Here is a 57671-nt window from a genome sequence, read left to right on the forward strand (position 1 = left end):
GACCGCCGGTGCCGGCACCGGCTCGGGCGCCGGGATCGGAGGAGCCACCGGCTCCGGCAGCGGCGGGGGCGGCGCGGCGGGACGCGGCCCCTCGCGGGAGGCGAACATCGCCTCGAGGTCCGGGGGCGGCAGCGGGACGGCGGGACGCTCGGGGAACGGGGGCGGCAGCGGGGCCGGCTCGCCGGCCGGCGGCAGGTGCAGCGGCGCCTCTTCTTCGGGCGCCGGCAGGTCCGGCGCCACCCGGGCGGTGCCGGTGCGCACGATGTTGCGCTCGACCACCACGTCGTTCGGCCCGCCCACGAGCAGCAGGTGCTCGGTGTTGTCGCGCCGCAGCAGGATGAGCTGGCGCTGGCGGTCGAGCTCGTAGATGTCGACGATGCCGAGACGCGGCTGCCGGCTGCGGGTTCCCGATCCGTTGCCGAGGCTCAGGCGACCGCGGGCGAACCGCTTCGCCACGACGGCGAACAGGCTCAGCAGCACCACCATGATCAGGAAGACGACCAGGTAGGAGACCAGGGGAGATCCTTCCGTCCCTAAAATCGTGGAGAGCAATGCACAGTCTCTCAGGGTGATGGCGCGGCGCGCCGGCGTTCGGTGTGGATATCTAGCACGCCTCAACGCCGCGTGAGCAGGGAGAGTTAAGACGTCGTTAACAGCTTTGATCGGGTCGCTGTCCAGCCCTATCGCAGGCCCCGCCGCGACACCGTGCGGCAGCGCCCGCCCCATTAACCGCCTCTTAACCATGCGCCCGGCAGATTTTGCCGGTCACTGCGAGGCTGCCCCGTGTCGGTCACCGATCTCCCCGTCGTCGCGATGCTGCGCAACCGCATGCAGTGGAGCCAGACCCGCCAGAAGGTCCTGGCCGAGAACGTCGCCAACGCCGACACGCCGGGCTTCAAGGCCCGCGACCTGCGGGCGCCGCGCTTCACCCCGGCCGGGGAGCTGGCCGCCTCGGGCCTGCCCGGCATCGGGGTGGCGCGCACCAGCGCGTCCCACCTCGCCGGCGGCGCGCCGCGCGGGCCGGGCGAGGAGCGCGAGAAGACCCGGTTCGAGGTGATGCCGAGCGGCAACGCCGTGAACCTCGAGGAGGAGATGCTGAAGGTCGGCGACAACCAGGCCGACTACCAGCTCGCCGCCTCGCTCTACCAGAAGAGCCTGCAGATGCTGCGGACCGCGGTCGGCAAGTAACGGTCGGCAAGCAACGGCCGGCAAGTCGCCGCTACCAAGTCGTCGCCGGCAAGCCCTCGCCGGCCCCCCCTTCATCCCATCCGCCTGCCAGCCGGATCCGCCGGGCGCCGCCCCGCGGCCGGTGCGGCGCGGGCCGGAGAGACGTCATGGACTTCACGAAGGCGATCGGCATCGCGGCCTCGGGGCTGAAGGCCCAGTCCGGGCGGATGCGGGTGATCTCGGAGAACATCGCCAACGCGGATTCGGCGCCGGCCCGCGCCGGGGCCGAGCCGTACCGGCGCAAGATCCCGACCTTCGCCAACCACGTCGACCGCGCCCTCGACGCCACCGTGGTCGATCTCGGCCGGGTCCGCCGCGACCCGTCCGAGTTCCGCACCAAGCAGGATCCCGGGCACCCCGCCGCCAACGCCAAGGGCGAGGTGGCGATGCCCAACGTCAACGTGCTGATCGAGACCGTCGACCTGCGCGAGGCCCAGCGCAGCTACGAGGCCAACCTCTCCATGGTCACGGCGGCCCGCCGGATGATCTCGCGCACTCTCGATATCCTGAAGGTCTGAGGATGCCCAGCAACGCCTTCGCGGCCGGCGCCTACGCGGCGGTCCAGAGCCTCGGCCGGCCCGGCGCGGTGCGCCCGGTCGACGCCGCCTCCCCCGCCCCCGGCTTCGGCCAGATGCTCGCCTCCACCCTCGACGGCGTCGCCGAGGCCGGCAAGCGCAGCGAGGCCCAGGCGATGGCGGTGGCTGGCGGCAAGGCCAACGTCGTCGACGTGGTGACGGCGGTGGCCGAGAGCGAGACCGCCCTCCAGACCCTCGTCGCCGTGCGCGACCGGGTGATCTCCGCCTACGAGGAGATCATGCGGATGCAGATCTGACCTTTTTCCCCGCCGATCCTCGCCTCGTTCTCCGTCGCCGGCCTCCGCCTCGTTCTCCGTCGCCGGCCTCCGCCTCCGCTGCCCCCGCACCATCCTGGCGAAAGCCTCCCCGTCCATGATCGCCCCATGACCGGCCTCGCCATCCTCGACGTCGCCCGCGACGGCATCGTCACCTTCCTGAAGGTCGCCGGCCCCCTGATGGTGGTGGCCCTGGTGATCGGCCTCGTGGTCTCGCTGCTCCAGGCGCTGACCCAGATCCAGGAGCAGACCCTCATCTACGTGCCGAAGATCGTCGCGGTCTTCGCTGCCCTGCTGCTGATGCTGCCCTTCATGGGCGACGCCCTGGCGGGCTACATGACCCGGATCGCCGCCCGCATCGTCGCGGGGAACTGACCGGATCCTCCGTGAACCTGCTCCTGCCCGGCCTCGCCGCCGCCTACCTGCTCACCTTCGCCCGGGTCGGCACCCTGGTGATGCTGATGCCGGGGCTCGGCGAGCAGATGGTGTCGCCGCGCCTGCGGCTGGCCTTCGCGCTGCTGCTGTCGCTGGTGCTGTTTCCCCTCACCCGGACCCTGCTGCCGGCGACCGACGGCGCCGGGCCGGGGCTGATCGGGCTGCTGATCGGCGAGATCGCGATCGGGCTGGTGCTCGGGCTCGCCGTGCGGGCGGTGCTCGCGGCGCTCCAGACCGCCGGGATGATCGCCGCCCAGCAGCTCGGCCTCGCCTACGCCATGACCATCGACCCGACGATGGGCGGGCAGCAGGCGTCGATCGGCAACTTCCTGACCCTGCTCGGCATCACCCTGATCCTGACGCTCGACCTGCACCACCTCGCCCTCGGCGCGATCCGCGACAGCTACGCCCTGCTGCCGCCGGTCGGGGTGCCGGCGACCGGCGACGCCGCGAGCCTCGCGATCCGCGCGGTCGCCCGCGGCTTCTCGCTCGCGGTGCAGATCTCGGCGCCGTTCATCGTGTTCGGCATCCTGTTCAACCTCGGGCTCGGCGTGCTGTCGCGGCTGATGCCGCAGATGCAGGTCTTCACCGTCGCCCTGCCGGCCTCGATCCTGATCGGCATGGCGGTGATGCTGGCGACCCTGGGCGTGGTGATGGGGGTGTTCGTCGACGACCTCGGCCGCTTCCTCGCCGAGCTGGGGAGGCCGTGAGCCGTGGCCGAGGGCAGCGACCAGGAGGACCGCACCGAGGATCCGACCCCGAAGCGCATCGAGGACGCGATCAAGCGCGGCAACGTCGCCAACAGCCAGGAGATCAACACCCTCTTCATCCTCGCCGCCTTCACCCTGGTGCTGCTGATCGCCGCCGGCCCGATCGCGCGCGGCCTGTTCGCCGACATGCGCGGCCTGCTCGGCCGGCTGCACGACATCCCCTCCGATCCGGTCGCCTACGTCGCGTTCGGGCGCCGGGCGCTCGTGGCCGCCCTCGTGGCGCTGGCGGTGCCGCTCGCCGCGGTGGTGGCGGCGTCCCTCGCCGGCGGGCGCGCCCAGCACCCGTTCCTGTGGACCACAGACCCGCTCGGGCCGCAATGGAGCCGGGTCTCGCCCATGGCCGGCTTCAAGCGGCTGTTCGGCGTCGAGGCGGTGCTCAACCTCGTCAAGGGTCTGGTCAAGGTGCTGCTCGTCGGCATCGTCGCCGGGGTGATCCTGTGGCTCGACCGCGACCGGCTCGAAGCCGCGGCCCGGATCGAGCCGGCCGCGCTGCTGCCGGTCACCCTCGGGCTGTCCCTGCGCCTGCTGGCCGGAGTGCTCGCCGCCTACGCGGTGATCGCGCTCGCCGACGGTCTCTACCAGCGCTTCCAGTGGCGCCGGCAGTTGCGGATGACCAAGCAGGAGATCAAGGAGGAGGCCAAGGAGAGCGACGGCAACCCCGAGATCAAGGGCCGCATCCGCCAGTTGCGCCTCGCCCGGGTGAGGAAGCGGATGATGGCCGCGGTCCCGACCGCCACCGTCATCGTCACCAACCCGACCCATTTCGCGGTGGCCCTGCGCTACGAATCCGGCATGGGCGCGCCGCTCTGCGTCGCCAAGGGCGTCGATGCGCTGGCCCTGCGCATCCGCGAGGTCGCGGGCGAGCACGACGTGCCGATCGTCGAGAACCCGCCGCTCGCCCGGGCGCTGCACGCGACCGTCGAGATCGACGAGACGATCCCCGAGGAGCACTACCGGGCGGTGGCCGAGGTGATCGGCTTCGTCCTGCGGACCCGGCGCCGGTGAGGGCGCGCGGCGCAACTTCGGCTTGCCGCCCCCGCCGGCTCGGGCATAACCGCGCGACGGGGTTCGGGACCGCGGTCGTCCTCCCGGCGGCCGGAACGGCGCTCGAGCGCGTTGGCCCGCGCAGCGCATGAGCGAAGCCGGTTTCCGCGTCGCGACGCGATCCCAAAGGGGTCGCCGAGCGATCAATCGGAAATCGTATGACAGGATGGTTCGAGGCGTCATGCCGGAGTTGAGCGCACCCCCGACGACCGAACCCGTGGCGATCGACCGGTCCGAGCGGCCGGGCCGGGTCAGCCTGCTGCTGCTGCTCGCCGGCCTGCTGGTCGGCGCCGCCGTCGGGCTGAGCTTCGTCGCCAACGAGCAGGCGCAGCCGCTGATCCTCGGCCTGCTCGCGCTCCTGGCGATGGCGGGCGTGTTCTCGCTGTTCGCCTTCGCGATCGGGGCGATCCAGCTCACCGGCCAGGGCGCGCGCAACGACGTCACCAAGGCGATCGTCGACGCCGCTCCCGACAGCGTCATCGCGGTCGAGGACGGCACCCGCCCGATCTACGCCAATGCCGCCTACCTCCAGCTCGCCGGCAGCGACAGCTTCAGCAACCTGCGGCTGGTCGAGCGGGTCTTCGTCGGCAGCCCGGAGGTGTCGGAGGCGGTCTACCGCCTCGCCCAGGCGGCGCGCGAGGGGCGCAGCCGCTCCGAGGAGGTCCGCATGGCGCCGCCGCCGGCCGGCGCCGCCGACCGCGAGTTCGCCTGGTACCGCATCGCCGTGCGCCCGCTCGCCCTCGCCCGCCCGCTCGCCCTGTGGAGCGTCGCCGACGTCACCCACGAGCGCGAGCGGCAGGAGAACGTCTTCCAGGAGCTCCAGCACGCGATCGACTACCTCGACCACGCCCCGGCCGGGTTCCTGTCGGTCGATCCCCGCGGCGCGATCGTCTACATGAACGCGACCCTCGCCTCGTGGCTCGGCCACGACCTCGCCCAGGTCGGCTCCGGCGGCCTGCGCCTGTCGGAGATCCTCACCGCCGAGGTCGGCGACGTGCTGGTGGCCGGCAACGGCGTCGCCGGCGAGGTCCGCACCGACGTGTTCGACCTCGACCTGCGCCGGCGCAACGGCCACCCGCTGCCGGCGCGGATCTACCACCGGGTCGCCTACGGCCAGGACGGCCGCCCGGGGGCCTCGCGGACGCTGGTGCTCAACCTGCGGGGGGGCGAGGGCGCCGACGAGCCGGCCGCCGAGGCCGAGTCGCGCTTCGCCCGCTTCTTCAACACCAGCCCGATCGCCGTCGCGACCCTCGGTCCCGACGGCCGCATGGTGCGGGCCAACGCCTCGTTCGCGCGGCTGTTCGGCACCCTGCCGCGCACCGGCGACGGCAGCGAGGCCGGCCCGGCGGTGCGCGACTTCGTCACCGAGCGCGACCGCGCCACCCTCGACGGGGCCCTGCGCCTCGCCGCGGAAGGGCGCGGCGACGTCGCCCCGGTCGAGATCGGCGTCGCGGCGCCGGGCAACCGCAGCGCCCGGATCTGGCTCAGCCCCGAGATCCGCGCCGGCGGCGACGGGCAGCGGCCGCACGGGCAGGGCCCGCACGGGCAGGGCCCGCACGAGACGGTGATCCTCTACGCCCTCGACACCACGGCCCAGCACCAGCTCCAGCAGCAGATCAACCAGGCCCAGAAGATGGAGATGGTCGGCCAGCTCGCCGGCGGCATCGCGCACGACTTCAACAACGTGCTCCAGGCGATCATCGGCTACTCGGACCTGCTGCTGGCCAGCCACCGCCCGGCCGATCCGGCGTTCCAGGACATCATGCAGATCAAGCAGAACGCCAACCGGGCCGCGAGCCTGGTGCGGCAGCTGCTGGCCTTCTCCCGCCGCCAGACCCTGCGGCCGGAGGTGATCCATCTCGGCGAGGCGCTCTCCGACCTGACCCTGCTGCTCAAGCGCCTGCTCGGCGAGCGGGTCGAGCTCGACCTCAAGCACGGCCGCGACCTCTGGACCGTCAAGGCCGACGTCAACCAGTTCGAGCAGGTGATCGTGAACCTCGCGGTCAACGCCCGCGACGCGATGCCGGGCGGCGGGCGGCTGCTGATCCGCACCTCCAACGTCACCGCCGAGGCCGCCGCCCGGCTCGCCCTCACCGGCATGGTGCCGCTCGACTACGTGCTGGTCGAGGTCACCGATACCGGCGAGGGCATGCCGCCGGACGTGATGGAGAAGATCTTCGAACCGTTCTTCACCACCAAGGAGGTCAACAAGGGCACCGGGCTGGGCCTCTCGACGGTGTTCGGCATCGTCAAGCAGTCGGGCGGCTACATCGAGGTGAAGTCGACGGTGGGCGAGGGCACGGTGTTCGGCATCTACCTGCCGCGCCACGAGCCGACCCCCGAGGAGATCGCCCCGCCGCTGCCGCCTCCCCCGCCGACGCCGGATCCCGAGACGCGGAAGGGCGGCGCCGAGACCCCGGCCAGACCGGCACCCAAGCCACCGACGCCCCAGGACCTCACCGGCCGCGGCACGATCCTGCTGGTCGAGGACGAGGATCCGGTTCGGGCGGTCAACGGCCGGGCGCTCACCGCCCGCGGCTACACCGTGCTGGAGGCCGCCTCGGGCCTGGAGGCGCTCCAGATCATCGCCGAGCGCGAGGAGCCGGTGGACCTCGTCGTCTCCGACGTGGTGATGCCGGAGATGGACGGGCCGACCCTGCTGCGCGAGCTGCGTAAGCGCCACCCGGACCTGAAGGTGATCTTCGTCTCCGGCTACGCCGAGGACGCGTTCCGCAAGAACCTGCCCGAGGGCGAGGAGTTCAACTTCCTGCCCAAGCCGTTCAGCCTCAAACAACTGGTCGAGACGGTGAAGACGACGATCTCGGCGTGAGGCGGCGCCGGGTGCCTCCGGTTCGGCCATTGGCGGGCGCGATCCCGGGGCCTACATGACGTTCGCCAGCAACGAGGACGCCGCGATGTCCCGATCCATCAGCATCGAGGAACTCCACGAGATCTCGGCCGAGGCGATCCAGGCGCTCCCACGCCCCGTGCCGATCAAGAACGACGGCGCGACCGTCGGCGTGCTGATGCCGTTGCCCCGCACTTCGCCGGAATACATGCGCAAGGTGCTGGCCGACATCGATGCCGCTGCGGCACGGCGGACGCCGGAGGAGAACGCCGTCATCGACCGCCTGCTCGCCGAACGTGGCGCTGAATGACGGCCTCCTCCGAGTCGGCGCGGCGCTCGCCGCGTGCTCCGTCGCGGGTCCTCGTCATCGACGCCAACATCATCCTCAGCGTGGTCCTGGGACAACGCTCGCGCACCGTCTTCGAACACGTTCTGTCGAGTCGGAACGTCGCCGCCTCGGCGAGATCCGCCGAAGAGGTCCTGCATGTCCTGCGGGACCTGAAGGGGCTGCGTGAGAACGTGATCGAGGAGGCGGAAGCGCTTCTCGCCGGCCTCGTGGTGGTCGAGGCTTCACGATATGACGGCGGCCTCGACGAAGCGGCCGTCATCCTTCGCCACGCCGTCGCCTCACGCAACGGCTCGACCGCCGACGCGCACGTGCTGGCCTGCGCATGGCTCCTCGACGCCGACATCTGGAGCCACGACCGCGACTTCGCCGGCAGCGGCTGGCCGTCCTGGTCCAACGCCAACCTGCGCCGCAGCCTCGACGCCCCGTGAACACCTCGTCCCGGCGCCCCTCGTCGGCCTTGCGGATTGAGAACAAAACAAGTACATGAGTCGGGCCGGCGCACGTTGAGAATCCCGTCCCCCCCGTGCCATAAGGACCCGCCACCGATGGCTCAGCCCCAACCTCGACTTGTGGAAAACGCGACCATGGACAAGGACAAGTCGAAGGCGATCGACGCTGCGCTCGCCCAGATCGAGCGGGCCTTCGGCAAGGGCTCGATCATGCGGCTCGGCAAGGGCGACAAGGTGCAGGAGGTCGAGACCGTCTCGACCGGCTCGCTCGGCCTCGACATCGCCCTCGGCGTCGGCGGGCTGCCGCGCGGCCGGGTGATCGAGATCTACGGCCCGGAATCCTCGGGCAAGACCACGCTGGCGCTCCACACCATCGCGGAAGCGCAGAAGAAGGGCGGGGTCTGCGCCTTCGTCGACGCCGAGCACGCGCTCGACCCGGTCTACGCGCGCAAGCTCGGCGTCAACCTCGACGACCTGCTGATCTCGCAGCCCGATACCGGCGAGCAGGCGCTCGAGATCACCGACACCCTGGTGCGCTCCGGCGCCATCGACGTGCTGGTGGTCGATTCGGTGGCGGCGCTGACGCCGCGGGCCGAGATCGAGGGCGAGATGGGCGACCAGCAGCCCGGCCTCCAGGCCCGCCTGATGAGCCAGGCCCTGCGCAAGCTCACCGGTTCGATTTCGCGCTCGAACTGCATGGTGATCTTCATCAACCAGATCCGGATGAAGATCGGCGTGATGTACGGCAGCCCGGAGACCACCACCGGCGGCAACGCGCTGAAGTTCTACGCCTCGGTCCGCCTCGACATCCGCCGGGTCTCGACCCTGAAGGACCGCGACGAGCCGATCGGCAACAGCGTCCGCGTCAAGGTGGTCAAGAACAAGGTGGCGCCGCCGTTCAAGCAGGTCGAGTTCGACATCATGTTCGGCGAGGGCGTGTCGAAGGTCGGCGAGCTGATCGACCTCGGCGTCAAGGCCGGCATCGTCGAGAAATCGGGCGCGTGGTTCTCCTACGACAGCCAGCGCCTCGGCCAGGGCCGCGAGAACTCGAAGGGCTTCCTGCGCGACAACCCCGACATCGCCGGCCGCATCGAGGCGGCGATCCGGCAGAACATGGGTCTCGTCGCCGACAAGATCCTCGAGACCGCCACCCCGACCGCCGACGACCTCGACGAGGGTTCGGCGTAACCGGATACCGGCCCTGCCGTCATGAAAGGCCGCCCCGGTCCGACCGGGGCGGCCTTTTCGCGTGAGACGTCCCCCGCACCCGGCTGTTGCCGCAAAGACAGCGCGCGGGCGTCCCGGACCGGGACCGGCCCGCGCCGCCTTGCGGGAGCCGCCTTCCCCGATCAAGGGTGGCGCCACCATGGTGCCGCCGAATCGCCGTTCCCTCTGCCGCGCCCTGCTGGCCGGCGCGCTCCTCGCGCTGCTGCCGGCGGCGGCCCTCGCCCAGAGCCTGACGCTCGATCTCGGGCCAGGCGGCGGCGTCACCGAACGGGCGCTGCAGCTCGTCGCGCTCATCACCGTGCTGGCGCTGGCGCCGTCGGTTCTGGTGATGGCGACCTCGTTCGTGCGCATCGTCGTGGTGCTGTCGATCCTGCGCTCGGCGCTCGGCACCCAGAGCGCGCCGCCCAACGCCGTGATCGTCAGCCTGTCGCTGTTCCTCACCGCCTTCGTGATGGCCCCGACCGCCCGGGAATCCTACCGTCTCGGCGTCGAGCCGCTGCTCGCCGGGCAGATCCAGCAGTCGCAGGCGTTCGAGCGCGCCGCCGGCCCGTTCAAGGCGTTCATGCTGCGCACCGTGCGCGAGAAGGACCTGCGGCTCTTTCTCGACCTCGCCCGCACGCCGGCCCCGGCGACGCCCGAGGCGGTCGGGCTGGAGGTGCTGACGCCGGCCTTCATGATCTCGGAGCTGCGCCGCGCCTTCGAGATCGGCTTCCTGCTGTTCATCCCGTTCCTCATCATCGACCTCGTGGTCGCGTCGATCCTGATGGCGGTCGGGATGATGATGCTGCCGCCGGCGACGGTGGCGCTGCCGTTCAAGCTGATCTTCTTCGTGCTGGTCGACGGCTGGACCCTCGTCGCCGGGTCGCTGGTGCAGAGCTACGGCGGCTAGGCTTTCGCCGCGCCGGCAATCCTAGAGAACCCCCTGCCGCCGCCCGGCTTCGACCAGGGCGAGCCAGTTCGCGAACAGCCGCCCCGCCCCCGCCTGCCAGCGGGCGTCGGCCGGGGGCGGGCAATCGGGCAGCGGTCCGGTGCCGGGATCGTCGCGCAGCCGCGCCGCCGTCGCGGCGTCGAAGTACTGCGCCGGCAGGGCCGGGCGGTCGGGGCGCAGGCCGTCGCGGTGGCGGCCGAGATCGCGGCGATACTCGCGGGCGAGCGAGTCGCGGTCGTATTCCGGATGCCCCTGCAGGAACACCAGCAGCGAGCGGCCCGGCTTCACGAAGAGGTCGACGCCGACCGCATCGGACCGGGTCAGCACCCGGTAGCCCCGCGCCGCCAGTTCGGCCTCGTCGAGGCCGTTGCAGCGCGAATGCGGCACGGCGAGCGGCACCGGCAGGCCGGCGAGGAGCGGATGCGCGCCGGTCGGCCGGCAATCGAACACGCCCGAGCACTTCTCCGGCAGCCGGCGGCGCCCGATCCCGTCGAGATGCAGCACCGCCGCGTGGGCGGCGAGGCACGAGAACAGGGTCGAGACGGTGTGGGCCTGCGCCCAGTCGATCGCCCGGGTCAGGTCGTCCCAGTATGGCTCGTCGCGCAGGCACCCCGCCCGCGGCTCGCTTCCGGTGACGACCAGGGCGTCGAGGTCCGCCATCATGTCGGCCGGGGCCGAGCCGACCGCCCGCAGGTGCCCCCCCGCCGCCTCGCCGCGGGCGAGGCCGGGCAGGTGGAAGTGGCGCAGCCGCACCCCTCCCCTGCCGGAAAGCAGGCGCTCGAACTGCCGCGCGGTCGGCCTGAGCGCCGCGTCCGGCATGTTGTTGAGGAGCCCGACCGTGATCGGCCGGCCGGCCGCTCCCCGCGACGACGGCGGCGAGCCGGGAGCCAGGAGAGCGGCGTTGGTCATCGCGGGCGGTCCTCTCGGGTGGAACGAGGGTTACTCCGCCGCCCGAACCAGCGGGCGGGCGGCGGCGGCGAGCGCCTGATCGAGGTCGGCGAGGATGTCGTCGGCGTGCTCGATGCCGACCGAGATGCGAATGGTTTCCGGCCGCACGCCGGCCCGGGCCTGCTCCTCGGCCGACATCTGCCGGTGGGTGGTCGAGGCCGGGTGGCAGGCGAGGGACTTGGCGTCGCCGATATTGACCAGCCGCTTGACCAGCGCGAGGGCGTCGTAGAAGGCCCGCCCGCCCTCGTAGCCGCCCCGCACCCCGAAGGTGAGCAGCGACGAGGCCCGGCCGCCGAGATACTTCTGCGCCAGGGCGTAGTACGGGCTGTCGGGGAAGCCGGCGTAGTTCACCCAGGCGACGCGCGGGTCGTCGCGCAGGAAGCCCGCCACCTTGCGGGCGTTCTCGACGTGGCGCTCGACCCGCAGGGCGACGGTCTCGATGCCCTGGAGCAGCAGGAACGCGCTCATCGGCGCCAGCACCGCGCCGGTGGTGCGCTGGTAGACGCTGCGCGCCCGCGCCACGAAGGCGCCGGGGCCGAAATGGTCGGCGTAGACGAGGCCGTGATACGACGCGTCCGGCTCGCACAGCATCGGGAAGCGCGCGGCGTGCTCCTTCCAGGGGAAGCGGCCGCTGTCGACGATCGCGCCGCCGAGCGTCGTGCCGTGGCCGCCCATGAACTTGGTCAGCGAGGCGACCACGATGTCGGCCCCGTGCTCGATCGGCCGCATCAGGATCGGGGTCGCGACGGTGTTGTCGACGACGAGCGGCACGCCGTGGGCATGGGCCATCTCGGCGATCGCCGCGATGTCGCAGATGTTGCCGGCCGGGTTGCCGATGCTCTCGCAATAGACCGCGCGGGTCTCGCCGTCGATGAGGCGGGCGAGATCCTCCGGGCGGTCGCCCGCGGCGAAGCGGGTGTGGATGCCCTGGCGCGGCAGGACGTGGGCGAACAGGGTGTGGGTCGTGCCGTAGAGCTGCGGCACCGAGACGATGTTGCCGCCGCAATCGGCCAGCGTCGCGATGGCGTAGTGCAGGGCCGCCTGCCCGGTGGCGACGCTGAGCGCCGCATGGCCGCCCTCCAGGGCCGCGACCCGGCGGTCGAGCACCGCCGTGGTCGGGTTGGCGATGCGGCTGTAGCGGTAGCCCTCGGCTTCGAGGTTGAACAGCGCGGCGCCGTGCTCGGCGCTGTCGAAGGAATACGCGACGGTCTGGTAGATCGGCACCGCGACGGCGTGCGTCGTCGGGTCGTCCTCGTAGCCGCCATGGACCGCGATCGTCTCAGCCCTCATCTGTCCCGTTCCTCGACACGCCCGCGCCCTGCGCAGGACAGGCTGCAAGCGCCGCACCGGAGCCGGCCGGCCCGTTTCGGGACAGGCCGGGCCCGCCTGCGGCGCCCGCCGATGCGGGGAGGATACGCGATCCGGCCTTGCGGACGACCTGCCGACCCGGAGGCCGGGCGGGAGACGGCCCGTCCCATCGGTTTTCATGCTGAAGGACGGGCTGACGATCTCCGCGCAATCCGAGCGTTCCGGCTTGCGCGGCATAGGCCGTGCCCGAGCGGTGGCGTCCTCGGCCCGTCGCGGCTCACGGATTCTTCAGGCTTGCCCCGCCACCGTCCGGGCGGGGATCTCCCATCGGCAGGAGCGGGCGGCATGCGGAGCGAGGCAACCGGCGGCGCGGCGCGGCCCTCCTCCACGGCCGGATGGCTCGGCGCCCTGGAACGCACGTCCCGGATCGGGACGCAGCCGCACCGGACCCTGGCGGTGGTGGTGGACGAGCTCGGCCTTGCCCACGGCGAGGCGCCGGCGCTGATCGGCGAGGGCGAGACCCTCAGTCACGCCGATCTGGCGGCGCGGGCCCGGACCTATGCCCGCTGGTTCCGCGCCGAGGGGCTGAAGCCCGGCGAGTGCGTCGGCGTGCTGATGCCGAACCGGCCCGACATGATGGCGGCGTGGCTCGGGATCAGCCGCGTCGGCGGCGTCGCCGCCCTGCTCAACACCAACCTGACCGGCGCGGCGCTCGCCCATTGCATCGCCGCCGCGGCACCGCGGCGGATGATCGTCGCGGCGGACCTCGCCGAGTCCTATGCCGGGGCCGAGACCCGTCTCTCCGAGCGGCCGGGCCTGTGGAGCCTCGGCGACGGCCCCGGCCGCAGCCTCGACGCCGCCCTCGCGCGCCTCGATCACGGAATGCTCGCGCCCGGCGAGCAGCCCGAGGTCGGCCTGGGCGACACCGCGCTCTACATCTACACCTCGGGCACCACCGGCCTGCCGAAGGCGGCGCGGGTGAGCCACCACCGGGTCATGACCTGGAGCCACTGGTTCGCCGGGCTGATGGCGACCGCGCCGGGCGACCGGCTCTACAACTGCCTGCCGATGTACCACAGCGTCGGCGGCGTGGTGGCGACCGGCAGCGTCATCGTGGGCGGCGGCGCGGCGGTGATCCGGGAAAAGTTCTCGGCCCGCCGGTTCTGGGACGACGTCGCCGAGACCGACTGCACCCTGTTCCAGTACATCGGCGAGCTGTGCCGCTATCTCCTGGCCGCTCCGCCGCATCCGCGCGAGCGGGCCCACCGCCTGCGCCTCGCCGCCGGCAACGGCCTGCGGCCCGAGATCTGGGAGGCGTTCCGGGATCGGTTCGCGATCCCGCGCATCCTCGAATTCTACGCCGCCACCGAGGGGACGCTGTCGCTCGCCAACGTCGAGGGCCGGGTCGGCGCGGTCGGCCGGGTGCCGCCGTTCCTCGCCCACCGCTCCCCGGCGGCGCTGGTGCGCCACGACCCGGAGACCGGCCGGCCGGCCCGGGGCGCCGACGGGTTCTGCGAGCGCTGCGCCCCGGGCGAGGCGGGGGAACTGATCGGGCGGCTGACCCGCGAGGTCGGCAGCCAGCGCTTCGAGGGCTACACCGACGCCGCCGAGAGCGAGCACAAGGTGCTGCGCGACGTCTTCTCGCCCGGCGATGCCTGGATGCGCACCGGCGACCTGATGCGGGTCGACCGTCAGGGCTTCTACAGCTTCGTCGACCGGGTCGGCGACACCTTCCGCTGGAAGGGCGAGAACGTCGCCACCACCGAGGTCGCCGCCGCCCTGTCGGGCGCCCCCGGCGTGGTCGAGGCGGCGGTCTACGGCGTCGCGGTGCCGGGCACCGAGGGCCGCGCCGGCATGGCGGCACTCACCGTCGCCCCCGGCTTCGACCCGGCCGCCCTGCGCGCCCATCTCGCGGCGGCGCTGCCGGCCTATGCCCGGCCGCTGTTCCTGCGGCTGTGTGCCGGGTTCGAGATCACCGAGACGTTCAAGCAGAAGAAGCAGGCGCTGGTGGACGACGGGTTCGATCCCGGCCGGGTGAGCGATCCGCTGCTGTTCGACGACGCCGCGGCCGGCGCCTACCGGCCGCTCGACGAGGCTCTTTATGGACGGATCCTGCGCGGGGAGGTGCGGGTCTGAATTGGCTCGCGCCCGGCCATCCCGGGGAGCCGCATCGCGCGAGAGGACGACCGCCGTCTCATCCTGATGCGGCTGAGGCGGCCGCTGCCCCCGCCCTCACCCGAGCCGGTCGAGCAGGGCCTCGGTCCCGAGGGTCGCGGCGTCGAGGACCGGCACGCCGTCGAGCGCCGCCGGCAGGGTCCAGCCGGGCAGGTTGGTGCTCCAGACCAGCACCGCGTCGATCCCGCCGCCGGCGACGCAGTCCCGGGCCGCCGCGAGCAGGCGGGCGCGGGGCACGGTGGCGGCGAGGCGGTTCTCGCCGATCCCGAGCGGGACCGCGGCCGCGGTGCCGATGCCCTCGGCGGCGAAGCGGCCGGCGACCAGCCGGGCCTCGGTCTCGTCGCCCTGGACGATCAGGCCGATGCGGAGGAGCCGGTCGCGGCGCAGCCGCTCGCGGGCGGCGAGGGCCGTCGTGACGGCCGGGACGCCGGTGCGGCGGGCGAGCGCCGCGCACAGGGCCTCGTCGGGCGCGAAGCCGAGGGCGGCGCCGCGGGTGGCGTTCCACACCAGGGCGGCGATGCCGGCCTCGGCCAGGAGGTCGGCGGCGGCCAGGAACACCGCCTCGTCGTAGCCGTCGCCGTGGCTCATCCGGCCGTACGGCACCCGGGCGTAGCAGGCGGCGACGCGCGGATGCCCGGCGAGGCGCGCCTCGGTGGCGCGCTCGACCACCCGGTTGGACGAGGGCAGGATCACCCCGGCGGCGAGGGGCGGGAGCGCGCCGTCGGCGGTCACGGCCTGGGCTCCTCGGTGAGGTGGGCGACGACGAGGGTCTGGGTGCGGGCGACGTGGCGGGCCATCTCGGCCCGGGCCGCCTCGGCCGCGCCGGCCCGCAGGGCGTCGAGGATGCGGGAGTGCTCGGCGAGGGATTCGTCCAGGCGCCCGCCGGCATCGAGGGCGACGTTGCGCGCCCGCTCCAGCCGCCCGAACAGGCGGCCGTGCGCCTCGGCGATGGCGGGGCTGCGGGCGCCCGCGACGATGAGCTGGTGCGCCTGCCGGTTGAGCCGGGTGTAGCGGTCGCGGTCGTCGCGCGCCGCCTCCATCGCCGCCTGGAGCCGCTCCAGCCGGAGGATCTCGGCCGGCTCCATCCGGGCCGCGGCGAGGCCGGCGGCGTGGCTCTCCAGCGCGACTTCCAGCTCGAACAGCGGCACGAGCCCGTCGCGGTCGAGGCGCGTCACCAGCGCCGAGCGGTGGCGGCGCAGCATCACCAGCCCCTCGCCGGCGAGCAGCTTCAGCGCCTCGCGGATCGGGGTGCGCGAGACCCCGAGCCGCGCCACCAGCTCGGCCTCGTTGAGCGCCTCGCCGGGCCGCAACTGGTTGAGCAGGATCATCCGGCGCAGGGACGCCGCCGCCCGGTCGGTGAGCGAGGGCGCCGCCCGGGCCGGGCGCTCGACGGTCTCGGTCGCGTCCATCGTCACACCAGCCGCTTCGACAGGCCGGTCAGGCGCTCCATCACGGCGATCACCGCCACCGTCGCGACGATCAGCACCCCCGACAGGGCCGCGATGGTGACGTCGAGGCGCCCCTCCAGATCCTGCCACATCCGGATCGGCAGCATGTCGGTGGCGGCGTCGCGCAGGAACAGCGAGACCGGGATGTTGTCGAACGAGGCCATGAAGGCGAGGAAGCCCCCCGACAGGATGCCGGGCCGGATCAGCGGCAGGGTGATCCGCCGCAGGGTATAGAGCCGCGAGGCGCCGAGGCTCGCCGAGCCTTCGAGCAGGACCGGCTGCAACTGGGTCAGCGCCGCCACGGTGTTGCGGACCACGAACGGCACGCAGACCACGGTGTGGCCGAGCACCAGCGTCGTCACCGAGACCGGCCAGCCGAGGAGCGAGAAGAACATCAGGCTCGACAGCCCGAAGGCGAGGCCGGGCAGGATCAGCGGCGACAGAAAGAGGCTGTCGAGGAGTTTCGCCGACAGCGTCGCCGAGCGGGCGACCGCGAGCGCGCCGAGCACGCCGAGGACCACCGACAGCACGGTCGAGAACGCCGCCACCTTCAGGCTGTTGGCGAGCGCGAAGTGCAATTGCCACGCCTCCCACAATTCGCCGTACCAGCGCAGGGAGAAGCCCGGCGGCGGGAACCGCAGCGACAGCCCGTCGGTGAACGACACCACCAGCACGATCACGGTCGGGGCGAGCAGCAGCACCAGCGCCGCCACGGCGAGGAGCGCGACGGCGGCCTCGAAGGTCAGGCGGTCGAGGATCGAGGCGGGACGGGACATCGGGGCCTCAGGTCTGGGCGTAGCCGCGGGCGAGGCGGCCGAGGGCGTTGAAGGCGAGGATGACGGCGAGCACCGCGACGAGGAACACCACCGACATCGCCGCGGCGAACGGCCAGTTCTGGAGCGCGATCGCCTGCTGGTAGATGTAGCCGGGCATGAACAGCATCTGCCCGCCGCCGATCAGCGACTGGGTGATGAAGCCCGAGATCGCCGCCGCGAAGGTCAGCACCGCGCCGGCGATCAGGCCCGGCAGCGACAGCGGCAGGGTCACCCGCCGGAAGGTGCGCCAGCGCCCGGCCCCGAGGGCCTCGGAGGCGTCCCACAGGCTCGGCTCGATCCGCGACAGGGCGGTCATCAGCGGCAGCACCATCAGGGGCATCTGGACCTGGGCCAGGGCTGCCACGAGTCCGCCCTCGGCGTAGAGCATCCGGACGGGCGCGTCGATGAGGCCGAGGCCCGACAGGGCCGAGTTCACCACCCCCTGCCGGCCCAGGATGACGATCCACGCGAAGGTGCGGATGACGACGCTAGTGAGGAGCGGCATCAGCACCGCCAGGATCACGACTCCGCGCACCCAGCCCCCGGCCCGCGTCGCCACCAGGGCCAGCGGGAAGCCGAGGACGAGGCAGACGGCGGTGACCTTCAGTCCGAGCCACAGGGTCGAACCGAGCACGCCCAGGCTGAAGCGGTCGCCCAGGAAGGCGGCGTATTGCGACAGGCCGAAACCCCCGTCCGCTCCCCGGAGCGACAGGGCGACGAGGGCGGCGAGCGGCGCGACGAAGAACGCCGCGAAGAACAGCGCGAGCGGGCTCGCGAGCCGCAGGTCGTAGCGGGTGACGTCGGGCAGGGGGGACATGGCGGGGCCTGCGGGGGTGGGGAAAAGATCCCTTCCCCTCTGCGGCACGGCTGTCCGGGGAAGGAAAAGGCGCGGGTTTCCCTCTCCCCGCGGGCGGGGAGAGGACTTCATCGACCTCGTCGTCGATGAAGTGAGCGGAGGCGAAAGCCGGAGCGAGGGTGAGGGGGTCTCGAAGAGTGAGGCTTCTCCGGAAACACCCCCTCACCCTCGCCCTTCGGGCTCGCCGTGCCTCCTGAACGGCGGCACGGCCCTCTCCCCGCCCGCGGGGAGAGGAGAGAGCCCGCGCCTCACCTTTCCCCGGACAGCCCTTCCCCTGCGGGGGAGGGCGGGGCGTGGCGCATCACCCTCCGGTCACAACTTGATCTCGCGGTTGAACCGCTCGATCCAGGCCGGGCGGCCGGCATTGATCGTCTTCCAGTCCTGGAACACGAACTTCTTCTGCAATTCCTCGGTGTCCTTCGCCAGCACCTTGGCGATCTCGCCGGTCATCTTGACCTTGGCGTTGGTCGGCACGATCAGGTAGGGCGCCTGCATCAGCCGGGTCTGGACAGGCTCGGAGATCGCCGCCTCGATCAGCTTGAACGCCAGCTCGCGGTTGGGCGAGTTCTTCACGATCTGGATCGCGGTCTTGAACGCGATCGCGCCCTCCTTGGGCGCCACGAACTCCACCGGCACGCCCTTGGCCTTGAGGATCTGGATCGCGTTGAAGTTGCCGGGCGAGATGTCGACCTGACCCTGCTGGAACAGGGTGGCGAGCGCCCCGGGATTGGCCGCCACCGCCGACAGGTTCGGCTTCAGGCTCTCCATCGCCTTGAAGGCCGGGTCGATGTTGCTCTCCGAGCCGCCGTGCATCTTGGCGACCTCGACCATGAAGCCGGTGCCGAGCGTCGAGTTCATGTTGGTGATGCCGACCCGGCCCTTGAACTCCGGCCGCCACAGGTCGGCCCACGAGGTCGGCGGGGTCTTCACCGTGTCGGGGTTGTAGGTCAGGCCGACGACCTGGAAGAACGCCGCCGGGCCGCTCGCCTCCTGGGCGGTCGGGATCAGGTCCTTGAACGAGGCGCTGCGCTCGACCGGGTAGGGCTCGACGAGGTCCTGGGCCAGCGCCACCAGGGCCGGGCCCGGATCGTGCAGCATCACGTCGATCGGCGGGTTGGCCCGCGCCGCCGAGACCTTCGCGATCTGGTCGACCGACAGCATCGGGTCGAGGACGATCGGAGCGTTGCCGGTCTCCTTGCGGTAGGCCGGCACCAGCACCGCCTTGTGCGCCTCCTCCCAGCTTCCGGTGAAGGTGGCGAAGACCAGCGGGCGGGCCTGGGCGAAGGACAGGCCGGGAAACAGCTCCATCGCGCCGAGCGACAGGGCGGTGGTGAGGAGGTGGCGGCGAGAGAGCATGGGGTGGATCCTCGGAACGGGACGATCAGGCGGCGGCCGGGAAGGCGCAGGCGAGGCCGGGGGCGGCGAGCACCCGCACCGGGGTGCCGGGGGCGCGCGGGGCGCCGCCGCCGAGGCGCGGCTCGGCGATCTTGATCGGGCTGCCGGCGCCGACCCGGACCTCGTGGACGATGGTCGGCCCGAGCGGCAGCGCCATCTCGACCACGCCGGCGATGCCGTCCTCGCCGGTTTCCGCCAGCCGCAGGTGCTCCGGGCGCAGGCAGGCGACGACGCGCCCGCCCGCCGCCACCGCCTGGGCCAGCGGCCGGGCGACGATCTCGGCCCCGGCGTCGAGGGCGATGCGCGCACCAGTCGCGTCGGCGCCGAGCAGCACCCCCGGCATGGTGTTGGCCGCGCCCACGAAGGTGTTGACGAACAGGCTGCCGGGCGCGTCGTAGACCGTGGTCGGCGGGGCGAACTGCTCCAGGCGCCCCTGCGACAGCACCGCGACCCGGTCGGACAGCGACAGGGCCTCCTCCTGGTCGTGGGTGACGAGCAGGGTGGTGACGCCCGCGACGCGCTGGAGTCGCTTGACCTCGATCTGCATGTCGAGGCGGAGGTTCTTGTCGAGGGCGGCGAAGGGCTCGTCGAGGAGCAGCACCGCCGGCCGGATCGCCAGCGCCCGGGCGAGCGCCACCCGCTGCTGCTGGCCGCCGGAGAGCTGGCGCGGCAGGCGGGCGGCGACGTGGCCGAGCTTGACGAGGTCGAGCAGGCGGCGCGCCTCGCTCCCCTGCTCGGCCCGCGAGGCGCCGCGGGCGGCGAGCCCGTAGGCGACGTTCTCGGCCACCGTCAGGTGCGGGAACAGGGCGTAGTTCTGGAACACGATGCCGACCGCGCGCCGGCTCGGCGGCAGGGCGTCGATGACTTGGTCGCCGACGATCACCCGCCCCTCGGTCTGGCGCAGGAAGCCGGCAACGATGCGCAGCAACGTGGTCTTGCCGCAGCCCGACGGCCCGAGCAGCGACACAAGCTCGCCGGCCCTGATGTCGAGGTTCACGTTCTCGACCGCGACGGCGCCGCCGTAGCGGTGCGTGATGCCGTCGAGGACGACCGAGCGGCCCTCCGCCGTCGTCGTCCGCGCTCCCGTGCTGCTCACCGGTTTCGTCCTCTGCGGCATCGATCTTGCGGCGGAGAGTTCGCAAATCGTATGCCATTCCGGGAAAAGCCCATGTTCACGTTGAGGTTGTGCCGCCGGCGCGGCGATGGGAACGGGAGCGTGCCGGCGGCGACGGCCCTTCGCCCAAGCAACAGGCAGACCTGCGACGCGGGGAGGCAGACGGCATGACGACGGAGCTGTGGCGGCTGAGCGCCATCGACCTCGGGGCGGCGTTCGCCCGCGGCGAGGCGACGCCGGTCGACGCCTTGGAGAGCGCGCTGGCCCGGGCCGCGGCGTGGGAGCCGCGGCTCAACGCGCTGTCGCGGCCCAATCCGCGGGCGCGGGCCGAAGCGGAGGCGAGCGCGGCGCGCTGGCGGGCGGGGACGCCGCTCTCGCCCCTCGACGGCGTGCCGATGACGGTCAAGGAGTTCCTGGTCGCCGAGGGGATGCCCGCGACCTACGCCACCCCCGGCGGCGACGAGACCCCGCGCCCGGCGGATGAGCTGCCGGTGGCGCGGCTGCGCGGCGCCGGTCTCGTGACGCTCGCCAAGACCACGATGCCGGAATTCGCGGTCCAGGGTTACACCGCCGGCACCCGGTTCGGCACCACCGGCAACCCGTGGAACCCGGCGCTCACCCCCGGCGGCTCGACCGGCGGCGGGGTCGCGGCGACGGCGGCCGGCTACGCGCCGATCGGCCTCGGCACCGATGGCGGCGGCTCGATCCGCCGCCCCGCCGCCCATGCCGGGCTGGTCGGGCTGAAAAGCTCCCTCGGGCTGGTGCCGCGCCACGGCGGCCTGCCCTCGCCGCTCCTCGATTTCGAGGTCGCCGGGGCGGTGACCCGCACCGTCGCCGACAGCCGGGCGGTGCTCGACCTCATGGCCGGTCCAGACCCGCGGGTGCTGTGGTCGGGCTTCCCCCGCGGGGCCGGGCGGCCGGAGCGGCCGCTGCGCGCGCGCTACGTCGAGCGCCTCGGCGACCATCCCGTCGATCCGGTCATCGCCGCGGCCTGCCGGCGCGCCCTCGGCGCCCTGGCGGGATGCGGGCTCGCCATCGAGGAGGGGCCGCTGCCGGTCGAGGTCGGCGCCCTCAACGCGGCGTGGCCGGAGATCGGCCGGATCGGCCTCGCCCACCTGTTCGCCGCCGACCCGGCCCTCGAGGCGGGAGCGAGCGAGCCGTACCGGGCGATGGCGGCGCAGGGCCGGGCAATCCCGGCGACGCGGCTGTGGCAGATCCTCGACTGGGTCCGGACGCTGCGCGACGCGGCCGCCGCCGCCTTCGCCGAGATCGACCTCGTGCTCACGCCGATCTGCGCCGCCCAGCCCTGGCCGGCGGGCGAGGAATACCCGCCGGTCATCGACGGGCAGGCGGTCGGGCCGCGCGGCCACGCGATCTATTCCGGCTGGGTCAACGCCGCCGGCCTGCCGGGCCTCAGCGTGCCGGTCGACCCCGCCCCGGACGGGATGCCGATCGGCCTCCACCTCGTCGCCGGCTACGGCCGCGACCGCCTGCTCCTCGACGTCGCGGCGGCGTTCGAGCGGGCACGACCCTGGGCCGATCGCTGGCCCGCCCTGAACGGAGACGCATCATGACGAACGGCGGCATCTCGGTCCACGCGGTCGACGTGGCGCGCGGGCGCCCGGCCCTCGGCCTCGCCGTGACCATCGACCGGCTCGAACCGCAGCGCCACCGGGTCGCCGAGGGGACGATCGGCCCGGACGGCACCCTCGATCACCCGCTCGCCCGCGGGGAGGGGGCGCAGGCCGGGCTCCACGAGGTCGTGTTCGCGCTCGGCGCCTACCATGCCGGGCTCGGGGCCGATCCGGGCTTCCTCGACGCGGTGCCGTTCCGGTTCCGGGTCGCGGACGCGGCCGAGCACGTCCACCTGCCGCTGAAGTTCACGCCCTACGGCTACGCCCTGTTCCGCGGCCTGTAGGAAGGACGCCCGCCCGTCCGCTGCGGCGCAGCAGAAATCGGACGGGCCCCTGCGTCCGAACCCGGTCCCCGCGAGTTACGCCCAAAGTCTGACGGAACCGGATGGCGTGACATGGCGAATCGCAACGTGGCGGACCTGCTGACCGAAACCCTGCAGCAGGTCGGGGTGCGGCGCATCTACGGGGTCGTGGGCGACAGCCTCAACGGCATCACCGAGGCGATCCGCTCCCGCGGGGTGGTCGAGTGGATCCATGTCCGGCACGAGGAGGTGGCGGCCTTCGCCGCCTCCGGCGAGGCGCAGGCGACCGGGGAACTCGCGGTCTGCGCCGGCTCGTGCGGACCGGGCAACCTCCACCTCATCAACGGCCTCTACGACGCCCAGCGCAGCCGGGTGCCGGTGCTCGCCATCGCGGCCCACATCCCGTCGCCGGAGATCGGCACCAACTACTTTCAGGAGACCCGCCCGACCGCTCTGTTCCGCGAGTGCGCGTGCTTCTGCGAGGAGATCTCGTCCGCCGAGCAACTGCCCTACGTGCTCGAGATCGCCCTGCGGGCGGCGATCGGCCAGCGCGGCGTCGCGGTGATCGTGATCCCGGGCGACGTGGCGTTGCGCGACGCGCCCAAGCGCGCCGTCGCACCCAATCCCGGGCTCGTCCCGCGCCCGCCCGTGACCGTGCCGGCCGGCCCCGACCTCGACGCGCTGGCCGACCTGCTGAACGGCGGCCGGAAGGTCACGCTGTTCTGCGGCCGCGGCTGCGCCGGGGCGCATGCGCAGGTGATGCGGCTCGCCGAGACCCTCAAGGCCCCGGTGGTCCATGCGCTGGGCGGCAAGGAACACGTCGAGCACGACAACCCCTACGACGTCGGCATGACCGGGCTGATCGGGTTCTCGTCGGGCTACGCCGCGATGGAGGCGTGCGACACCCTGCTGCTGCTCGGCACCGACTTTCCCTACCGCCAGTTCTACCCCGAGAAGGCCACGGTCGCGCAGGTCGACATCCGGCCCGAGAATCTCGGCCGGCGCTGCCGGCTCGACCTCGGCGTCGTCGGCGACGTGGCGGCGACCCTCGACGCGCTGCTGCCGAGGCTGACGCCGAAATCCGACGAGGCCCACCTGAAGGCGTGCCTCAAGCACTACGCCAAGGCGCGGGAGGGGCTCGACGACCTCGCCACCGGCACGCCCGGCCGCAAGCCGATCCATCCGCAATACCTGACGCGGCTCCTCAGCGAGGCGGCCGGGCCGGAGACCGCCTTCACGGCCGATGTCGGCACGCCGACGATCTGGGCCGCGCGCTACCTCGCGATGACGAAGGGCCGGCGCCTGATCGGCTCGTGGGCGCACGGCTCGATGGCCAACGCCCTGCCGCAGGCGATCGGCATCCAGGCGGCGCAGCCGGGCCGGCAGGTGGTCTCGCTGTCGGGCGACGGCGGCTTCACGATGCTGATGGGCGACCTGCTCACCCTGGTGCAGCAGGAACTGCCGGTGAAGGTGGTGGTCTACAACAACGGCACGCTGGGCTTCGTCGAGATGGAGATGAAGGCCGCCGGCTATCTCGATACCGGCGTGGCGCTCCGGAACCCCGACTTCGCCGCCATGGCCCGGGCCGCCGGCCTGCACGCGATCCGGGTCGAGGATCCGGGCGAGCTGGAGGGGGCGATCCGCGACGTGCTGGCCCATCCCGGCCCGGCGCTCCTCGACGTGGTGACCAACCGCCAGGAACTGGCGATGCCGCCGAAGATCGAGGCGGCGCAGATGAAGGGCTTCAGCCTCTACGTCCTGCGCGCGGTCATCAACGGGCGCGGCGACGAGATCCTCGACCTCGCCGCCAGCAACCTGCGCCGGTGAGGATCCGAGCCTGACGCGGTCCCGGGGTCGCACCGTCCCGGCTCCCGGGCAGGACGATCCGTCGTCCTGCCCGGCGCCGCGACCACCCCGCGCGGCGAAGCCGCCGCAGGGCCATCGCTTCAGCGATTGTCCTGCGGTCGCCTGCAGGGCGACGCTGCATGGCAGGCGCGGTGCGCTTTGCGCCCGAAGAGCGCCCCCGCGGAGCGGGTTCGAGGGGACGAATGTCCGCTCGAACACAGAGCGGAGCGAAAGCCAAAGTCACGGATGTGACTGCCGGCGCCTGAGGCCGAGCGGGAAACCAGGGCAATCGCTCCGAGGCGATTGCCCTGGAAGCCGCCGCCCCCGCCCTTGTCCGGACCCGGTCGATGCGGCAAAGCGGGTCGCCTCAACCGAGGGACGGGCGGACGCTCCGGCCCCAGTCCTCCGAGCCACGACATCCGAGCCGCCGCCATGCACGACATCCGGGCCATCCGCGACAACCCGGCCGCCTTCGACGCCGGCCTGGAGAGCCGCGGGCTGGAGCCACGCTCCGCCGCGCTGATCAATCTCGACGATGCCCGGAAATCCGCTGTCTCAGAAGCGCAGAACGCCAAGGAACGTCTCAACGCCCTGTCGAAGGAGATCGGCGCCGCCAAGAAAGCTAAGGACGAGGCACGGGCGCAGGCCCTGATGGCCGATGTCACTCGGCTCAAGGAGAACATACCCAGCCTTAATAATGAAGCTGAGATAATTGCGCAGGCCCTCCGCAATGAACTCGTCAGCATCCCCAACACCCCGAAGGAGGATGTTCCGGTCGGCGTGGACGAGCAGAGCAACGTCAAGATCCGCGCCTTCGAGGGCCGAGGCCGGGCCAAGTCCGGCCGTCAGCACTTCGAGATCGGCGAATCTCTCAGGATGATGGATTTCGAGACCGCGGCCAAGCTGTCGGGCTCGCGCTTCGTCGTGCTGAAGGGCCAGATGGCCCGGCTGGAGCGGGCGCTTGGACAGTTCATGCTCGACCTGCACACGGGCGAGCACGGCTATACTGAAGTGGCGCCGCCGCTGCTAGTGCGCGACGAGGCGATGTTCGGGACGGCGCAACTGCCAAAATTCGAAAATGATCAGTTTTTGGTGACAGGCGGCGAGTACCCGGAAACCGCAATCGAAGAATATTCTAATAATTTTGCAAAAATATTCCAGATAGAAGAAAAAAATAAGATTTCTGATGATGAGAAAGTGAGAAAAACAAAAGAAATAGCGCTGAGTTTTGCAAAGAAAATCATCGAAAATAAATTAGAAAATAGCACCAAGCGCTGGCTCATCCCCACCGCCGAGGTGCCGCTGACCAACCTCGTGCGCGAATCGATCCTGTCCGAGGACGAGCTGCCCCTGCGGTTCACCGCGCTGACCCCGTGCTTCCGGGCCGAGGCCGGCGCGGCGGGGCGCGACACCCGCGGCATGCTGCGCCAGCACCAGTTCTCCAAGGTCGAACTCGTGTCGATCACCGCCCCCGAGCACTCGGCCGCCGAGCACGAGCGCATGCTGGAGGCCGCCGAGACGGTGCTGAAGCGCCTCGACATCCCCTACCGGGTGATGACGCTGTGCACGGGCGACATGGGGTTCGCCTCGCAGAAGACCTACGACATCGAGGCGTGGCTGCCCGGTCAGGCGACCTACCGCGAGATCTCGTCGTGCTCGGTCTGCGGCGACTTCCAGGCCCGGCGCATGGAGGCCCGCTTCCGCCGCCGCGACGGCAAGGGCGTGGCCCCCGTCCACACCCTCAACGGCTCGGGCGTCGCGGTCGGGCGCGCCCTGATCGCGGTGATCGAGAACTACCAGAATCCCGACGGCAGCGTCACGGTGCCGTCCTGTCTCGCGCCCTATATGGGCGGCCTCACCCGAATCGAAGCCCCGAGGACCTGATGCGCATTCTCGTCACCAACGACGACGGCATCCACGCGCCGGGCCTGAAGGTCCTGGAGGAGATCGCCCGCGAACTCTCGGACGACGTCTGGATCGTCGCGCCGGAGACCGACCAGAGCGGCGTCTCGCACTCGCTGTCGCTCAACGACCCGCTGCGCCTGCGCAAGGTCGCCGAGCAGCACTACGCCGTGAAGGGCACGCCGTCCGACTGCGTCATCATGGGCATCCGCCACATCCTCAAGGAGTCCCCGCCCGACCTCGTCCTGTCGGGGGTCAACCGCGGCCAGAACGTCGCCGAGGACGTGACCTATTCCGGCACGGTCGCGGGGGCGATGGAGGGTACGATCCTCGGGGTGCGCTCCATCGCCCTGAGCCAGGCCTACGGCGCCGCCGGGCGCACCTCCCTGAAGTGGCAGACCGCGCGGGCGCACGGGCCGGCGACGGTGCGGCGCATCCTGGAGGCCGGCATCGAGCCCGGCATCCTCGTCAACGTCAACTTCCCCGATTGCGAGCCCGAGGCGGTGCAGGGGATCGCGGTGGCGACCCAGGGCGTGCGCAACCAGGCGCTGCTCGCCATCGACGAGCGGATGGACGGGCGCGGCAACCCGTATTTCTGGCTCGCCTTCGCCAAGGCGCGGTTCGAGCCGGGCCAGGGCACCGACCTCAAGGCGATCGCCGAGAACCGGATCAGCGTCACGCCGCTGCGCCTCGACCTCACCGACGAGCCGACCCTGACCCGCTTCGCCCAGGCGCTCGGCTGACCCCGTCTCTCCGGCCCCGGGATCCCTGCCGCATGCGCTCACCTGCGCCCCCCGCCATCGATCCCGCTGCCGGCGACGACCCGGACGCGGTCGAGGCCGCGTCGTTCGTCCTCGCGCTGCGCGCCCGCGGCGTGCGCGACCCGGCGGTCCTCGGCGCCCTGGAGCGGGTGCCGCGGGAGGCGTTCGTGCTCCCCGAGCACCGTGCGCTGGCACGCCGCGACCTCGCCCTGCCGTTGCCCTGCGGCCAGACCATGACCGCGCCCAGCACCGTCGCGGCGATGCTGACCGCCCTGCTGCCGCTCGCCGGCGCCCGCATCCTCGAGGTCGGGACCGGCTCGGGCTACGTCACCGCCCTGCTGGTGCGCCTCGGCGGGGCGGAGATCGTGAGCCTCGAGCGCTACGCCACCCTGTCGGAGGACGCCCGCGACCGCCTCGACGCCGCCGACCTCCTCGGCAGCACCGTGACGCTGGCGGTGGCCGACGGCTGCGCCCCGGCGCAGGACCCGGCGCCCTACGACCGCATCCTGGTCAACGGCGCCCTGCTCTCCCTGCCCCAGGCCCTGCTGGCGCGGCTGGCGCCCGGCGGACGCCTCGTCGGCGCCCTGATGGGCGAGGGCGGCACCCGGCTCATCGTCGTCGAGCGCGACGCCGAGGGCCGCTTCCACCGCCGCCTGGAGGGCCGCCTACCGCTCGGCCGGCTCACCCCGGGCCGCGCCGCGGCGCTCTGAACCTCCGCTCGTCCTTCACCGGACCGGCCGACCCGCAACGGAAGCTTAACCTGAATCGGATTTGAATCCGTCTCATCGGGTTGCGTGGATGTGTGGGTAAGTCGATGCGGGATCGCAGGGCAGGCATGGGGATGCGGACGCTGTCTCGCTTCGCTCTCATCGGGCTGATCGGTGGCGCGTCCGCCGCCTGCAGCACCGATACGATGCGGTTCAGCGACCCGTTCTCGAATCCGTTTTCGAGCAGCGCGGAGCCGGGCGCGACCGGCAGCCTGCCGCAGGGCGACGAGGTGGCGGCGCCGCCGATCCGCTCGGCGCCGATCCAGTCGCGCCCGCTGGCGGCGCCCGCGGCGCCGATGTCCCCGCCGGCGGCGCAGACCGCCCGGCTCGGCCCCGCCGCGCCGGTGACCAGCGGCCACGGCGGCTGGAGCGCCCAGGGCGGCACCACGATCACCGTCGCCCAGGGCGACAGCCTGACCCAGATGTCGACCCGCTTCGGCGTGCCGGCGGCGGCGATCCTGTCCGCCAACGGGCTGTCGAACGCCTCGCAGATCGCCCCCGGCCGCCAGATCGTGATCCCGGTCTACAGCGCCTCGGGCTCCGCGCCGGCGATGACCACCCGGGTCACCCCGCCGGCCGCGCCGCGGGCCCAGGCCGCGCCCGAGCCGCGCGCCCCCGAGCCCAAGCACGTCTCGGAGCCCAAGCACGCCTCGGAGCCCAAGCGGGTCGCCGAGGCGCCGGCCCCCGAGCGCCCGGCGCGCGTCCGCCCCGGCCAGCCGGCGCCCAAGCCGGTGACCCCGGCCGCGGCCGAGCGCGCCGCCAAGCTGAACACCCGCGCGCCCGAGCCGGCGCCGGTCGCCAGGGCCGAAGCGAAGCCCGAGCCGAAGAAGCTCGCCGAAGCCAAGCCCGAGCCGAAGAAGCCGGCCGAGAAGGCCGCGGCCAAGCCCGAACCGAAGCCCGAGCCGAAGAAGGTGGCGGAGGCCAAGCCGGAGCCGAAGAAGCCGGCCGAGCCGAAGAAGGTCGCCGAGGTCAAGCCGGAGCCCAGGAAGCCGGCCGAGAAGGTCGCCGAGGCGAAGACCGAACCGGCCAAGCCGGCGAAGGTCGAGGCCGCCAAGGCGGAGGCCAAGCCGGTCAAGGTCGCCACCGCCGGCGACGCCCCGGTCGCGGCGCCGACCCCGGCGATCTCGCCCGCCGCCCCGCCGCCGGAGCCCGACTCGTCGTTCCGCTGGCCGGCTCGCGGCCGGGTGATCTCCGGCTACGGCTCCAGCGGCAACGAGGGCATCAACATCGCGGTGCCCGAGGGCACCCCGGTCAAGGCCGCCGAGGAGGGCACCGTCGCCTATGCGGGCAGCGACGTGAAGGGCTACGGCAAGCTGGTCCTGGTGCGCCACACCAACGGCTACGTCTCGGCCTACGCCCATAACGGCGAACTCGACGTGCGCCCCGGCGAGAAGGTGAAGCGCGGTCAGGTGATCGCGAAGTCCGGTGCCTCGGGCAACGTCACCTCGCCGCAGCTCCACTTCGAGATCCGCAAGGGCGCGACCCCGGTCGACCCGATGCCGCACCTCGCCAGCAACTGATCGCCCGGTGCACCGATCCGACGAAACCCTCCGCCCCCGACCGGGGCGGGGGGTTTCGCATGTCATACGATTTTCGATCGATCGCTTCGCGATGCGAAAATCGGCTTCGCTCAGGCGCCGCGCGGGCTCGCGATACGGTTTTCGGAACTGATCGTCCGAAAACCGTATCATACGGATTTCGGACGATCAGTTCCGAGATCCGTATCACCAGCCCGCCGCGTCACCAGCGCCACGAACGCCGCCACCGTCGCCGGGCTGTCGCCGTCCTGGCTGAGCAGGCTCATCGCCGCCACCGGGCCGTCGCCGTCGATCGGCCGGTAGGTCACCCCGAGCGTGCGGATGTGGCTCATCGAGGCCGGGACGATCGAGATGCCGATCCCGGCGGCGATGAGGTTCACCGTCGAGGCCATCTGCGGCGCCTCCTGGCCGATCCGCGGGCTGAACCCGGCCGCCCGGCACGCCTGCATGATCGCGTCGAACAGCCCGCGGCCGTTGCGGCGCGGGTAGAGGATGAAGGTCTCGCCGGCGAGCGCGGCGAGGGGCACCGCCTCCAGCGCCGCCAGCCGGTGCCCATGGGGCAGCGCCACCATCATCGGCTCGGCCGGCAGGTCGTGCCCGGCGAGGTCCCCGGCCTCGCCGTCGGCCGGGCGCAGGAACGCCGCGTCGAGGCGGCGGGTGCGGAACAGCGCCAGCAGGTTGGCGGTGTTCTCCTCGGTCAGCACCACCTCGACGTCGGGGAACGCCGCCCGGTAGTCGCGGATCGACCCGATCACGAACGGGTTGAACGAGGCCGAGGCGGTGAAGCCGATGCGGATCGTGCCGGTCTCGCCCCGGGCCGCCCGGCGGGCGCCGGCGAGCGCCGCCTCGGTCAGGCGCAGGATCTCGCGGGCGTCGCCGGCGAGCTGGCGGCCGGCCTCGGTCAGGGCGACGCCGCGGCCGGAGCGGTGGAACAGCGGCGCCCCGACCTCGCGCTCCAGTTGCTGGATCTGCTGGCTCAGCGGCGGCTGCGCCATGCCGAGCCGGGCCGCGGCGCGGGTGAAGTGCAGCTCCTCGGCGACCGCCAGGAAGTAGCGCAGATGCCTCAGTTCCATATCCACAACGTCTCGCACGTGACCGCAGTATATATTGGACACCGAGGGATCGCGACAGCATGATCCTGCCCGCCGGAGAGCCGCCACAGGGCGGATCCGGCGCGGTCAGGCCCCCGACGCCGTTTTCAGAGGGGCCGGCCGACCAACGGGAGGGATCGCATGGCTGTGACGGGTCGTGGCGCGGGCACGGTATCGGCGGGCGTGAGCCGCCGCGAGGCCCTGGTCGGTGCCGGCGCGATGGGCGGGCTGCTGCTCGCCGGGCGCAGCGCGCAGGCGCAGGGGGCCAAGTCCCCGGAGAAGCCGCAGGAGATCAAGGTCGGCATCGCCACCTACCTGTCGGGTCCCGCCAGCGTGTTCGGCGTGCCCGGCCGTCAGGCGGCCGAGATGCTGTTCGACGAGATCAACGCCGCCGGTGGCATCGCCGGGATCAAGGTGCGGCCGATCTTCGTCGACGAGGGGCCGGGCGTCGACCACGTCGTCGGCGAGTACCGCCGCCTCGTCCAGAGCGAGGGCGTCCACCTCGTCTTCGCGGCGATTTCCTCCGCCGACTGCATCGCCTGCGCGCCGCTCGCCGACGAGCTGAAGCGCCCGACGCTGCTGTGGGATTGCGGCACCCAGCGCATCTTCGAGGACAGGCGCTACGACTTCGCGTTCCGCACCCAGGCCAACGCGACACCGGAGATTCTCTCCGCGCTGCTCTACCTCCTGAAGGTCAAGCCCGACTTCAAGTCGCTCGCGGTCATCAACCAGGACTACGCCTGGGGCCGTGATTCCTGGGACATCTTCCGCACCGGCATGAACGCCTTGAAGCCCGGCGTGAAGGTCGCGGCCGAGCTGTTCCCGCGCTTCGGCGCCACCGACTTCTCGACCGAGATCACCCGCGTGCTGGCGCTCCGTCCCGACGTGGTGCTGACGACCTCCTGGGGCGGCGACCTCGACGCGCTGATCCGGCAGGCCTCCGACCGCAAGCTGTTCGAGCGCGCGACCTTCGTGATGCCGCTCGCCGAATCCTCGCTCCAGCGCGTCGGCAAGGCGCTGCCGGCCGGCCACATCGTCGGGGCGCGCGGCGACCACTGGTTCCTGCACCCGACCCCGCAGGACCCCGCGCGCCTCAAGAAATTCAGCGACGGCTATCGCAGCCGCTTCGGCTCCTACCCGATCTATCCCTGCTTCCACATGGCCCAGGCGGTCTCGGCGATGAAGGCCGGCATCGAGAAGGCGGTGGCCGCCAAGGGAGGCGGCTGGCCGACCGACGCCGAGATGGCGGCGGCGTTCAAGGGCCTCGAATTCCCCTCGCCGACCTCCAGCGTCCGCATCCGCGAGGACGGGCAGGGACTCGAGAACCAGATCATCGGCACGACGCTGCACGCCGACGCCTACCCGTTCCCGGTGCTGACCGACATGCTGGTCTTCCCCGCCGAGAGCGTGACCACCCCGGTCGGGCAGAAGAGCGCCGACTGGCTCAAGACCCTCACGCCGGACATGGTGGCCAAGCTGCCCCAGACCGTCGCGTACAAGCCGGCGTAACGCGATCATGTCCTGGCTGTCGGAGAACGGGATCCTCGTCGGCCTCGCGCTGCTCGACGGCCTGTCCTATGCCGGGGCGGTGTTCATGGTCGCGGTCGGGCTGAACCTCGTGTTCGGCGTGCTGCGGGTCCTGAACGTCGCCCATGGCAGCCTCTACGCCATCGGCGGCTACGCCGCGGCGTCGCTCGGGCTGTTCGCCGTGTCGCTCGGCGCGCCGCCCTGGCTCGGCCTGCCGATCCTGCTCGTCGCCGCGATCCTGGTCGGGATCGTGCTCGGCCCGCTGATCGAGCGGTTCCTCCTGCGCCGGATGCAGGACAGCGAGCCGGTGCTGCAACTGCTCGTCACCTTCGCGCTGTTCATGATCCTGGAGGATCTCCAGAAGCTGATCTGGGGCGTGCAGCCGCTGGTCTTCGACGCGCCGCTGAAGTGGCTCGGCACCGTCGACGTGCCGTTCGGCGGCGACGTGATCCCGTTCACCGCCTACCAGCTCTACGTCCTGCCCGGCGTCGCCGTGCTGACGCTCGCCGGCCTCGCCTTCGTCCTGCGCCGCACGCTCATCGGCCGGATGGTGGTGGCGGTGACGGTCGACCGCGAGGCCGCCCGGGCCATGGGCATCGACGCCGCCAGGGTGACGCTGCTCACCTTCACCGCCGGCGCGGCGCTGGCGGCGCTCGGCGGCGCGCTCGCGGCACCCACCGTGTCGCTGGTGCCCGGCGTCGGCGCCTCGACGGTGGTGTTGTCCTTCGCGGTCGTGGCGACGGCCGGCCTCGGGCAGATCGAGGGCGCGGCGGTGGCCGCCCTGCTGATCGGCCTCGGCCGCTCCTTCGCGGTCTACGTCGCGCCGGAATTCGAGGTGGTGGTGCCCTACGCGATCATGGTCGCGGTGCTGCTGGTGCGCCCGCAGGGGCTGTTCGGGGTGGCGGAGACCCGCAGGATATGAGCGCCCGTTCGACGCTGCCTCACGGCCATTGCTGGCGGGCTCCCCCTTTCCCGGACGACTGGAGCGTCAGCGGAAGGAGATCCGGGATCCAGCACAAGGAGTCGCGAAGCGTCCGTCCTCAGCGACGGTGCCGACACACCGAGCCGCTTCGCGGCGCTTCCTGTGCTGGATCCCGGGTCGCATTCCGCTGGCGCTGCATGCGCCCGGGAAAGGGGCGGGAATCCTTACGCCGGCGCGTCGCGGGCGTTCTGACCCAGCCGGCGGCAACGCCCCGACACCCCGGTCGCGAGTGCGGCGGACCGCCCTTGCTCCGCCATCATCGAGGGCACCACCCATGAACAGGACCCTCGAACTCGTCCTCGCGCTGGCCGGCGCCGCGCTCATCGTCGCGCTCGCCTACGCGGTGCCGTGGCTGCGCTTCGTGCTCACCATCGCGCTCGCCAAGGGGCTGGCGGTGCTCGGCATCCTGCTGCTGCTGCGCGCCGGTCAGGTCAGCTTCGGCCACGCGCTCTACCTCGCGCTCGCCGCCTACCTCGTCGCCTTCGGGGCGGCCCTGGTGCCGGAGGCGCTGCTGCTGCTGCCGGCGGCGGCGTTGCTCGCGGGAACCGTCGGCCTCGCGGTCGGCCTGTTCGTGGTGCGCTACCGCGAGATTTTTTTTGGAATGCTCAACCTCGCCTTGAGCATGGTGTTCTACTCGGTGCTCGAAAAGTTCTACTCGCTGACCCACGGCACCGACGGGATCCGGCTGCCGCCGGTGCGTTTCGCCGGGCAGGCGCTGGAGGGCGACGCGGCGCAGTGGGCGGTGCTGGCGCTCGCCCTGGTGCTCGCGCTGGCGTTCGGCGCCCTGGTGCGGGTGGCGCTCGCCTCGCCGCTCGGGGAGGCGCTGGCCGGGATCAAGACCCGCGAGACCCGGCTCGAATTCATGGGCGTGTCGGCCAAGCGCGTGCTGCTCTCGGCCTACGTCGCCTCGGCGGTGATGGCCGGCTGCGGCGGCGCGATCATCGCGCTCACCACCCGCCACGTCACCCCGGCGCTCGCCTACTGGACCACCTCGGGCGAACTCGTGTTCATCGCGATCCTCGGCGGGGCCGGCAGCGTGGTCGGGCCGTTCCTCGGCGCGGCGGCCTACGAGCTGACCCGGGTCTACGCCGCGGCGCTCGTCGCCAATGCCTGGCAGCTCGTGCTCGGTCTCGTGCTCCTCGGCGTCATCGTGTTCGCCCCCGGCGGCCTCTGGGGCCTGATCCGCGGCGCCACCCAGAGGAAGACCGCATGAGCGTGCTGCTCTCGGCCCGCGGCCTCAAGATCGCGTTCGGCGGCCTGAAGGCCGCCGACGGCATCGACCTCGACGTCGAGGAGGGCGAGTTCCTCGCCATCATCGGCCCGAACGGCGCCGGCAAGACCACCTTCATCAACATGACGACCGGCTACCTCAAGCCGCAGGCCGGCGAGATCACCTTCGCGGGCCGGCCGATCCTTGGCCTGTCGCCGCGGCGGATCGTCGGCCTCGGCATCGCCCGCTCGTTCCAGTTGCCGCAGCTCTTCACCGAGCACAGCGTCGAGCAGAACGTCGCGCTGGCGGTGGCGAGCCGCGAGGGCGTGTGGTCGCCGCTGGCGCCGCTGCTGCGCCCGCGCTACCGCGACGAGGCCCGCGACCTCATCGCCCGGTTCGGCCTCTCGGCCATCGCCGAGACCCGGGCCGACGCCCTCAACGAGGGTGCGCGCAAGCTCGCCGACATCGCCATGGCGGTGGCGTTGCGCCCGCGCCTGCTGCTGATGGACGAGCCGACCAGCGGCGTCGCCGCCGCCGGCAAGATGGCGGTGGTCGAGACCCTGGCCCGGGTGCTGCGCGACGCCAGGGTGACGGCGGTGTTCGTCGAGCACGACATGGAGGTCGTCGGCCGCTTCGCCGACCGGGTCGCGGTCTGGGGCCAGGGCAAGATCGCCGCGCTGGGCACGCCCGAGGTGGTGCTCAACGACCCCGAGGTGCAGCGCACGGTGATCGGCACCGTGCCGGCGGGAGGCGTCCATGCTGCGGCTTGACGGGGCGGCGGTCGAGATCGCCGGCGCGCCGGTGCTGCGCGGCGTCACCATGGCGGTGCCGCCGGGCGGGCGCGTGGCGCTGATCGGCCGCAACGGCGCCGGCAAGACCACGACCCTGCGCGCGCTGATGGGCCTGCTGCCCCTGCGCGCCGGCACCGTGACCCTCGACGGCAAGACCGCCGGCGACGTGCCGGCGCATCACCGCGCCCGGCTCGGCATCGGCTACGCGCCCGAGGAGCGCAAGCTGTTCGGCAGCTTCACGGTGCGCGACAACCTGCTGCTGCCGGCCCAGGTGCTCGGCCTCAAGAGCCAGGAGACCGCCCGCCGACTGGAGGCGGTCTACACCCTGCTGCCCGAATTGCGCGATTTCGGCCCGCGCAAGGCCGCCGGCCTGTCGGGCGGCCAGGGCAAGATGGTGGCGCTCGGCCGCGCCCTGATGGTCGGGACCCGGGCGGTGCTCCTCGACGAGCCGTTCCAGGGCCTCGCCCCGGCCCTGGCGCTGCGCTACGCCGAGGCCCTCGCGCGCCTGCGCGCCGCGCTGCCCGACGTCGCCATCCTCATTACCGAGAGCAGTCCCGACCTGCTTCGCGCGCTGGTCGACCAGACCTACGTGATCGAGCGCGGCGAGATTTCCCCGGCCTGACCGGCACACCACGCACCCCCACCACGAGGAAACGCAGCGATGACCGCACACCAGAACTTCATCGGCGGCCAGTGGACCGCCACCCCGGAGAGCATCCCGGTCCTCAACCCCTCCGACGGCCAGGAGATGGCCCGCATCGCCCGCGGCGGCGCCAAGGACATCGACGCCGCGGTGGCGGCCGGCGAGGCGGCGCTGGCCGGCGCCTGGGGCCGCACCGACGCCGCCTCCCGCGGCCGGCTGATGCTGAAGCTCGCCGAGCTGATCCGTCGCGACGCCGAGCTCCTGGCCAGGATGGAGAGCGAGGACGTCGGCAAGCCGCTGACGCTGGCGCGCAGCGACGCGGCGGTCTGCGCCCGCTACTTCGAGTATTACGGCGGCGCCGCCGACAAGGTCCACGGCGACACCATCCCGTTCCAGAACGGCTTCACCGTCATGACCGTCTACGAGCCGCACGGCGTCGTCGGCGTGATCGTGCCGTGGAACTATCCGCTCCAGATGACCGGCCGCTCGGTCGCCCCGGCGCTCGCCATGGGCAACGCGGTGGTGCTCAAGCCCGCCGAGGACACCTCGCTCACCGCCCTCCACCTCGCCAAGCTCGCCGAGGAGGCCGGCTTCCCGGCCGGCAGCCTCAACGTGGTGACCGGGCTCGGCGAGGAGGCCGGCGCGGCGCTCGCCTCGCATCCGGGCATCCACCACGTCAGCTTCACCGGCTCGCCGGAGGTCGGCACGCTGATCCAGGCGGCGGCGGCGAAGAACACGATTCCCGTCACCCTCGAACTCGGCGGCAAGTCGCCCCAGGTGGTGTTCGCCGACGCCGACCTCGACGACGCCGCCGCGACCATCGTCAAGGCGATCACCCAGAATGCCGGCCAGACCTGCTCGGCCGGCTCGCGGGTGCTGGTCGAGGACAGCATCTACGACAGCTTCACCGCCGACCTCGCCCGGCGCTTCGCGGCGCTGAAGGTCGGCTCGGGCGAGCAGGACCTCGACCTCGGCCCGGTGGTGAACGCCAACCAGAAGCGGCGGATCGAGGGCTACCTGGAACTCGCCCGCCAGCAGAACGGCCCGCGCATCCTCGCCCAGGGCGAACTCGGCAGCAACGTGCCGGAGGCCGGCTACTACGTCCGTCCGACCCTCATCGGCGACGTCGACCCCGACCACCGCCTCGCCCAGGAGGAGATCTTCGGGCCGGTGCTGGTGGCGATCCGCATGCGCGACGAGGCCGAGGCGCTCGCCATCGCCAACGGCACCCAGTACGGGCTCGTCGCCGGCGTCTGGACGCGCGACATCGGCAAGGCGCTGCGGCTCGCCCAGGGCATCAGGACCGGTCAGGTCTTCATCAACAATTACGGCGCCGGCGGCGGCGTCGAGCTGCCCTTCGGCGGCATGAAGCGCTCCGGCCACGGCCGCGAGAAGGGGTTCGAGGCGCTCTACGGCTTCGCCGCGCTGAAGACCATCGCGATCAAGCACGGGTAAGGACGGCGCAACGCCGACCCTCCCCCCTTTGCGGGGGAGGGTGGCGAGCGGAGCGAGCCGGGAGAGGGGACGCCGCTTCCGGATAGGTCGCGACCGGGATGAAGAGCGCCACATCCTGAACCGTCGCGATCCCCTCTCCCGCCCGGCTTCCGCCGGGCACCCTCCCCCGCAGAGGGGGGAGGGTGGGCGGCGCGTCGGGCCCTCATTCACGAAACGACTCGGGAGACCCCCATGAGACTGCAAGGCAAGGTCGCGATCGTCACCGGCGCCGGCGGCGGCTTCGGCGAGGGCATCGCCAGACGCTATGCCGAGGAGGGCGCCAAGGTCGCGGTGCTGGATCTGCGCGGCGACGCCGCCGAGCGGGTGGCGGCCGAGATCGGCGGGAACGCCATCGCGATCGCGGCCGATGTCGGCTCCGAGGCCGACGTGAACGCCGCGGTGGCGCGCACCACCGAGGCCTTCGGCACGCCGCACATCCTGGTCAACAACGCCGGCACCACCCACAGGAACCAGCCGCTGATGGAGGTCGACGAGGCGACCTTCGACCGGGTGTTTCGCGTCAACGTCAAGTCGATCTTCTACTTCGTGCGCGCCATCGCCCCGGCGATGCGTGACAACGGCGGCGGCGTGATCCTCAACGTCGGCTCGACCGCCGGCATCCGGCCGCGGCCCGGCCTGACCTGGTACAACGCCTCGAAGGGCGCCGTGAACCTGATGTCGAAGTCGCTCGCGGTCGAACTGGCGCCGTGGAAGATCCGGGTCAACGCCCTGTGCCCGGTGATGGGCGAGACCGGCCTGCTCGAAGCCTTCATGGGCGTGCCCGACACGCCGGAGAACCGCGCCAAGTTCGTCGCCACGATCCCGCTCGGCCGGATGTCCCGCGCGGAGGACATCGCCGCGGTGGCGCTGTTCCTCGCCTCCGACGAGGCCGCCTTCGTCACCGGCGTCGAGATGCCGATCGACGGCGGCCGGACGGTCTGACGGTCGGCACGTTCCCACCGGCGGCGGAGAGATCCGCCGCCTCGACCGTCCGGCTCAGGGCACCGAACTCACTCCGCCGTCTTGACGAAGTAGACCTGACCGTTGGAGGCCCCGGAGATCATCGCGATCTTCCGGGAGAAGATGGTCGTGAACGCGTCGATGGCGATCTTCGGCCTGCCGACGATGTCGTCGCCGCCATGGGCGGGGTCGGCCCACAGGTAGTCGTCGCACATGACGAGCGCCCCGATCTTCGCGAGCCTGAACGCCAGGACGAGATCCTCCAGCACGTGCGGCGCGGCGTGGCTCCCGTCGATGTAGATCAGGTCCGCTTCGATCTTTGCCGCGATCAGCGCGCTCAGGCCGTCGAACGACGTCTGCTTGATCGCGAAGACGTCCTCGTGACGCGCATGGCTTCTGACGTTGCTGGAGAATCTGGCCAGGACAGGATCCCTGTCCCAGACGTCGACGCAGTAGACCTTGGAGCCGAGAGCGCCGAGCGCGTGATCCATGAACCAGAGCGTCGATCGGCCTTCGAAGGAGCCGACCTCGACGACGGTCTTGACTTGCCGCCTGTCCCAGTTGGCGAGCGCCAGCAGACGCTCCCACGTCGGGAAGTGAACGCTCGTCCAGTCGGAGGTGAACTCGGGCATCGGGTCATCGTCCTGACGATCGCCGACCGTGCGAGGTCACGGAAGCAGGGATCGTCCGCGTCCCATATTCGAAACATAAACCTTAACAATGTCTGCTTCGGAGATGGCGGCGGCCTCGCGCCCCGCCGCTCACGACCGGCAGGGCGCGCGCGTTCTCAATACGCCGCGGTGAAGCGCGCGCGGCTGTGGCGGTGCTGCTCCAGTTCGTCGACCATCGCGAGAGCGTAGTCGGCGAAGCTGATCCGGCTGACGCCGGCCTCGTCCACCACCAGCCGGTCGGCGCCGAGGCGGTAGCGGCCGAGCCGCGGTCCCGGCTCCAGCAGGGCCGCCGGCGAGAAGAACGTCCAGTCGAGGTCGCGCTCGCCGCGGATCGCCTCCAGGAAGACGATCCCGCCCTCGGCCGCCGACCGCCACGCCGCCGGGAAATCCGGCTTGTCGATGACGCGCCGGCCCGGGGCGGTCTCCAGGCTGGCGGCGCCGCCGGTGACGAGCAGGCGCGGCACCCCCGCCGCCCTGAGGGCCGAGACCAGGGTCGCGGCCGGTACGTCGAAGTGCAGGGCGCTGACGACCGCGTCCGCGCCGCGGATCAGGTCGGCCAGGGCCGCCGGATCGGAGGCGTCGCCCGCCACCGCCGTCACGCCCGGCGCCGCCGGGATCGCCTCCGGCTTGCGCGCGATCGCCGTTACGGTGTGCCCGCGCGCCGCGAGTTCCCGGGTGATCTCCGAACCGGCGCGGCCGCTGGCGCCGAGGACTGCAACCTTCATGGATCGTCTCCGTTGGTTTCCAATGGAGACCAGGTGCTCTATGGAGAGCAGTCATGCAAGAAGGCACCTTTTCCTCACATGGTCACTGCCGGGGAACCACCGCCCGCGGCGACGTGTTCGCGGCCGACTGCCCGACCCGGCGGCTGCTCGACCGCATCGCCGACAAGTGGAGCACCCTGATCCTGCTGACGCTCCACGACCAACCGATGCGCTTCAACGGCCTGAAGCGGCGGATCGATGGCGTGTCGCAGAAGATGCTGAGCCAGACCCTCCGCTCGCTGGAGCGCGACGGGCTGGTGTCGCGCTCCGTGGTCGCCACCGTGCCGGTGAGCGTCACCTACGCGATCACGCCGCTGGGCGCGTCCCTCGTGGCCTCGCTGCGGGCGATGATCGACTGGGCCGAGACCCGGATGCCGGAGGTCGCGGCGGCGCAGGCGGCGTATGATACGATTTCCGGACGATCCGTTCCGGAAATCGCATGAGCAGCCCGCGCGGCGGAGCCATCGGTTCCACACCCATGAGCGAGGCCGGTGTCCGCATCGGGAAGGCTCGCTCCGCCGGCGCTCCACTCGTGCAGGACGATGCGCCGCCCCCCTCCCCGGCCTGCCTCACGCGAAGAAGCGTGCGTCGGTGTTGCCGGCGCCCGCCGACAGGTCGAGGTCGGCGACCCCGGTCAGCCGGAAGCTGCCGCTGGTCGAGCCGTCCGCGCTCGTGACCGTGTAGAGGTCGCCCGAGCCGCGCGACAGCATCGCGCCGGTGCCGAAGCCGTAGAACGCCAGCGTGTCCGTCCCGCGCACGAAATCGGTCACCGTGTCGCCGGCCGTCTCGCCCGCCCGCAGCACGAACGTGTCGCGTCCCGCGCCGCCCGTCAGGGTATCGGCCCCGCCGCGCCCGTCGAGCACGTTATTGCCCTTATTGCCGACGAGCAGGTTGGCCAGCGCGTTGCCGGTGCCCGACAGGCCGAGGCTGGTGCCCATGCCGAGGTTCTCGACGTTGTCGCCGAGCGTGTAGCTGACGTTCGTCAGCACCCGATCGGTTCCCCCGCCGGCCCGCTCCACCACCACGTCGGCGGCGTTGTCGACGACGTAGGTGTCGTTGCCCAGCCCCCCGACCAGCGTGTCGGCGCCGGCACCGCCGTCGAGGCGGTTGCCGCGGTCGCTGCCGGTGATGAGGTTGGCGAGCGCGTTGCCGGTGCCGGTGAACGAGCCGGTGCTGGTGGCGGTCAGCGCCTCGACGGCGGCGCAGAGCGTGTAGGCCGACAGCGAGGTCCGCACCGTGTCGAAGCCCTCGCCGGCCAGCTCGGTGACGACGTCGCCGGCATTGTCGACCACGTAAGTGTCGTCGCCGAGGCCGCCGACCAGCGTGTCGGCCCCGCCGCGCCCGTCGAGGACGTTGTTGCCCCGGTTGCCGACGAGCTGGTTGGCGAGCGCGTTGCCGGTGCCGCTGAGCGAGGCGCTGGTGCCCATGCCGAGGTTCTCGACGTTGTCGCCGAGCGTGTAGCTGACCCCGACCAGAACCCGGTCGATGCCGCCGCCGGCCCGCTCCACCACCACGTCGTTGACGTCGTCGACCACGTAGGTGTCGTTGCCGAGCCCGCCGACCAGCGTGTCGGCGCCGGCACCGCCGTCGAGGCGGTTGCCGCGGTTGCCGCCGGTGATGAGGTTGGCGAGCGCGTTGCCGGTGCCGGTGAAGAAGCCGCTGCCGGTGGCGGTGAGCGCCTCGACGGCGTCGCCGAGCGCGTAGGCCGACAGCGAGGTGAGAACCGTGTCGCGGCCTTCGCCGAACAGCTCGGTCACCACGTCCCGGAGGTCGTCGACGAGGTAGGTGTCGTCGCCGAGACCGCCCAGCATCGTGTCGGCCCCGACCCCGCCGTCGAGCCGGTCGTCGCCCGCCCGCCCGGTCAGCCGGTCGTTGCCGGCCAGACCCGAGAGCGTGTCGTTGCCGGCTCCCCCGAAGAGGCTGTCGTCGCCCGCCGTTCCGGTCCGGCTGGCCCCGGTCGGGTCGGAGGGATCGGCGGGGGCGCTGTCGTCGTCGGTGATGAGTCCCGTCGCCGTGCCGGTCCCGATCGTCGCGTTCCTCGGGTCCGACAGGGTGAGGACGAAGCTCTCGTCGCGCTCCACGCTCGCGTCGCCGGCGACCCGCAGGGTGATGGTGGCCGTTGAACTGCCGGCCGCGAAGACGACCCGGCCGGTGGGCAGGACGCCGCCCGCGAAGTCGGCGGCGTCGGCCGGGTTCGTGCCCGCGCCGGTCACCGCGTAGCCGACGTCGGAGGCCAGGTTGAGGTTGCCGGTGCGGGTCAGCGTAAAGTCGTAGACCGTGGTTCCGCCGTTGCCCTCGGCCCGGCTCAGGCCCGTCGTGGCCAGCGAGACGGTCGGGGGCGTGGTGTCGACCGCATCGCTGTCCGTCGCCGTGTTGTTGCCGGTGGTCACCTCGGCCGTCGCGGTGCGCACCGTCACGGTGTTGGTCAGCGTGGGCGAGGACGCATCCGTGCGCAGGGTGAGGGCGAAGGTCGCCGTCGCGCCGACCGCGAGGCTCGCCAGCGTGCCGCGGATCGGACCGTTCGCGCCCTCCGCCGGCGTCGTGGTGGCGAAGGCCGGCCCGCCGGTCTGCGTCAGCGAGACGAAGGTGGCGTTGGCGGGCAGGACGTTGGTGACGGTGACATCGGCGGCGTCGACCAGACCGGTGTTGCTCACGGTCAGGGTGTAGGTGGTGTCGGCGCCGGCCTGGAGCGCGCCGCCGCCGTTCGACAGCGTGACCGACAGGTCGGCGACGTCCTGCGCCAGCCGCACCCGCGTGCCGCCGCTGCCGTCGTCCGAGAGCGCGAAGGCGTAGCCGACGGGTGCGGGACCGAGGCTGAGGGTGTTGCTGTCGCCGCCGTCGGCGGCGCCCTCGGTCACCGTGAGGCTGTCGCCGTTCCGGGTCAGCGTCGCCCCGCCGGCGCGGATCGCGCGCAGGTCGATGGCGTCGTCCACGTCGAACCCGAGCAGCGCGTTGGCCAGCGTGCCGCCGGCGTCGAGGCGCAGGATCTGGGCGCCGCTGCCGAAGGTGATGCCGCCGGACCCCGCCGAGGTCATCCGGCCGAGTGCGAGGACGCCGCCGTCGAGCGCGGTGCCGCCCGCGTAGCTGCTGTCGCCCGACAGCGCGAGCGTGTCGCCGCGGGTTTTGGCGAGGCCGCCCGCTCCCTGGATCGCACCGGCGAAGGAGCCGCCGTAGATCGTCGTGACGGTGGCGGCGTCGGTGCCGGTCCGCAGCACGGCGCTGGCGGCGGCGCCCTGGAGGTTCCGGATCGTGCCGCTGTTGCCGTTGAGGTCGAGGGCCGCGTTCGCGCCGACCCGCGTCTCGGAGAGCAGGGCGAGGAAACGGTTCTGGAGCAGCCCGCTCTCGTCCCGCAGGGTGCCGCCGCCGACCTCGAGGCTGGCGCTCGCGTCGATCGACCGGAAGTCGGTCTGGAACGCGAGGGTTCCGGTGGCGGTCTGCGAGCCGAACACGATGCGGCTGCCGGCGCCGAGGCTCAGCGAACTCGCCGCGGTGAACTGGAAGTAGGCGGTCTCGCCAGCCGAGACCGCGATGCCCCCGGTGCGGTTCGGGGCGACGACGAGGTCGTTGCGCACGAGCGAGCCGCTGGCCGCCAGTTCGAGGGTGCCGCCGTCGAGGGTCACGGTGCCGCCGCCGAGGCCGTCGAAGGTCCCGCCGGCGTCGAGGTGGCTGATCCACAGCGTGCCGTCGCTGATCGTCGTGCCGCCCGAATGGGTGTTGGCGGACCACATCTTCAGCGTGCCGGCCCCGTCCTTGGCGAGGGTCCAGCGCTCCGTCCCGGTCCAGGTTCCGGCGTTCGGCACGTAGCCGGTCCGCCCGACATAGCCGACCTGATCCTCGATCGTCCCGTAGAGGTTGCTCGTCTGCCCGGCCCCGGGGGCGTAGGTGAGGGTTCCGGAGCCCTGCAGGAACATCGACGATCCGCCGGCCTGTCCGCCCTGCGGCGCCCGGCTCTCCGAGTTGCCGTAGACGGCGCCCCCGCGCCCGGCGATGATCCCTCCGACCGTGACGACGCTGTCGCCCGCGACGACGAGCGATCCCCCCTCCTGGACGAAGATGTTGCCACCGAACGCGGCGCCGCCGCCGCCCGCGGACTTGTCGAAGCCCTCGCCGCCGGTGCCGCCGCCGAAGCCGCCGTAGCCGGGCAGGGTCGTGCCGTAGCGTCCGTTGCCACCCTGGCCGCCGCCGCCGCCGCCGAAGCCGCCGTTGCCGGCACCGCCCGTCGCCCCGCCGCCGGTGCGCCCGCCGCCGCCGCCGCCACCGCCGCCGCCGAAGCCGCCGCGGCCGCCGCTCCGCTCGGAGCCGCTGATGTTGCCGCCGCCGCCGCCGCCGCCGTATCCGCCGTCCCCGGCGGTGCCGGCATTGACGCCGCCGCCGCCGGAGAAGTCGCCGCCGTTGCCGGTGCCGCCGTTCGGTCCGCCGCCGACCGAGCGGCCGTCCTCATCCGCGACCGAGCCGCCGGTCTGCCCCTCGAAGGCGCCGCCGCCGCCCCCGGCCAGGCGGTAGTCGTTGACGGAGCCGCCGTCGCCGCCGAGCCCGCCGCCGCCGCCGGAGGCGAGTCCGTCGACCGCCCGCTCGACGTCGGCACCGCCGTTTCCGCCCCAGGCGTTGTTGCCCCTGAACGTGACGTCGGTCACCGTGACGTCGGCACCGGCCCTGACGTAGAGGCCGCCGCCCGCCCCCATGCCGCCGCCGCCGCCCAGGCCCTGGTGGCTGATGCCCCCGTCTCCGCCCCGGGCGGCGCCGTCCACCAGGATCAGCGAGTTGACCGCGATCGACCCCGCATTCGCGAACAGCAGGCGATGGTAGCCGCCGCCGCTCAGCGTGAAGTTCCGTCCCTCGATCGTCAGATCGCCCGACTCGATGACGTTGCCCTGACCGTCCCGGATGCCGAGGGTGGGCAGGGCGCCCTCCAGGACGACATCCGCGTTCAGCTCGATGGTGTCATCGTCCGTGCTTTTGTTGGCGTTGTCGATCGCGGAGGCAAGCTCGGAATAGTTGGTGACGATGTACTTGGCCATTTCTGACTTGCCCCCTGATCGCGTGAGATCGTTTCTTGTTTCGATACGATTTTCGGTCGATCGCTCGGCGATCCCTGCGGAATCGTGGCGATTGGCGCGCCGTCGCTTCGCGAGGCCGGAACCGGCGTCGCTCAGGCGTGTGGAGCCTTTGGCTCCACCGCGCGGGCTGGCGAGACGGCCTTCGGAACGAACCGTCCGAGCACCGCATCATCAGCCCGGCGTCTCGCTCGACCGACTCGAACGCCAGTAGAGCCGCAATCCCGCGCGCACCCACGGCCATCGACGACGAGCCTACGTAGTACTGATTCGATTGTACCGAGCCACGGCGCGCCTCCCCAAGGCCGACAAAACGTCATCTTGTCCCTTTATCGCGTGCCTTGAATTTGACAACACAAATTTAAGCGACGGGATAAATCGTCTCGATGCAAGTCGACGCCGAGACGATCTGGCTGCGGGGTCCGACAATGCAACCTGAGATCGTGTTCCCACATTTGCATCGTGCTCCGCTGTCCGCGCGTCGTCGGCGCGACGCCCGCCCGCCGAGCGAGCGGAGGTCGATCCGTGCGAGGGAGGCCCCTTGTGGCTCCTGGACCCCTTCTCACGCCGGGCGTCTCAGCTCGACCGTCGGGTGAGCCCGGACGGACGCCGACGCAAGCCCCGCCGTTCGATCGCGCAACCCCGAACGTGAAGCCGGCCTCGACGGCCAGGGCGGGCTGATGCCGCCCCGGGAGGAATTCACACCGTCGCTCGCCCTACGGCGACGAGACGAAGACGCAGCGCAACCTGCTCGTGCGGAAGCTGCATAACCATGCGATAACATTTATCAGGTATCGGTGCACCCTCTGATTGCAATCATCTGACTCATAGAGAAGAGGGGCGCTTTCGTGAAGATCACAACACTCGTCTCCGGCGCGATCTTGTGCGTCGGTACGCTCGCTTCGGCGACGATAGCGTTCACCGTCGTGCGCGAATCCGGACGCCTGGACGATGTGCGACTCGCGCAGTACCGGCTGGGCGTCATCAGCGGATTGTCCGACCTTCCGCGTCAGCTCAATGTCGAGCGCGGTCTGACCGTCATCGCGCTCCAGCGCCTCGGCCTGTCCGACACCGAGAAGCTCAAGCCGCTCGACGACCAGCACCGCCTCACCGAGAGGGCGTTCACGATCGCCCGCGAGCGGATCGCCGCGGCGGCCGGGCATCTTCCCGATGCGGCGCAACTCGCCGAGACCCTCGCGGGAATCGAGCGCACCTACGCCACCGCCCGTGAGAGCTACGCGACCCACATGGCCCAGCCGGCGGCCCAGCGCGCCGACGCCGTCGGCGTCGTCACGACGCCGATGCTCGCGATCAACCCGATCGCAGGACGCGCCATCGACGATCAGATGCGCAGCCTGGCCGCCCTCGACGGGTCGGCCTTCCAATGGGGTGGGTTCGCCAATCTCGCGATGGATCTGCGCAACCAGGGAGGAGCCCAGACCGGCCTCTTCCTGAACGCCATCGCCGAGCGCAAAGCCCTGTCCGCGGCGCAGCAGGTGCAGTTCTGGACCCTGCAGGGCCGGGTCGATCAGATCTGGAGCAAGCTCAAGCCGCTGTCCCAGCTCGCATCGACACCCGAGCCCGTGAAGGCGGCGCTGGCCGAGGTCGAGAACCGCTATCTCAAGACCATGGAGGGATTGAAGCAGGATCTCGTCCCGCATTTCGACACCGGCGCCTTCCCGATGGATTCGTCGACCTATCTCGGTCGAGCGGCGCCGATGTGGGGCTCCGTGATCGGATTGCGGGACGTCGCCTTCGACGCCGCCGCCGCCACCCTGGCCGGGACGGCCGAGGCGGCCCGCAACCGGCTGTACGCGGCGATCGCCGCCCTCGTCACGATGGTGGCGCTGAGCGTCGCCGTTCTGTCCGTCGTGGCCTGGCGCGTGACGCGGCCGCTCGCCCGGATGACCTCGGCGACGTTGGATCTCGCCCGCGGAGAGACGGCCGTCGCGATCCCCTGCGCCGGCCGGCGCGACGAGATGGGCGCGCTCGCCGGCGCGCTCTCGGTGTTCAAGGAGAACCTCGCACGCACCCGGGCCCTGGAGGAGGAGACGGCCCTCGCCCGCGCCTCGGCGGAGGAGCAGCGCCGCGCCGGCATGCGCCAGATGGCCGATGCCTTCGAACAGGCGGTGGGCGGCGTCGTCGGGCACGTCTCGTCCTCCTCGGTCGAGCTGCGGAACACCGCTCAAGCGATGACGGCGACCGCGACGCAAACCGCGTCCCAATCCACCGCCGTCGCCGCGGCCGCCGAAGAGGCGGCCTCGAATGTCGAGGCCGTCGCGGCGGCGACCGAGGAACTGGGCGCTTCCGTGCAGGAGATCGGCCGGCAGGTGGCGGGCTCGGCCTCGCTTGCCCGGAGCGCCGTGACGCAGGCATCGCAGACCGCTGCCCGCGTCCAGGAGCTCACGGCTGCGGCCGCCAAGATCGGCGAGGTCGTCGGCCTGATTTCCACGATCGCGGGCCAGACCAATCTCCTGGCGCTGAACGCCACCATCGAGGCGGCGCGCGCCGGCGAGGCAGGCCGCGGCTTCGCGGTGGTCGCCGCCGAGGTGAAGGAACTCGCCAACCAGACCGCCCGCGCGACCGGTGACATCACGGCGCAGATCAGCCGGATCCAGGACTCGACGAGCGAGACCGCCTCCGCGATCGCCGACATCACGGCCCGCATCCGCGAGATCGATGCCGTGGCGACCTCGATCGCCGCTGCCGTGGAGGAGCAAGGGGCCGCGACCCAGGAGATCGTGCGGAACGTTGCCCAGGCCGCCACCGGCACCGGTGAGGTGACGCGCAACGTCGCGGGCGTGGCCGGCGCCGCCGAAGAGACCGGCGCCGCGGCGAGCCAGGTCCTCGCTTCGACCACCGACCTCTCGCGCCAGTCCGAGCATCTCGCGAGCGAGGTTCAGCGCTTCCTCGCGACCGTTCGCGCCGCCTAAATGGAAAATGGCTCCAAGTGACTGATTCAACGGTTAAATTTTGAACGCGGGATCCCCTCTCCCGAGTGGGAGAGGGGTAGGGGTGAGGGTGGAGACGGCTCCGCAATGTCCCCGAAGCGTCGAGCTGCGCGGCTCGACGCTTGTCGCTCAATCCTGAAGCCGAGCCACCCTCACCCCTGTCCCCTCTCCCACTCGGGAGAGGGGGACCCGCGCTAAGACGAAAACTGTCTTCGATGGCTGCAACGGGTGCAGAAAAACCGCGACCCCGTTCCATCCGCAAGGGACCGCGAAGCCGGTGTGCAACTGATACGAGAGAAGCTTCACGATCGCGCTGCGATCGCGAGGCTTCTCCAGGTCTTTGATTCTGCCGCATTTTCTACGACGAACCGGCATCCGCCTCGTCGGACAATGCTCTCACGGCCGTTGACAGCGACCTCTGGTTGCGTTCTCGAATTGTCGTCAAACCCGAGGTCCCGAACGTCCGGACTCGGCATCGACAATTCGAGACGGGTCGATGGACCTGTCGATCTCGGGCCTGCCCGAGATCGACGTTGCTGCATCGGCATCCTGGGCCATGGGTATCATACGATTTCCGATTGATCGCTCGGCGATCCCTTTGGGATCGCTTCGCGATGCGGAAATCGACTTCGCTCATGCGCCGCGCGGGCTTGTGATACGATTTCCGGAACGAATCGTCCGGAAATCGTATCACGTCACGGCGAAACTGCCGATCGACTGCCTGAGCCGGCGCACGTCACGGACCGGCGGTACGCCGAACTGGCGGACATATTCGCGGTTGAACTGCGACGCGCTCTCGTAGCCGACCGCGAAAGCCACGTCGGAGGCGCTATGGTCGCCGGCGAGAAGCAGTTGCCGCGCTTCCTGCAGGCGCAGCTGCTTCTGGTACTGGACCGGGCTGAGGCCGGTCAGCGCAACGAAGTGGCGGTGCAGGCTGGCGCGGCTCATGCCGCTTGCGTCGCACAGCGCCTCGATCCGCAGCCGCGTGTTCTGGTGGTCGCGTATCCATTCGACCGCACGCCGGATCCGGCCGAGCGCGCCCTCGGGCCGGGCGATGTGGCGCAGCAGCCGTCCCTGCGGGCCTTGCAGGAGACGGTAGAGCAGCTCCCGCTCCGCCATCGGAGCCAGAACCGGAATGTCGTCGGGCGTGTCGAGCAGCGCCAGCAGGCGCAGCAGCGTGTCGCGCAGCGGCGGCGTCATCGGATTGATCGCGATCCCGAGGCCCGGCGCCTCGGCGTCGCGCAGCGGCGGCATCGTGGACGCGACCTGCGCGAGCAGGGCGGGGTCGAGGACGAGCGACACCGCCACGTAAGGCCGGCCGTTCTCGGCATCGTAGATCTGGCCGCTCAACGGCAGGTCCAGTGCGCTGACGAGATACTGCGCCGAATCGTACCGCAGCAGGTTGTCGTGGATCGCCACGTCCTTCGAGCCCTGCAGGATGAAGCAGATCATCGAGCGGTACAGGCACGGCGACGTACCGGAGGTCGCCTGCCCCAGGCCGATCTCGAGGCGCGGGATCGGCGTCACGGTCACGCCCGGTCGCGCGTGGCGCAGGGCGAGGTCGAGATGCGGCTGGAGGTATTCGCTCATGAAGACTCCTGTAGCATCGGCCTCCGGCCACGCAACGGCCGTGAGACGATCAGGCAAGAAATTGAGAGCATCGGGCAAGCGTCGCCCGCGCGGCGTCCGAGCGAAGCCGGTTTCTGCATCGCGAAGCGATCAATCGAAAATCGTATGAGACGATCAGGCAAGAGATTGAGCGGATCGGGCGAGATGGCGCTCTCCCGCCCGGTTATCTTGGGGATGTCGGACAGCGGCCCGGTCGCGATGAGCGGCGGCTCCGATCTGCCGGCACGAGAACTCAAGCAACCGAAGTAAGATCATGATGCGCCTCAACGGAAAACGTACCCTGATCACCGGCGGCACATCGGGCATCGGCCTCGAAACCGCCAGACAGTTCCTGAGCGAGGGCGCGCGCGTCATCGTGACGGGCAACAACCCGAACTCCCTCGAACGGGCGAAATCCGAGTTGGGCCCGGACGTGCTCGTCCTCAGGGCGGACAGCGCGAGCGTGGAGGCGCAGCAGCGGCTCGCCGAGACGGTGAAGGACCATTACGGCCAACTGGACGTCGCCTTCCTCAATGCCGGCGTCTCGGTCTGGCAGCCGATCGAGACCTGGACCGAGGAGGCCTTCGACCGGATCTTCGCGATCAACGTGAAGGGTCCCTACTTCCTGGTTCAGTCCCTGCTGCCGGTCCTCGCCAATCCGGCGTCGGTGGTGCTCAACACCTCGATCAACGCCCATGTCGGCGCCCCGACCTCGTCGGTCTACGGCGCGACCAAGGCGGCGTTCCTCAACATGGCGAGGACGCTGTCGGCCGAACTCCTGTCGCGCGGCATCCGCGTCAACGCGGTCAGCCCCGGCCCGGTCGAAACGCCGCTCTACGACAAGCTCGGCATTCCCGACGCCTATCGCGACCAGGTCACCAAGGACATCGTCGCGACGATCCCGGTCGGCCGCTTCGGAAGCCCGGCGGAGATCGCCAAGGCGGTCGTCTACCTGGCGTCCGACGAATCCGCCTGGACCGTCGGCTCGGAGATCGTGGTCGACGGCGGGCGGACCCTGAACATGTGATCGGCCCGGCGCCGACGGCCGCAATCCCGCCTCCGCGGTGCCGGGAGCCCCCCGCGCGCGACACTTCGAGCAGGTCCGATCCATGGCAACCTCGAGGAGCGCGCGTCGGACGTCATCTCCGCGGCGGCCTCGCGTCTCGGCGCCTTCGCCCACCACGTCCCTCCCACCCTCGACCGTCCGAGAGACGACCATGCCCGACACGAACCTCACGCTCATCAGCCATCCGCTCTGCCCGTTCGTGCAGCGGGCCGCGATCGTTCTCCTGGAGAAGGGCGTGCCCTTCGACAGGATCGACGTCGACCTCGCCGCCAAGCCCGACTGGTTCCTGGCGTTGTCGCCGACCGGCAAGGTCCCGGTGCTCAAGGTGCGCCAGCCGGAGGGGCCGGACGCGATCCTCTTCGAGAGCATGGTGATCTGCGAGTATCTGGAGGAGTCGCAGGACGGCGCACCGATGTATCCGGACGATGCGCTGTCGCGGGCGCGCCACCGGGGCTGGATCGAGTTCGGCACCGCGACGCTCACGGACGCCTGGCAGTTCCTCAACGCCACCGACCGGGCGGTGGCGGATGCGAAGCGGGCGGCGTTCCAGGACAGGCTCCGGCGGCTGGAAGCCGTGCTGGAAGCGGGACCCTACTTCGACGGCCCCACCTTCGGGATGGTCGATGCGGTCTTCGCGCCGATCTTCCGGTACTTCGGCATCATCGATCCCGCCGTCTCGCGGCCGATCTTCGAGGGCCTGCCCCGCGTTTCCGCATGGCGGGCTGCGCTGGCGGCTCGCCCCAGCGTCATCGATGCCGTCGCGGAGGACTATGCCGAGCGCTTCCGCCGGCACCTCCGGCACCATCAGGCGCTTCTCGCGGCCTGAACGAAGACCGGCTCTGTCGAGTTGCAGGAGAAGACCCGCGCCTTTCGCGGACGACCTGAGCTCGCGGAGACGCCGCCTCCGCGTCGTCGGCCGGGGCCGGCGAGGCCGGCTCCTTCATCGCGGAACGATCGATCAGAAGCTCTATCGATGCCCCCGCGGTGGAGCCTTCGGCTCCACACACCTGAAAGACTGTTTGACTCTCGATCTAAAGAACAAGCCCCCCTTTCCCGGACGACTGGAACGCAGTGGAAGGAGATCCGGGATCCAGCACAACAAGTCGCGAAGCGTCCATACTCAGCGACAGTGCTGTCAGACTGAGCCGCTTCGCGGCACATCTGACGTCTGGACCCCGGATCTCCTTCCGCTATCGCTTCAGTCGTGTAGGCCCATTCGGGCCCGGAAAGGGGTGCTCCGCACGATAAATACGATGGACCATCGCTCAAACAGGCTCCGAGCGAAGCCGATTTTCTCATCGCGACAGTAATTTCTGTGGGATCGTCAAGCGATAAACCGAAAATCGTGTCGGAAAGCGCATGACGTTCTTATGTGAGCGTTTTCACGGGACGAAGTGACCACTGCAACGCAGTTCAGATGTCATGTCGACGGGTTTCCGACGGTGTGCAGCCGAAGCGCTTGCGGTAGCGCTGGGTGAAGTCGCTGATGTGGACGAACCCCCAGCGTCGTGCCAGTTCGGCAACCGTGACATCAATGTTGTTCTCAGAAGACAGATCGCTCTTCACCTTCTGCAGGCGCCGATCGATGATGTAGTCGAGTGGCGTGATTCCAAGTTCGCGGCGAAAATTGTGTTGGAGGGTGCGCACACTGACGCCTGCAACCGTTGCAACGTCGGCGAGCCGCAATGGCTGTGCGAGATGTGCATCGATATGGTCCATGGCGCGACGCAGCTGCGCGTTGGACGTGGCAAGCGGCGCCGGACGAGCCCTGGCCGGTCGACGTGGCCAGCATGACAGCAACTGGTAGCTCACGACCTCCTCCAAAAGAGGAAACAGTAAATCGATCTCCGGATCAGCGAGTTGGAGCCGCCGGTAGATCCTCTCGAAGCACAGGCGGAAGGATTGCATCGCCAGCGTATCGACCGGGGCGACCGGCACCAGGTCGGGGAACGGCGCTTCCGGAGATCCTTCGAGCATCTGATGGCTCCTCATGAGAGCAGATCTCGTGACCGTTCCGCTGATCGCGGAAAAATCAGCCGACGCCTCCTCGTTGCGCATCGCATCGAAGGGGACGAACATCGCGTATCCGGGCGATCCGAGGTGCTCGTCGCTTCGGTTGCGTCTGATCATGCGGCAGCTGTTCACGAAGCGGATCGTGAACAGATCAGTCTCCAATTGCGGCACGGTCAGGAATCCAGTGATCGACTGGGTGGTCCAAAGGCTCATCGAGCAGCTCTGACCGCCACTCACGTCGAGATGCGGCCTCGATTTGCGGGGGCTGCGGAATTTGACGGCCATGCCGCCGAGCTGGTTCAGGAGTTCGATCTCCCTGACACTATGAACCTGATGCGAGAAGAACGATTGGGGGCGCCAGGAAACGGGCTTTCGCTCTCTGCTCGACATCAAAAGGCATCCCTCATGATCCCGCCCGACCCGCGCCATGTCGTGATGCTGCCCGCCACAAGCATCAGTCGATTATTTTATGTGTTTTCGTGCCATTGATATTGGTCTTCGGAAACAAAAAAGCCAAGCAACTGCGCCGAATCTGCAGAAAATGCCGTCCGATGTACCTTTCGGCGCGTGAGAGTTGCTCCTGCCGCCGCGGGCGCTACGGCCTCTCTCACGATCGAGGGCGGGATCTGGAGGCCGGGGTCCGTGACGCTGGACGCGCCTGGAAGAGTGGCGTGCCAGCGCCGGTCGTTGTGACCTGATCCGGATTTCGGACGATTCCGTCCGAAATCCGGATGACCAGCCCGCGCGGCGCAGGCTGGGGATCGGAATCCGGAAGTGATCGTCCGGATTCCGCATGAGGGCTGAATGCAGTTCAGGCACTTGCCCTGGTGCTTCCGTCGGCGCCGAAACGTTCGACTTCTCGATCTACGAGGAAGCGCCGTCGGTCAGAGGAACCCGATGGAGATCCACGGCACGAAGATGACGATCGCAAGTCCGACCACCAGTGCGAGCATGTAGCCGACGATCGGCCGGACACCGGCGTCCGGATGGATCCGGCTGATGGCGCAGGCGGCGTAGTAGCCGACGCCGAACGGCGGGGCGAACAGCCCGATGCCCATCGCCAGGATCACGACCATCGAGTAGTGCACCTCGTGGACGCCGACCGAACGGGCGATCGGGAACAAGAGGGGGCCGAACAGCACGATCGCCGGGATGCCCTCCAGCACCGAGCCCAGGATGATGAAGGCCACGGCCGAGACGAGCAGAAACCCGATCGCTCCGCCCGGCAGGCCCTGCATCACCACGGCCAGGGTCTGCGAGAAGCCGGACTGGGTGAGCGCCCAGGCCATGCCGGTCGCCGCCCCGATGATGAGCAGGATCGCGCCGGACAACGAGGCGGTGGTCACCAGCATCGGGTACAGCCGGCGCCAATTGAACTGGCGGTACACCAGAAGGCCGGTGAGCACCGAGTAGACGATGCCGATGGTCGAGACCTCGGTCGCCGTCGCGACACCCTCCACCACCGCGGCGCGGATCACGAACGGCAAGGCGATGGCCGGGATGGCGATGAGAAACGTCCGTCCGATGACCCGTTTCGAGGGCCGGGCCACATGGCTGAGATCCTCGTCGCGGTAGCGCCACCAGACGAGGGCGCACAGGGTGACGGCGAGTACGAGGCCCGGCAGCAGCCCGCCGGTGAACAGGGCGGTGACCGACACGCCGGTGACCGACCCGATGGTGATGAGCACGATCGAGGGCGGGATGGTCTCGGTCTGGGCGCCGGTGGCCGAGAGCAGCGCGACGAGGTCGCCCTCCTTGGCGCCGCGCGCCTTCATCTCGGGAAACAGCACGGGGGCCACCGCCGCCATGTCGGCGGCCTTGGAGCCCGAGATGCCCGAGACGAGGTACATCGCGCCGACGAGCACGTAGTGCAAGCCGCCGCGGACGTGGCCGAGGAGCGAGGCGAGGAAGCCGACCATCGCCTTGGCCATGCCGGTCATCTCGATCAGCAGGCCGAGGAACACGAACAGGGGCACGGCGAGCAGGATCAGGTGGCTCATCCCCTCGTCCATCCGGCCGACCACCACCATCGACGGGGCCTGGGTGGTGAGCGTCAGGTAGGCGTAGGTGGCGAGGCCGAACGCGAAGGCGATCGGCACGCCGGTGAAGACCAGGGCGCCGACGCCGATGACGAAGAACAGCAGCAGATTGAGGTTGCCCAGGGTGCGCAGCACCGGCTCGAGCATCACGAGGCCGGCGGCGACCGCGATGCCCAGGGTCAGCGCGCCCACCGTCAGCCGCCAGTCGGCCTTGTCGAGCAACTGGAGCACGGCGAACACGAGCATCAGGCCGAGGCCGATCGGCAGTGCGGCGGCGCGCCACCCGTTGCTGATCTCGAGCGCCGGGGTCTGAACGAAGACCTCCTCGGCTGCGAACTCGTAGGCCGGATGCAGCACGAGGACGACGAAGATCAGGCCGGCGACGAGCGCTGCGGTCTCGAGGAAGGCACGCATCCGCGGCCCGCTCATCGAGACGATGGCCGTCATGCGCATGTGCTCGGCACGGCGGAACGCGACCACCGCCCCGAGCATCGCGAGCCAGAGGAACAGGAGCGAGGCCAGTTCGTCCGACCAGATGAGCGGCTCGTGGAAGCCGTAACGGCTGATCACGCCGGAGAGCAGCACGATGATCTCGGCCAGCACGAGAAGCGCGGCCGGGATCTCGACCAGGTACCCGAGCACGCCATCGATCCGCCTCAGCACGGACTGGCCGCTCCACGGCGGTGCTTGCGAGTCGGCACCGGGGGTGTTCTCGGCCGTGGTGACATCGATGTGCATGTGACCCTCCCTGATCTCAGATTTGCGAGATGGTTCGTCGCCTTCCGCAGTTTGCGCATGGAAACGGCGTCGTATTTCGGCGACCCGATCCTTCATCACGTCAAGCAAAGCCGACCGATACGACGCATCCGGCTATCGGTCTCTGGTCGATATGAGAAGCTGGTGATCGCTGTTCTGGATTATCGTGATCGCAGCTAGATCTGGATGACGCGAATGTTGTTGGTGTTGCCCGTGGTGTGGAACGGGATCCCGGCGGTGGCGACGACGAGGTCGGCACGCGTGGCGAACCCTTCCTGCTCGGCGCAATGCGCGGCCTTCGACGTCATCTCCTCGTAGGAGTCCACATCGCCGGTATGGACGCTGTGGGCGCCCCACATCAGGGACAGGCGGCGCGCCGTCGCGAGGTTCGGGGTCAGCGCCAGGATCGGAACGGCGGGCCGCTTGCGGGCCACCCGAGCGGCCGTGGTCCCGCTCGTCGTGTAGGTCACGATGGCCCTGGCATGTACCGCCTCGGCCAGCGTCGCCGTCGCCGTGGCGACCGCGTGTGGCGGCGTCTCCTCCTCGCCGGGATCGGACGCGGCCACGATCGAGCGGTAGAGCTTGTGCCCCTCCACCGAGCGGATGATGCGGTCCATCATCGCGACCGCCTCGACCGGGTATTGCCCGGTCGCCGACTCCGCCGAGAGCATCACCGCGTCGGCACCGTCGTAGATCGCGGTCGCGACGTCGGAGGCCTCGGCCCGGGTCGGCGCCGGCGCCGCGACCATCGAGTCGAGCATCTGGGTCGCCACGATCACGGGCTTCACGGCCAGGCGGCAGGCACGGACCAGCTCCTTCTGGCGGCCCGGCACGTCCTCGTGCGGGATTTCCACGCCGAGGTCGCCGCGGGCGACCATGATGGCGTCGGACAGCCGGATGATGTCCTCGATCTGGTCGAGCGCCTGCGGCTTCTCGATCTTCGACAGGACGCCGGCGCGGCCTCCGACGAGCGCCCGCGCCTCCATCACGTCGGACGGCTTCTGCACGAAGGACAGGGCGACCCAGTCGACCCCGAGCTCCAGCCCGAAGGCGAGGTCGGCGCGGTCCTTGGCGGTGAGCGGCGACAGATCGAGCAGGGTGCCGGGCAGGTTCACGCCCTTGCGGTTGGAGATGACGCCGCCGGTGATCACCTGCGTGGTCAGCGCGTCGGCCTCGAGACCGACGACCCGCACCCGCACCCGCCCGTCGTCGATCAGAAGGTCCTGGCCGGGTGCGGCCGCCGCGAAGATCTCCGGGTGCCGCAGGGGGATCGCCTGCTTGTCGCCCTCGCTTCCCTCCAGCACGAAGCGCACGGTCTCGCCGGCCACGAGCTCGAGCCGGCCGTCCCGGACCGTGCCGATGCGGATCTTCGGTCCCTGGAGGTCCTGGAGGATGCCGATCGGGCGGCCGACCTCCCGCTCCAGTGCGCGGATCGCCGCGTGCACCTTGGCGTGGTCCTCGTGGCTGCCGTGGCTGAAGTTCAGCCGGAAGGTGTCGACCCCGGCCAGGAACAGGGTCTTGAGCCGGTCGGGCGCGGCGCTCGCGGGGCCGACGGTGGCGACGATCTTGGCGCGGCGGTGACGGCGCATCGTTCGTTCGGCCTCTCAGCCGCCTCTGTCTCGAGGATGAATCGGAGTTCCGGGATCGTGCTGGCGCGGACGCGCTTCGAGCCTGTCGCGACCACGCTGCCACGCAGACTGGCGTTGGCGGGCCAACGCCTCGTCCGCTCATACCAACGGCCCAGGATGCTGACGCATCGACTCGATCTCGGGCAGGCCCGAGATCGACGGAGCCGCTGACCCATCTCGAATTTCCGGCACCAAGCCAGAGGCTTGGCGGAAATTCGAGAGCTGAACCAAAGGTCATTTTCAATGACCGTTGGTATCAGGTTTTGTTTCGTCGCAGATTCCTGTCGCAAGACCGGCGGCCACTTTTGCGAAATCTGCTCAGAGCAGCGCCCGATCACGCTGCAATCAGGCGCTGCTCCAGGTCTTTGATCTTGCCGCATTTTCTACGACGGACCGGCATCCACTCCGCCGGAAGACACGCCAGCGGCGCCGGGAAGCCCCACCCGAGTCACGGGAAGGAGCAAGTCTTGAAAGGGAGAAAGTCTTGCGAAGGAGAAGGTCTTGCGAAGGAGAAGGTCTTGCGCGAGGGACGGTCGTCATCGAGGAGCAACGCCCGCCGCCCTCGGTGGCGAGCGTTGCCGCATCGACGTCGTCAGGCGAGAGTGCCCGTCGCCTCCTCAAGGATGCTCCAGGCTTCCGGCCCGAACTTGCCCTTCCACTCCTTGTAGAAGCCGGCCGTCGACAGCGCCTCGCGGAAGGGCGCGGGATCGACGGTGTTGAAGATCAGTCCCTTCGCGGCGAGGTCGGCCTGCAGGGTTTCGTTCTGCCGGGCCACCTCCTCGCGCTCCGCCATCGCCGCACCGTTCACCACGCGGGCGAAGGTCTCCTGCAGCTCGGGCGTCAGCCGGGCCCAGGCGCGGCGATTGATCAGGAACCACCAGCCGTCCCACATGTGGTTGGTGAGCGAGCAGTATTTCTGAACCTCGTAGATCTTCGCCGCGGCGATGATCGCCGGCGGGTTCTCCTGCCCGTCGACGATCTTGGTCTGGAGCGAGGAATAGACCTCGGCGAAGTTGATGCCGGTCGGGGCGGCGCCGAGGGACTTGAACAGCGAGGTCCACAGGGCGCTGACCGGCACGCGGATCTTCATGCCCTTGAGATCGGCGGGCGTCACGATCGGCTTGGTGCTGGTGGTCACCTGCCGGAACCCGTTGTCCCAGATCTTCTCCAGGGCGATGATGCCGGACTTGGAGATCTGCCCGCGCAGGTGCTCACCGAGGCGGCCGTCGAGGGCCTTCCACAGGGTCGGGTAGTCCTTGAAGGCGAAGCCCACGCCCGAGATCGCCGTGGACGGGATGAGCGTCGAGAGCACGTTGACGCCCGACAGGGTGAAGCACTCGAGCGCGCCGGAGCGCAGCTGCGAGAACATGTCGGCGTCGCCGCCGAGCTGGTTGTTGGGGAAGAGCTGGAGCTCGACCCGGCCGCTCGTGGCCTCCTGCAGCGCCGTCGCGGCCTTGCGGGCGTGGACGTTGAGCGGGTGCGTCTCGG

At 70.9% G+C, this 57671-nt stretch carries 47 protein-coding genes and 1 pseudogene (1 of these 48 running past the window's edge); 30 read left to right on the top strand and 18 right to left on the bottom strand.

The window, feature by feature from the left end:
* Positions 1-552, bottom strand: a pseudogene (locus EOE48_RS21785) (hypothetical protein); the annotation flags it as partial.
* A gap of 231 nt (positions 553-783) precedes the next feature.
* Between EOE48_RS21785 and flgB the strand changes: the two are divergent.
* From flgB to fliP, 11 genes are all read left to right on the top strand, one after another.
* Positions 784-1188 (top strand): flagellar basal body rod protein FlgB, encoded by a 405-nt coding sequence (gene flgB, locus EOE48_RS21790; RefSeq protein ID WP_127732994.1) that lies wholly within the window; start codon positions 784-786, stop codon positions 1186-1188.
* 146 nt (positions 1189-1334) lie between these two features.
* Positions 1335-1745, top strand: coding sequence for a flagellar basal body rod protein FlgC (gene flgC, locus EOE48_RS21795; protein ID WP_127732995.1), 411 nt, complete (start codon positions 1335-1337; stop codon positions 1743-1745).
* Positions 1746-1747: 2 nt separating this feature from the next.
* Positions 1748-2059 (top strand): flagellar hook-basal body complex protein FliE, encoded by a 312-nt coding sequence (gene fliE / locus EOE48_RS21800; protein WP_127732996.1) that lies wholly within the window; start codon positions 1748-1750, stop codon positions 2057-2059.
* 126 nt (positions 2060-2185) lie between these two features.
* Positions 2186-2452: a flagellar biosynthesis protein FliQ gene (gene fliQ, locus EOE48_RS21805; RefSeq protein ID WP_127732997.1), complete on the top strand. Its 267-nt coding sequence runs from the start codon at positions 2186-2188 to the stop codon at positions 2450-2452.
* Between the two features lie 11 nt (positions 2453-2463).
* The gene (gene fliR, locus EOE48_RS21810; RefSeq protein ID WP_127732998.1) at positions 2464-3222 is read left to right on the top strand and encodes a flagellar biosynthetic protein FliR; all 759 of its coding nucleotides are present in this window, start codon (positions 2464-2466) and stop codon (positions 3220-3222) included.
* Positions 3223-3225: 3 nt separating this feature from the next.
* Positions 3226-4287, top strand: coding sequence for a flagellar biosynthesis protein FlhB (gene flhB / locus EOE48_RS21815; RefSeq protein WP_127732999.1), 1062 nt, complete (start codon positions 3226-3228; stop codon positions 4285-4287).
* Positions 4288-4507: 220 nt separating this feature from the next.
* Entirely contained in the window at positions 4508-7156 is a 2649-nt protein-coding gene (gene cckA / locus EOE48_RS21820; protein ID WP_127733000.1) for a cell cycle histidine kinase CckA, read from the top strand.
* Between the two features lie 55 nt (positions 7157-7211).
* On the top strand, positions 7212-7484 hold the full coding sequence (locus tag EOE48_RS21825; RefSeq protein ID WP_127733001.1) for a hypothetical protein: 273 nt from the start codon (positions 7212-7214) through the stop codon (positions 7482-7484).
* The gene (locus tag EOE48_RS21830; RefSeq protein WP_127733002.1) at positions 7481-7951 is read left to right on the top strand and encodes a PIN domain-containing protein; all 471 of its coding nucleotides are present in this window, start codon (positions 7481-7483) and stop codon (positions 7949-7951) included. Before EOE48_RS21825 ends, EOE48_RS21830 begins: the two co-directional genes overlap by 4 nt.
* 117 nt (positions 7952-8068) lie before the next feature.
* Complete coding sequence (gene recA, locus EOE48_RS21835; protein WP_127733003.1) at positions 8069-9160, top strand: recombinase RecA; 1092 nt, start codon at positions 8069-8071, stop codon at positions 9158-9160.
* Between the two features lie 178 nt (positions 9161-9338).
* On the top strand, positions 9339-10088 hold the full coding sequence (fliP, locus tag EOE48_RS21840; RefSeq protein ID WP_127733004.1) for a flagellar type III secretion system pore protein FliP: 750 nt from the start codon (positions 9339-9341) through the stop codon (positions 10086-10088).
* Between the two features lie 21 nt (positions 10089-10109).
* Here the strand turns inward: fliP and EOE48_RS21845 are convergent, their stop codons facing one another.
* Complete coding sequence (locus EOE48_RS21845) at positions 10110-11036, bottom strand: homoserine O-acetyltransferase/O-succinyltransferase family protein (RefSeq protein WP_127733005.1); 927 nt, start codon at positions 11034-11036, stop codon at positions 10110-10112.
* Positions 11037-11066: 30 nt separating this feature from the next.
* Positions 11067-12365, bottom strand: coding sequence for an O-acetylhomoserine aminocarboxypropyltransferase/cysteine synthase family protein (locus EOE48_RS21850; RefSeq protein WP_127733006.1), 1299 nt, complete (start codon positions 12363-12365; stop codon positions 11067-11069).
* Between the two features lie 363 nt (positions 12366-12728).
* On the opposite strand from EOE48_RS21850, the gene EOE48_RS21855 reads away from it, so the two are divergent.
* Complete coding sequence (locus tag EOE48_RS21855; protein ID WP_127733007.1) at positions 12729-14519, top strand: long-chain-acyl-CoA synthetase; 1791 nt, start codon at positions 12729-12731, stop codon at positions 14517-14519.
* Positions 14520-14615: 96 nt separating this feature from the next.
* On the opposite strand, the gene EOE48_RS21860 is transcribed toward EOE48_RS21855, so the two are convergent.
* The 6 genes from EOE48_RS21860 to EOE48_RS21890 all read right to left on the bottom strand — a co-directional run bounded on the left by EOE48_RS21860 (position 14616) and on the right by EOE48_RS21890 (position 20168).
* Complete coding sequence (locus EOE48_RS21860; protein ID WP_127733008.1) at positions 14616-15290, bottom strand: Asp/Glu/hydantoin racemase; 675 nt, start codon at positions 15288-15290, stop codon at positions 14616-14618.
* On the bottom strand, positions 15287-15967 hold the full coding sequence (locus EOE48_RS21865) for a GntR family transcriptional regulator (RefSeq protein WP_127733009.1): 681 nt from the start codon (positions 15965-15967) through the stop codon (positions 15287-15289). The genes EOE48_RS21860 and EOE48_RS21865 overlap by 4 nt, the downstream gene beginning before the upstream one ends.
* Positions 15968-15969: 2 nt before the next feature.
* Complete coding sequence (locus EOE48_RS21870; RefSeq protein WP_127733010.1) at positions 15970-16782, bottom strand: ABC transporter permease; 813 nt, start codon at positions 16780-16782, stop codon at positions 15970-15972.
* Between the two features lie 7 nt (positions 16783-16789).
* Entirely contained in the window at positions 16790-17638 is an 849-nt protein-coding gene (locus tag EOE48_RS21875) for an ABC transporter permease (RefSeq protein WP_127733011.1), read from the bottom strand.
* A gap of 351 nt (positions 17639-17989) precedes the next feature.
* On the bottom strand, positions 17990-19033 hold the full coding sequence (locus tag EOE48_RS21885) for an ABC transporter substrate-binding protein (protein WP_127733012.1): 1044 nt from the start codon (positions 19031-19033) through the stop codon (positions 17990-17992).
* Between the two features lie 25 nt (positions 19034-19058).
* Entirely contained in the window at positions 19059-20168 is a 1110-nt protein-coding gene (locus EOE48_RS21890) for an ABC transporter ATP-binding protein (RefSeq protein WP_246154696.1), read from the bottom strand.
* Positions 20169-20353: 185 nt separating this feature from the next.
* Here EOE48_RS21890 and EOE48_RS21895 point away from each other — a divergent pair, with 185 nt between their 5' ends.
* The 7 genes from EOE48_RS21895 to EOE48_RS21930 all read left to right on the top strand — a co-directional run bounded on the left by EOE48_RS21895 (position 20354) and on the right by EOE48_RS21930 (position 28917).
* Positions 20354-21760 carry an amidase gene (locus EOE48_RS21895; protein WP_127733014.1) on the top strand — a complete coding sequence of 469 codons (1407 nt, stop codon included), beginning with the start codon at positions 20354-20356 and terminating at the stop codon, positions 21758-21760.
* Complete coding sequence (locus tag EOE48_RS21900; protein WP_127733015.1) at positions 21757-22104, top strand: hydroxyisourate hydrolase; 348 nt, start codon at positions 21757-21759, stop codon at positions 22102-22104. The genes EOE48_RS21895 and EOE48_RS21900 overlap by 4 nt, the downstream gene beginning before the upstream one ends.
* Before the next feature lie 111 nt (positions 22105-22215).
* Positions 22216-23949, top strand: coding sequence for a ubiquinone-dependent pyruvate dehydrogenase (gene poxB, locus EOE48_RS21905; RefSeq protein ID WP_127733016.1), 1734 nt, complete (start codon positions 22216-22218; stop codon positions 23947-23949).
* Positions 23950-24399: 450 nt separating this feature from the next.
* The gene (serS, locus tag EOE48_RS21915; RefSeq protein ID WP_127733018.1) at positions 24400-25851 is read left to right on the top strand and encodes a serine--tRNA ligase; all 1452 of its coding nucleotides are present in this window, start codon (positions 24400-24402) and stop codon (positions 25849-25851) included.
* Entirely contained in the window at positions 25851-26612 is a 762-nt protein-coding gene (surE, locus tag EOE48_RS21920) for a 5'/3'-nucleotidase SurE (protein WP_127733019.1), read from the top strand. The genes serS and surE overlap by 1 nt, the downstream gene beginning before the upstream one ends.
* A 32-nt stretch (positions 26613-26644) precedes the next feature.
* Positions 26645-27340, top strand: a complete 696-nt coding sequence (locus tag EOE48_RS21925) for a protein-L-isoaspartate O-methyltransferase family protein (protein WP_127733020.1) — start codon at positions 26645-26647, stop codon at positions 27338-27340.
* Positions 27341-27471: 131 nt separating this feature from the next.
* Entirely contained in the window at positions 27472-28917 is a 1446-nt protein-coding gene (locus EOE48_RS21930) for a peptidoglycan DD-metalloendopeptidase family protein (protein ID WP_246154698.1), read from the top strand.
* Between the two features lie 167 nt (positions 28918-29084).
* On the opposite strand, the gene EOE48_RS21935 is transcribed toward EOE48_RS21930, so the two are convergent.
* Positions 29085-30008: a LysR family transcriptional regulator gene (locus tag EOE48_RS21935; RefSeq protein WP_127733022.1), complete on the bottom strand. Its 924-nt coding sequence runs from the start codon at positions 30006-30008 to the stop codon at positions 29085-29087.
* A 159-nt stretch (positions 30009-30167) separates the two neighbouring features.
* Here EOE48_RS21935 and EOE48_RS21940 point away from each other — a divergent pair, with 159 nt between their 5' ends.
* From EOE48_RS21940 to EOE48_RS21970, 7 genes are all read left to right on the top strand, one after another.
* Complete coding sequence (locus EOE48_RS21940; RefSeq protein WP_127733023.1) at positions 30168-31535, top strand: ABC transporter substrate-binding protein; 1368 nt, start codon at positions 30168-30170, stop codon at positions 31533-31535.
* Positions 31536-31542: 7 nt separating this feature from the next.
* Positions 31543-32475 carry a branched-chain amino acid ABC transporter permease gene (locus EOE48_RS21945; RefSeq protein ID WP_127733024.1) on the top strand — a complete coding sequence of 311 codons (933 nt, stop codon included), beginning with the start codon at positions 31543-31545 and terminating at the stop codon, positions 32473-32475.
* 334 nt (positions 32476-32809) lie between these two features.
* Complete coding sequence (locus EOE48_RS21950) at positions 32810-33748, top strand: branched-chain amino acid ABC transporter permease (RefSeq protein WP_127733025.1); 939 nt, start codon at positions 32810-32812, stop codon at positions 33746-33748.
* Complete coding sequence (locus tag EOE48_RS21955; RefSeq protein ID WP_127733026.1) at positions 33745-34515, top strand: ABC transporter ATP-binding protein; 771 nt, start codon at positions 33745-33747, stop codon at positions 34513-34515. The genes EOE48_RS21950 and EOE48_RS21955 overlap by 4 nt, the downstream gene beginning before the upstream one ends.
* Positions 34502-35158 carry an ABC transporter ATP-binding protein gene (locus EOE48_RS21960; protein WP_127733027.1) on the top strand — a complete coding sequence of 219 codons (657 nt, stop codon included), beginning with the start codon at positions 34502-34504 and terminating at the stop codon, positions 35156-35158. The genes EOE48_RS21955 and EOE48_RS21960 overlap by 14 nt, the downstream gene beginning before the upstream one ends.
* A 39-nt stretch (positions 35159-35197) precedes the next feature.
* Complete coding sequence (locus tag EOE48_RS21965; RefSeq protein WP_127733028.1) at positions 35198-36634, top strand: aldehyde dehydrogenase family protein; 1437 nt, start codon at positions 35198-35200, stop codon at positions 36632-36634.
* Between the two features lie 231 nt (positions 36635-36865).
* On the top strand, positions 36866-37615 hold the full coding sequence (locus EOE48_RS21970) for an SDR family oxidoreductase (protein WP_127733029.1): 750 nt from the start codon (positions 36866-36868) through the stop codon (positions 37613-37615).
* A 68-nt stretch (positions 37616-37683) separates the two neighbouring features.
* On the opposite strand, the gene EOE48_RS21975 is transcribed toward EOE48_RS21970, so the two are convergent.
* Positions 37684-38265 carry a class I SAM-dependent methyltransferase gene (locus EOE48_RS21975; protein ID WP_127733030.1) on the bottom strand — a complete coding sequence of 194 codons (582 nt, stop codon included), beginning with the start codon at positions 38263-38265 and terminating at the stop codon, positions 37684-37686.
* A 155-nt stretch (positions 38266-38420) separates the two neighbouring features.
* Complete coding sequence (locus tag EOE48_RS21980; RefSeq protein WP_127733031.1) at positions 38421-39029, bottom strand: NAD(P)-dependent oxidoreductase; 609 nt, start codon at positions 39027-39029, stop codon at positions 38421-38423.
* 53 nt (positions 39030-39082) lie between these two features.
* Here EOE48_RS21980 and EOE48_RS21985 point away from each other — a divergent pair, with 53 nt between their 5' ends.
* Positions 39083-39511: a winged helix-turn-helix transcriptional regulator gene (locus tag EOE48_RS21985; protein WP_127733032.1), complete on the top strand. Its 429-nt coding sequence runs from the start codon at positions 39083-39085 to the stop codon at positions 39509-39511.
* Positions 39512-39637: 126 nt separating this feature from the next.
* Here the strand turns inward: EOE48_RS21985 and EOE48_RS21990 are convergent, their stop codons facing one another.
* Complete coding sequence (locus EOE48_RS21990; protein ID WP_187371508.1) at positions 39638-44086, bottom strand: beta strand repeat-containing protein; 4449 nt, start codon at positions 44084-44086, stop codon at positions 39638-39640.
* Positions 44087-45075: 989 nt separating this feature from the next.
* Here EOE48_RS21990 and EOE48_RS22005 point away from each other — a divergent pair.
* Positions 45076-47055, top strand: a complete 1980-nt coding sequence (locus tag EOE48_RS22005; protein ID WP_246154700.1) for a methyl-accepting chemotaxis protein — start codon at positions 45076-45078, stop codon at positions 47053-47055.
* 708 nt (positions 47056-47763) lie between these two features.
* On the opposite strand, the gene EOE48_RS22010 is transcribed toward EOE48_RS22005, so the two are convergent.
* Positions 47764-48663 (bottom strand): AraC family transcriptional regulator, encoded by a 900-nt coding sequence (locus EOE48_RS22010; RefSeq protein WP_127733035.1) that lies wholly within the window; start codon positions 48661-48663, stop codon positions 47764-47766.
* A gap of 292 nt (positions 48664-48955) precedes the next feature.
* On the opposite strand from EOE48_RS22010, the gene EOE48_RS22015 reads away from it, so the two are divergent.
* Together EOE48_RS22015 and EOE48_RS22020 are read left to right on the top strand one after the other, a co-directional pair.
* Positions 48956-49708, top strand: a complete 753-nt coding sequence (locus EOE48_RS22015; RefSeq protein WP_127733036.1) for an SDR family oxidoreductase — start codon at positions 48956-48958, stop codon at positions 49706-49708.
* Positions 49709-49898: 190 nt separating this feature from the next.
* Entirely contained in the window at positions 49899-50573 is a 675-nt protein-coding gene (locus EOE48_RS22020) for a glutathione S-transferase family protein (protein WP_127733037.1), read from the top strand.
* 587 nt (positions 50574-51160) lie between these two features.
* Here EOE48_RS22020 and EOE48_RS22025 read toward each other — a convergent pair.
* The 4 genes from EOE48_RS22025 to EOE48_RS22045 form a co-directional block, all read right to left on the bottom strand.
* Positions 51161-52150, bottom strand: a complete 990-nt coding sequence (locus EOE48_RS22025) for a helix-turn-helix transcriptional regulator (protein ID WP_187371509.1) — start codon at positions 52148-52150, stop codon at positions 51161-51163.
* Positions 52151-52644: 494 nt separating this feature from the next.
* A complete protein-coding gene (locus EOE48_RS22030) occupies positions 52645-54537 on the bottom strand; it encodes a TRAP transporter large permease (RefSeq protein WP_127733039.1) in 1893 nt (630 codons plus the stop codon).
* A 194-nt stretch (positions 54538-54731) separates the two neighbouring features.
* Positions 54732-56144: a pyruvate kinase gene (gene pyk, locus EOE48_RS22035; RefSeq protein ID WP_127733040.1), complete on the bottom strand. Its 1413-nt coding sequence runs from the start codon at positions 56142-56144 to the stop codon at positions 54732-54734.
* Between the two features lie 631 nt (positions 56145-56775).
* A protein-coding gene (locus tag EOE48_RS22045; protein WP_127733041.1) for a TRAP transporter substrate-binding protein crosses the window boundary here: on the bottom strand, positions 56776-57671 show its 3' portion. 124 nt of this gene lie beyond the right edge of the window; only the last 896 of its 1020 coding nucleotides appear in the window; its start codon lies off the right edge, out of view — the gene reads right to left on this strand; its stop codon occupies positions 56776-56778.

Origin of the sequence: Methylobacterium oryzihabitans (genome assembly GCF_004004555.2) — a bacterium.
Classification (GTDB): Bacteria; Pseudomonadota; Alphaproteobacteria; order Rhizobiales; family Beijerinckiaceae; genus Methylobacterium; species Methylobacterium oryzihabitans.

Coding starts and splice junctions, on each gene's coding strand:
- cckA (WP_127733000.1), top strand. CDS start 4,508: ATGCCGGAGTTGAGCGCACCCCCGACGACCGAACCCGTGGCGATCGAC.
- EOE48_RS21895 (WP_127733014.1), top strand. CDS start 20,354: ATGACGACGGAGCTGTGGCGGCTGAGCGCCATCGACCTCGGGGCGGCG.
- surE (WP_127733019.1), top strand. CDS start 25,851: ATGCGCATTCTCGTCACCAACGACGACGGCATCCACGCGCCGGGCCTG.
- EOE48_RS21935 (WP_127733022.1), bottom strand. CDS start 30,008: ATGGAACTGAGGCATCTGCGCTACTTCCTGGCGGTCGCCGAGGAGCTG.
- EOE48_RS21945 (WP_127733024.1), top strand. CDS start 31,543: ATGTCCTGGCTGTCGGAGAACGGGATCCTCGTCGGCCTCGCGCTGCTC.
- EOE48_RS22025 (WP_187371509.1), bottom strand. CDS start 52,150: ATGTCGAGCAGAGAGCGAAAGCCCGTTTCCTGGCGCCCCCAATCGTTC.
- EOE48_RS22020 (WP_127733037.1), top strand. CDS start 49,899: ATGCCCGACACGAACCTCACGCTCATCAGCCATCCGCTCTGCCCGTTC.
- EOE48_RS21825 (WP_127733001.1), top strand. CDS start 7,212: ATGACGTTCGCCAGCAACGAGGACGCCGCGATGTCCCGATCCATCAGC.
- EOE48_RS21975 (WP_127733030.1), bottom strand. CDS start 38,265: ATGCCCGAGTTCACCTCCGACTGGACGAGCGTTCACTTCCCGACGTGG.
- EOE48_RS21925 (WP_127733020.1), top strand. CDS start 26,645: ATGCGCTCACCTGCGCCCCCCGCCATCGATCCCGCTGCCGGCGACGAC.
- EOE48_RS21985 (WP_127733032.1), top strand. CDS start 39,083: ATGCAAGAAGGCACCTTTTCCTCACATGGTCACTGCCGGGGAACCACC.
- EOE48_RS21930 (WP_246154698.1), top strand. CDS start 27,472: ATGCGGACGCTGTCTCGCTTCGCTCTCATCGGGCTGATCGGTGGCGCG.
- EOE48_RS21900 (WP_127733015.1), top strand. CDS start 21,757: ATGACGAACGGCGGCATCTCGGTCCACGCGGTCGACGTGGCGCGCGGG.
- EOE48_RS21885 (WP_127733012.1), bottom strand. CDS start 19,033: ATGCTCTCTCGCCGCCACCTCCTCACCACCGCCCTGTCGCTCGGCGCG.
- pyk (WP_127733040.1), bottom strand. CDS start 56,144: ATGCGCCGTCACCGCCGCGCCAAGATCGTCGCCACCGTCGGCCCCGCG.
- EOE48_RS21980 (WP_127733031.1), bottom strand. CDS start 39,029: ATGAAGGTTGCAGTCCTCGGCGCCAGCGGCCGCGCCGGTTCGGAGATC.
- EOE48_RS21855 (WP_127733007.1), top strand. CDS start 12,729: ATGCGGAGCGAGGCAACCGGCGGCGCGGCGCGGCCCTCCTCCACGGCC.
- fliP (WP_127733004.1), top strand. CDS start 9,339: ATGGTGCCGCCGAATCGCCGTTCCCTCTGCCGCGCCCTGCTGGCCGGC.
- EOE48_RS21965 (WP_127733028.1), top strand. CDS start 35,198: ATGACCGCACACCAGAACTTCATCGGCGGCCAGTGGACCGCCACCCCG.
- EOE48_RS21870 (WP_127733010.1), bottom strand. CDS start 16,782: ATGTCCCGTCCCGCCTCGATCCTCGACCGCCTGACCTTCGAGGCCGCC.
- poxB (WP_127733016.1), top strand. CDS start 22,216: ATGGCGAATCGCAACGTGGCGGACCTGCTGACCGAAACCCTGCAGCAG.
- EOE48_RS21875 (WP_127733011.1), bottom strand. CDS start 17,638: ATGTCCCCCCTGCCCGACGTCACCCGCTACGACCTGCGGCTCGCGAGC.
- flgC (WP_127732995.1), top strand. CDS start 1,335: ATGGACTTCACGAAGGCGATCGGCATCGCGGCCTCGGGGCTGAAGGCC.
- EOE48_RS22015 (WP_127733036.1), top strand. CDS start 48,956: ATGATGCGCCTCAACGGAAAACGTACCCTGATCACCGGCGGCACATCG.
- EOE48_RS21865 (WP_127733009.1), bottom strand. CDS start 15,967: ATGGACGCGACCGAGACCGTCGAGCGCCCGGCCCGGGCGGCGCCCTCG.
- EOE48_RS22010 (WP_127733035.1), bottom strand. CDS start 48,663: ATGAGCGAATACCTCCAGCCGCATCTCGACCTCGCCCTGCGCCACGCG.
- fliQ (WP_127732997.1), top strand. CDS start 2,186: ATGACCGGCCTCGCCATCCTCGACGTCGCCCGCGACGGCATCGTCACC.
- recA (WP_127733003.1), top strand. CDS start 8,069: ATGGCTCAGCCCCAACCTCGACTTGTGGAAAACGCGACCATGGACAAG.
- EOE48_RS21950 (WP_127733025.1), top strand. CDS start 32,810: ATGAACAGGACCCTCGAACTCGTCCTCGCGCTGGCCGGCGCCGCGCTC.
- EOE48_RS21960 (WP_127733027.1), top strand. CDS start 34,502: ATGCTGCGGCTTGACGGGGCGGCGGTCGAGATCGCCGGCGCGCCGGTG.
- EOE48_RS21845 (WP_127733005.1), bottom strand. CDS start 11,036: ATGACCAACGCCGCTCTCCTGGCTCCCGGCTCGCCGCCGTCGTCGCGG.
- EOE48_RS21940 (WP_127733023.1), top strand. CDS start 30,168: ATGGCTGTGACGGGTCGTGGCGCGGGCACGGTATCGGCGGGCGTGAGC.
- fliE (WP_127732996.1), top strand. CDS start 1,748: ATGCCCAGCAACGCCTTCGCGGCCGGCGCCTACGCGGCGGTCCAGAGC.
- EOE48_RS21830 (WP_127733002.1), top strand. CDS start 7,481: ATGACGGCCTCCTCCGAGTCGGCGCGGCGCTCGCCGCGTGCTCCGTCG.
- EOE48_RS21970 (WP_127733029.1), top strand. CDS start 36,866: ATGAGACTGCAAGGCAAGGTCGCGATCGTCACCGGCGCCGGCGGCGGC.
- serS (WP_127733018.1), top strand. CDS start 24,400: ATGCACGACATCCGGGCCATCCGCGACAACCCGGCCGCCTTCGACGCC.
- EOE48_RS22030 (WP_127733039.1), bottom strand. CDS start 54,537: ATGCACATCGATGTCACCACGGCCGAGAACACCCCCGGTGCCGACTCG.
- EOE48_RS21955 (WP_127733026.1), top strand. CDS start 33,745: ATGAGCGTGCTGCTCTCGGCCCGCGGCCTCAAGATCGCGTTCGGCGGC.
- EOE48_RS21850 (WP_127733006.1), bottom strand. CDS start 12,365: ATGAGGGCTGAGACGATCGCGGTCCATGGCGGCTACGAGGACGACCCG.
- EOE48_RS21990 (WP_187371508.1), bottom strand. CDS start 44,086: ATGGCCAAGTACATCGTCACCAACTATTCCGAGCTTGCCTCCGCGATC.